44 protein-coding genes (2 of these 44 only partly in view) are annotated in these 57,671 nt (G+C 57.9%); 12 read left to right on the top strand and 32 right to left on the bottom strand.

Annotation, left to right across the window (positions count from 1 at the left end; all coding sequences use genetic code 11):
• From KBP52_RS26980 to mtnA, 21 genes are all read right to left on the bottom strand, one after another.
• Positions 1 to 295, bottom strand: partial view of an MBOAT family O-acyltransferase gene (locus KBP52_RS26980; protein ID WP_077574009.1) — the 5' portion only. Its footprint begins 1,106 nt before the window's first position; only the first 295 of its 1,401 coding nucleotides appear in the window; the start codon lies at positions 293 to 295; the stop codon falls past the left edge of the window.
• Between the two features lie 248 nt (positions 296 to 543).
• Positions 544 to 1,491: a glycosyltransferase gene (locus KBP52_RS26975; RefSeq protein ID WP_212621342.1), complete on the bottom strand. Its 948-nt coding sequence runs from the start codon at positions 1,489 to 1,491 to the stop codon at positions 544 to 546.
• A gap of 13 nt (positions 1,492 to 1,504) precedes the next feature.
• On the bottom strand, positions 1,505 to 2,599 hold the full coding sequence (locus KBP52_RS26970) for an NAD-dependent epimerase/dehydratase family protein (RefSeq protein ID WP_137217790.1): 1,095 nt from the start codon (positions 2,597 to 2,599) through the stop codon (positions 1,505 to 1,507).
• Positions 2,599 to 5,034, bottom strand: a complete 2,436-nt coding sequence (locus KBP52_RS26965) for a hypothetical protein (RefSeq protein ID WP_212621341.1) — start codon at positions 5,032 to 5,034, stop codon at positions 2,599 to 2,601. The genes KBP52_RS26970 and KBP52_RS26965 overlap by 1 nt, the downstream gene beginning before the upstream one ends.
• A 297-nt stretch (positions 5,035 to 5,331) precedes the next feature.
• Entirely contained in the window at positions 5,332 to 6,333 is a 1,002-nt protein-coding gene (locus tag KBP52_RS26960; protein ID WP_077574013.1) for a glycosyltransferase family 4 protein, read from the bottom strand.
• Positions 6,330 to 7,289 (bottom strand): SDR family oxidoreductase, encoded by a 960-nt coding sequence (locus KBP52_RS26955; RefSeq protein ID WP_212621340.1) that lies wholly within the window; start codon positions 7,287 to 7,289, stop codon positions 6,330 to 6,332. Before KBP52_RS26955 ends, KBP52_RS26960 begins: the two co-directional genes overlap by 4 nt.
• Complete coding sequence (locus KBP52_RS26950) at positions 7,286 to 8,209, bottom strand: glycosyltransferase (RefSeq protein WP_212621339.1); 924 nt, start codon at positions 8,207 to 8,209, stop codon at positions 7,286 to 7,288. The genes KBP52_RS26955 and KBP52_RS26950 overlap by 4 nt, the downstream gene beginning before the upstream one ends.
• A gap of 57 nt (positions 8,210 to 8,266) precedes the next feature.
• On the bottom strand, positions 8,267 to 9,157 hold the full coding sequence (gene rfbA / locus KBP52_RS26945) for a glucose-1-phosphate thymidylyltransferase RfbA (protein WP_212621338.1): 891 nt from the start codon (positions 9,155 to 9,157) through the stop codon (positions 8,267 to 8,269).
• A complete protein-coding gene (gene rfbD / locus KBP52_RS26940; RefSeq protein WP_077574017.1) occupies positions 9,154 to 10,047 on the bottom strand; it encodes a dTDP-4-dehydrorhamnose reductase in 894 nt (297 codons plus the stop codon). Before rfbD ends, rfbA begins: the two co-directional genes overlap by 4 nt.
• Positions 10,044 to 11,120 carry a dTDP-glucose 4,6-dehydratase gene (gene rfbB / locus KBP52_RS26935; protein ID WP_212621337.1) on the bottom strand — a complete coding sequence of 359 codons (1,077 nt, stop codon included), beginning with the start codon at positions 11,118 to 11,120 and terminating at the stop codon, positions 10,044 to 10,046. The genes rfbD and rfbB overlap by 4 nt, the downstream gene beginning before the upstream one ends.
• Before the next feature lie 226 nt (positions 11,121 to 11,346).
• On the bottom strand, positions 11,347 to 11,586 hold the full coding sequence (locus KBP52_RS26930; RefSeq protein WP_212621336.1) for a LapA family protein: 240 nt from the start codon (positions 11,584 to 11,586) through the stop codon (positions 11,347 to 11,349).
• A gap of 27 nt (positions 11,587 to 11,613) precedes the next feature.
• Positions 11,614 to 11,910 (bottom strand): integration host factor subunit beta, encoded by a 297-nt coding sequence (gene ihfB, locus KBP52_RS26925; protein ID WP_003189779.1) that lies wholly within the window; start codon positions 11,908 to 11,910, stop codon positions 11,614 to 11,616.
• 152 nt (positions 11,911 to 12,062) lie between these two features.
• Positions 12,063 to 12,341 carry a hypothetical protein gene (locus tag KBP52_RS26920; protein ID WP_212621335.1) on the bottom strand — a complete coding sequence of 93 codons (279 nt, stop codon included), beginning with the start codon at positions 12,339 to 12,341 and terminating at the stop codon, positions 12,063 to 12,065.
• A 205-nt stretch (positions 12,342 to 12,546) separates the two neighbouring features.
• On the bottom strand, positions 12,547 to 14,232 hold the full coding sequence (gene rpsA / locus KBP52_RS26915; protein ID WP_007963626.1) for a 30S ribosomal protein S1: 1,686 nt from the start codon (positions 14,230 to 14,232) through the stop codon (positions 12,547 to 12,549).
• A gap of 119 nt (positions 14,233 to 14,351) precedes the next feature.
• On the bottom strand, positions 14,352 to 15,041 hold the full coding sequence (cmk, locus tag KBP52_RS26910) for a (d)CMP kinase (RefSeq protein ID WP_015093983.1): 690 nt from the start codon (positions 15,039 to 15,041) through the stop codon (positions 14,352 to 14,354).
• Positions 15,038 to 17,245, bottom strand: a complete 2,208-nt coding sequence (locus tag KBP52_RS26905) for a bifunctional prephenate dehydrogenase/3-phosphoshikimate 1-carboxyvinyltransferase (RefSeq protein ID WP_249122213.1) — start codon at positions 17,243 to 17,245, stop codon at positions 15,038 to 15,040. The genes cmk and KBP52_RS26905 overlap by 4 nt, the downstream gene beginning before the upstream one ends.
• A 28-nt stretch (positions 17,246 to 17,273) precedes the next feature.
• Complete coding sequence (gene hisC, locus KBP52_RS26900) at positions 17,274 to 18,386, bottom strand: histidinol-phosphate transaminase (RefSeq protein ID WP_077574022.1); 1,113 nt, start codon at positions 18,384 to 18,386, stop codon at positions 17,274 to 17,276.
• 13 nt (positions 18,387 to 18,399) lie between these two features.
• On the bottom strand, positions 18,400 to 19,494 hold the full coding sequence (gene pheA / locus KBP52_RS26895) for a prephenate dehydratase (protein ID WP_007908404.1): 1,095 nt from the start codon (positions 19,492 to 19,494) through the stop codon (positions 18,400 to 18,402).
• Entirely contained in the window at positions 19,494 to 20,579 is a 1,086-nt protein-coding gene (gene serC, locus KBP52_RS26890) for a 3-phosphoserine/phosphohydroxythreonine transaminase (protein ID WP_212621333.1), read from the bottom strand. The genes pheA and serC overlap by 1 nt, the downstream gene beginning before the upstream one ends.
• Before the next feature lie 252 nt (positions 20,580 to 20,831).
• Complete coding sequence (gyrA, locus tag KBP52_RS26885) at positions 20,832 to 23,606, bottom strand: DNA gyrase subunit A (protein ID WP_212621332.1); 2,775 nt, start codon at positions 23,604 to 23,606, stop codon at positions 20,832 to 20,834.
• A gap of 425 nt (positions 23,607 to 24,031) precedes the next feature.
• Positions 24,032 to 25,108, bottom strand: a complete 1,077-nt coding sequence (gene mtnA / locus KBP52_RS26880) for an S-methyl-5-thioribose-1-phosphate isomerase (RefSeq protein ID WP_025113083.1) — start codon at positions 25,106 to 25,108, stop codon at positions 24,032 to 24,034.
• 108 nt (positions 25,109 to 25,216) lie between these two features.
• Between mtnA and KBP52_RS26875 the strand changes: the two genes are divergently transcribed.
• From KBP52_RS26875 to KBP52_RS26855, 5 genes are all read left to right on the top strand, one after another.
• Positions 25,217 to 26,551: a TRZ/ATZ family hydrolase gene (locus KBP52_RS26875; protein WP_212621331.1), complete on the top strand. Its 1,335-nt coding sequence runs from the start codon at positions 25,217 to 25,219 to the stop codon at positions 26,549 to 26,551.
• A 56-nt stretch (positions 26,552 to 26,607) separates the two neighbouring features.
• Positions 26,608 to 27,306, top strand: coding sequence for a bifunctional 2-polyprenyl-6-hydroxyphenol methylase/3-demethylubiquinol 3-O-methyltransferase UbiG (ubiG, locus tag KBP52_RS26870; protein WP_007908399.1), 699 nt, complete (start codon positions 26,608 to 26,610; stop codon positions 27,304 to 27,306).
• Positions 27,307 to 27,310: 4 nt separating this feature from the next.
• Positions 27,311 to 27,982 (top strand): N-acetylmuramic acid 6-phosphate phosphatase MupP, encoded by a 672-nt coding sequence (mupP, locus tag KBP52_RS26865; RefSeq protein ID WP_038364376.1) that lies wholly within the window; start codon positions 27,311 to 27,313, stop codon positions 27,980 to 27,982.
• Positions 27,983 to 28,054: 72 nt separating this feature from the next.
• The gene (locus KBP52_RS26860) at positions 28,055 to 28,795 is read left to right on the top strand and encodes a YciK family oxidoreductase (protein WP_007908397.1); all 741 of its coding nucleotides are present in this window, start codon (positions 28,055 to 28,057) and stop codon (positions 28,793 to 28,795) included.
• A gap of 361 nt (positions 28,796 to 29,156) precedes the next feature.
• Entirely contained in the window at positions 29,157 to 30,083 is a 927-nt protein-coding gene (locus tag KBP52_RS26855) for a GGDEF domain-containing protein (RefSeq protein WP_064391448.1), read from the top strand.
• A gap of 135 nt (positions 30,084 to 30,218) precedes the next feature.
• Here KBP52_RS26855 and KBP52_RS26850 read toward each other — a convergent pair whose 3' ends face one another.
• From KBP52_RS26850 to KBP52_RS26820, 7 genes are all read right to left on the bottom strand, one after another.
• Positions 30,219 to 31,013, bottom strand: coding sequence for an iron-containing redox enzyme family protein (locus KBP52_RS26850; protein WP_212621330.1), 795 nt, complete (start codon positions 31,011 to 31,013; stop codon positions 30,219 to 30,221).
• 46 nt (positions 31,014 to 31,059) lie between these two features.
• Positions 31,060 to 33,519 (bottom strand): EAL domain-containing protein, encoded by a 2,460-nt coding sequence (locus KBP52_RS26845; RefSeq protein WP_212621329.1) that lies wholly within the window; start codon positions 33,517 to 33,519, stop codon positions 31,060 to 31,062.
• Positions 33,520 to 33,720: 201 nt separating this feature from the next.
• Complete coding sequence (locus tag KBP52_RS26840) at positions 33,721 to 35,547, bottom strand: ABC transporter ATP-binding protein (protein WP_116030485.1); 1,827 nt, start codon at positions 35,545 to 35,547, stop codon at positions 33,721 to 33,723.
• On the bottom strand, positions 35,540 to 36,142 hold the full coding sequence (locus KBP52_RS26835; RefSeq protein ID WP_212623167.1) for a DsbA family protein: 603 nt from the start codon (positions 36,140 to 36,142) through the stop codon (positions 35,540 to 35,542). The genes KBP52_RS26840 and KBP52_RS26835 overlap by 8 nt, the downstream gene beginning before the upstream one ends.
• Before the next feature lie 35 nt (positions 36,143 to 36,177).
• Positions 36,178 to 37,119 carry a rhodanese-related sulfurtransferase gene (locus KBP52_RS26830; protein WP_116030484.1) on the bottom strand — a complete coding sequence of 314 codons (942 nt, stop codon included), beginning with the start codon at positions 37,117 to 37,119 and terminating at the stop codon, positions 36,178 to 36,180.
• Between the two features lie 103 nt (positions 37,120 to 37,222).
• Positions 37,223 to 37,522, bottom strand: coding sequence for a BolA family protein (locus KBP52_RS26825; RefSeq protein WP_064120325.1), 300 nt, complete (start codon positions 37,520 to 37,522; stop codon positions 37,223 to 37,225).
• Positions 37,523 to 37,534: 12 nt separating this feature from the next.
• Positions 37,535 to 38,050, bottom strand: a complete 516-nt coding sequence (locus tag KBP52_RS26820; RefSeq protein WP_116030483.1) for a DUF2059 domain-containing protein — start codon at positions 38,048 to 38,050, stop codon at positions 37,535 to 37,537.
• Between the two features lie 193 nt (positions 38,051 to 38,243).
• Between KBP52_RS26820 and KBP52_RS26815 the strand changes: the two genes are divergently transcribed.
• The gene (locus KBP52_RS26815) at positions 38,244 to 39,638 is read left to right on the top strand and encodes a class II fumarate hydratase (protein ID WP_007908383.1); all 1,395 of its coding nucleotides are present in this window, start codon (positions 38,244 to 38,246) and stop codon (positions 39,636 to 39,638) included.
• Positions 39,639 to 39,741: 103 nt separating this feature from the next.
• Here KBP52_RS26815 and KBP52_RS26810 read toward each other — a convergent pair whose 3' ends face one another.
• Entirely contained in the window at positions 39,742 to 40,701 is a 960-nt protein-coding gene (locus tag KBP52_RS26810) for a DMT family transporter (RefSeq protein ID WP_212621328.1), read from the bottom strand.
• A 210-nt stretch (positions 40,702 to 40,911) separates the two neighbouring features.
• On the opposite strand from KBP52_RS26810, the gene KBP52_RS26805 reads away from it, so the two are divergent.
• Positions 40,912 to 41,115: a DUF6316 family protein gene (locus KBP52_RS26805; protein ID WP_212621327.1), complete on the top strand. Its 204-nt coding sequence runs from the start codon at positions 40,912 to 40,914 to the stop codon at positions 41,113 to 41,115.
• A gap of 102 nt (positions 41,116 to 41,217) precedes the next feature.
• Here KBP52_RS26805 and KBP52_RS26800 read toward each other — a convergent pair whose 3' ends face one another.
• Both KBP52_RS26800 and pap read right to left on the bottom strand, forming a co-directional pair.
• The gene (locus KBP52_RS26800; RefSeq protein ID WP_116030481.1) at positions 41,218 to 42,402 is read right to left on the bottom strand and encodes a thiolase family protein; all 1,185 of its coding nucleotides are present in this window, start codon (positions 42,400 to 42,402) and stop codon (positions 41,218 to 41,220) included.
• Positions 42,403 to 42,504: 102 nt separating this feature from the next.
• The gene (pap, locus tag KBP52_RS26795) at positions 42,505 to 44,019 is read right to left on the bottom strand and encodes a polyphosphate:AMP phosphotransferase (protein WP_212621326.1); all 1,515 of its coding nucleotides are present in this window, start codon (positions 44,017 to 44,019) and stop codon (positions 42,505 to 42,507) included.
• Between the two features lie 172 nt (positions 44,020 to 44,191).
• Between pap and mnmC the strand changes: the two genes are divergently transcribed.
• The gene (gene mnmC, locus KBP52_RS26790) at positions 44,192 to 46,171 is read left to right on the top strand and encodes a bifunctional tRNA (5-methylaminomethyl-2-thiouridine)(34)-methyltransferase MnmD/FAD-dependent 5-carboxymethylaminomethyl-2-thiouridine(34) oxidoreductase MnmC (RefSeq protein ID WP_212621325.1); all 1,980 of its coding nucleotides are present in this window, start codon (positions 44,192 to 44,194) and stop codon (positions 46,169 to 46,171) included.
• Between the two features lie 3 nt (positions 46,172 to 46,174).
• Here the strand turns inward: mnmC and KBP52_RS26785 are convergent, their stop codons facing one another.
• Positions 46,175 to 50,998, bottom strand: coding sequence for an NEL-type E3 ubiquitin ligase domain-containing protein (locus KBP52_RS26785; RefSeq protein ID WP_212621324.1), 4,824 nt, complete (start codon positions 50,996 to 50,998; stop codon positions 46,175 to 46,177).
• A 342-nt stretch (positions 50,999 to 51,340) separates the two neighbouring features.
• On the opposite strand from KBP52_RS26785, the gene KBP52_RS26780 reads away from it, so the two are divergent.
• From KBP52_RS26780 to KBP52_RS26765, 4 genes are all read left to right on the top strand, one after another.
• Positions 51,341 to 52,888, top strand: a complete 1,548-nt coding sequence (locus KBP52_RS26780) for a DUF6543 domain-containing protein (protein WP_212621323.1) — start codon at positions 51,341 to 51,343, stop codon at positions 52,886 to 52,888.
• A 109-nt stretch (positions 52,889 to 52,997) separates the two neighbouring features.
• Complete coding sequence (locus KBP52_RS26775) at positions 52,998 to 54,770, top strand: N-acetylglutaminylglutamine amidotransferase (protein ID WP_116030476.1); 1,773 nt, start codon at positions 52,998 to 53,000, stop codon at positions 54,768 to 54,770.
• Between the two features lie 3 nt (positions 54,771 to 54,773).
• A complete protein-coding gene (ngg, locus tag KBP52_RS26770) occupies positions 54,774 to 56,522 on the top strand; it encodes an N-acetylglutaminylglutamine synthetase (RefSeq protein WP_077574039.1) in 1,749 nt (582 codons plus the stop codon).
• Positions 56,523 to 56,697: 175 nt separating this feature from the next.
• On the top strand, positions 56,698 to 57,671 hold the 5' portion of the coding sequence (locus KBP52_RS26765) for an osmoprotectant NAGGN system M42 family peptidase (protein WP_077574040.1). 217 nt of this gene lie beyond the right edge of the window; only the first 974 of its 1,191 coding nucleotides appear in the window; it begins with the start codon at positions 56,698 to 56,700; its stop codon lies beyond the right edge, outside the window.

The following is a 57,671-nucleotide window of genomic DNA, read 5'->3' as shown; positions in this document are numbered from 1 at the left end:
CAATGTTCTCCAAAAAGAAATTCATGTACTTGAAATAACAAAGTAACGCGAGATTCAGCACGCAGGAAAAAATCAACCAGCCACGAGACCTGGTAGCCGAAATTTTTCCGGCAACCAGCCAGTTGATGGCGATGACTCCCAACAACATAAGACCGAACTCTTTACTCCAGCTCATGTAAAAATACACGCTGGACAGAAGCACGATCCATTGCCGCACACGTAGCGATGGACACAACCAGTAAAACGCCAGGGTGATCCCCAGCAAAATCACGTATTCTATTGAGTTGAACAACATTGCCAGTAATTCCGCGTCATCTAATTATTTTAGAACAGCTCTGTTCACGGGGTCCGTACACGCAAAGCAGGCCCCGTGTCAGCGCTCAAGCTTGTTTGCCAAAGCCAGATCCATCCTCGATATTCGCCCAGGCTTGCCGACTGAAAAACATCTGACGTAATAAGCTTGGGCGATCCCGGACATTATCGTCCGGGAATATCTCGATACGCTTGATGGACACGGCTTGAGCAAAAGCTTGAGCCGTTCAATCATGCGTTGGAAGCCTTCTTGTCGCCAGAGCCTTGCTCGGCTCGTAGCTTGGCTTCATATGCTTTGATTACCTTTTGACGATGCCGCTTGGCTTCATAGACAGCCTTGTGCGGGATGTATCCTGACAATTTATCAGTGGCTGTGTTTTTCCGGTCCCATATTCCGTGCAGAAAGGACGGGATCAGATGACGATACTTGATATCGCGGAGCAGCGAGGGCCTGAAATACCCAAGATCGATTTCCTTTTTGATCTCCGCCTCGGTCAGTTTACCGTCCGCCAACATCCTTCTTACTTCAGCAAACCACGGCCAGGCGTTCTTGTTACCGCAGCAGGACCACGGCTGAGTGGCCACGTCAGTGTAATGAATCAGCCGCGTATTCGCATCCAGATGCTCCAGGCTGTTCCACTCAAACGGGACACCGTACTTGACATGCTCTTCGTCGAGAATAATCAACTGCGACATCAGCTCGTCATAGTTGTAACGTCCTTCATCCATGCCGCCAACGATGTCTTCGACTTTCCAGTCCAGGCGCTCGCAATCAAGCAGCATAACGGCACACTGCTTTTTTCTGACTTTTGGCGCGCCGACCTTTTGAGTCGTCTCGTCAGCAAATTTCACTTCCTGCTGGATAATGATCTTCGCGCCATCGAACGGAATGTTCCACAGCTCGCGGATGTCGCGAAAAACCAACATGTCGGCATCCATATAGATGGCTTTGCCTTTGTAACCGCACAGCTTGGGAATGCAGAAGCGACTGAATGAGAATCCGGTTCGCTGCCCGTTACGCGGATCCAGCGGTTCAGGTACCGGAAGATCCAGCATGGGAATAACTTCAACCTTGGCCGTGGTATGCCGTTTGATCGAATACTCAAGAACGGGCACGGCTAATAACTGCGAGCGGTCCACGCCCACATATACCCGTATAACTTCATCGTCATGAACCATTCGAAAATCCCTCTTAATCGTTAGCGTTCTTGAATTCTACCTTCGCCCACTCGGCCAAGCGCTCTACACCCGATTGAATACTGACGTTCGGGCTCCAGTTCAAGGCGGCTTTGGCGGCGGTTATATTTGCGCACGCATAGCGAATATCACCGATCCGGAATTGGCCGGTAATTTTATAAGAGGTGTCGTCCACGCCCAGATTGCGCATGAGCATCCTGGCCATCTCAAGGATAGAGACCGGTTCGCCACTGCCAATATCGAGAATGGTGCCGTGGGCAACACTGGCCGCGTTTGCCTTGACCAACGCGTCGACGATGTCATCCACAAAAACGAAATCTCGAGCGATATCGCCGTCTTCGAAAATCGCGAGCTCACCACCCGCAAGCAATTGACGAGCGAAGATCGACAATACACCGGTGTATGGGTTGCGCAGGGATTGACCAGGACCGTAAACATTCTGGAAACGCAGAATGGTCGCACTCCACGGCGCGCCGTCACCGGCCTGGCACAGCAGATATTCCTGCATCAATTTGGTTGACGCATACACCGACGCGGGGGCAGGAGGGAGTCCGGCATGACTGGCAATAGGACGTGCAGGCAAGACCGCGGACGCTGGCAAGGGCACGCTAAAATCACCGGAATCCATCGCCTGTGGCTGGCGCGGCAAACCGACGTACTCCACACCTTGAGCATCTACATAGCCGCCTTCACCATAAACTGCCCGCGATGCTGCCAATACGACCTTGCGCACATTATTTTGCTTGCGAAGCGCTTCGATCAGGTGAGTGGTTCCCAATACGTTGACCGAGCAATAACGAGACGGCTCATCGTAAGACTGGCCAGTACCGGTTTCCGCAGCGAGGTGATACACCAACTCTGGGTCAGCCTCGGCCACTGCTTGCATGAGCGCCTGAAGATCGGCGACGTCACCACGGATAAAGCGCACATTGTGCGGCAGGATCGGATCGACGGCATTGAGGCCGTGGACTTGTGGGTGCAGGTTGTCAAAGACCCAAATGGAACGAGCAGGATCTTCCTTTAGCAGAGCCTTGACCAGACGACTACCAATGAAGCCGGCACCGCCGGTGATGAAAATACGTTGCGTCATTAATTTATTACCTGGGAATGTAGTGATGTTGAGCAAACCAAGTCGTCAACTATTCGGGCGGCAGCATCGCCTTTAAGGACCAGACGATTTACAAAACAATCAGAAAAATGTTCGAGCTCGGAAATCCTGTTTTCATCCAGAACACGCTCGAGGAACCTGGACCAGTCTGCCATTTGCTCGATTGTGTAAAGTGGAGCGTAGGTTTCTGTGTCGAGATCACCCGTGACAACCGCGACAGGCAGTCTCCGCGCAGCTGCATCAAGCGCCACGGTAGAAGGACTGGTGATAACCGCCTTCATTCGGCCCAACAAGCCCCCAGCGGTATAAAGCTCCCACTCAGCCTGTTTCGGATCGGCAATGATCAGGTTCGACGCAATGGGTTTTTCCCCCTTGTGACGGGAGGTCAGCCACAAGCCCGCATGATGCGGCTTGATCAAAAAGGTGATTGATGGGAACTGTTCCGCCATCTTGCTCACCCCTTCAAGAAAAAACTCTCGGTACGCGTCGGAGTACCGATGCCAGTGAAGGTTCTCGAAGACACCGACAACACAGGCTTCGGGAGCAATCAACGCATCCAGATTGGCATTTTCCTCACGGCCTACCTTGGAGCACCCCATCGCAACACATTTTACGCGCGTGGCAGGGCTGATGTCCGCATGCAGCGTGTCAAGTCCCCCCCAAAGGTAAATCCTGTCAGCTGCAAAATTGACCCGGTCTATCGAATGGATGCTGTCGCTGTAGGTCAACCCCACATTCTCGAGTCCATGCTGCAAGGTCGCGGTCATGATGCCCGCGCTTTTTGCCGATTCGGTAAGCGCGCGACTGAAGCGGTGAGGACCGAGATTTGTTTCCGATATTGTTAAAAGTGACCGAACTCTGGAACCAAAGGGAAATGAAGTCAATTGCTCGGTAGCAGCGACCACTCGAACATCAATGTCATGATGCGACAGGCTTTTGATGACTCGCGGAGAAGCTTTTATCAACGTGTGGCTGCAAACTACCTGTACCGCTATCTCACGACGCTGGAGCTCAAGAATGATAGGCAGTGCGAGATCCAGATCCTGAATCAGATGCAGCACCACAATGACCTGCGCGTCTTGGAGGGATGACTCGCTGGAGCCCATGGCGATTGCAGATTGCAAAACATCCCGCCAAAGGGAACCGATAACAACGGTGCTGAAGTTACGCTCAATCAACTTCTTACCGAGGGCCAGATCGCGGCGAGCATTGTTAGGGCTCGATAGATAACGACGCATCCCTTGTAAAAAGTCACCGGTCATGATGCTGCCCGCCAGCGGCGCTAGCGCAGGTGTTGCCGTAGCGACGACAGGAACACCCCGGGTTAACGCATGCACTGTGCGGTTGGCGGATTTGCAGATACTGAATGCATCACAGGAGTTGGGAATCAGAACAACCCGTGAAACTGCCATCCAATCGTCGACAGCGTTGATTGACCATGCCACATAGCGCGATGCAATCGCCATTGGCTTGATAAAGCGCTCGTACTTGGCCGCGTTGTTACTGATCACTACGAGCTCAACTGGATATTCCAGCGCGATCGCTTCCAGATCGCTCTGGATGAGCAGCAAGTCCAACATACCGAAATCAGCGTATTCAGCACCGTGATTACCGAACCACAACAGATACATGGTCTTCGATGAATCGTGGGCCGGAACCAATGATATGACGGGAGCGGCGATAGGCGCCGTTCGCTTGAGTCTGAGCACTTGCTGTCGCAACGCGCGCATCACTTCTCTCGGAATTGACATGAGCGTCGCAACAGAACCATCCCTGCCACGCTTTTTCCTCAAGCGGTGCAATTGCTTTTTCAGCACGTGCTTACACATGCTCAACAAATGTTTGGTCGTGTGGCGAGCGCCTGAATCCTGGAGCTCACTCAACAATTTCGCTGTCCGGCTTGGCTGCAATAGCGGAGCCGTGATTTTCTCGATGCCCTTGGCCTTTTCGATGAGCTTGCTGCCCATTTCTATAACGGATTCAGACGCCAGACCATCAGGAACTATGTGGACGGGAACGCCCGGAGCATGAGTTCTAATTACGTCGCACAACGGTTCAGTGGTTGTCACAATGGCAGTTGAGAGCTGAGCCATAATGGTAAAAAGATCGCCATGCGTACCAAATGGTCCACTGCCGTAGCCGGGAACAAAAACGTTGTCACACAAGTCGATAATGACAGGAATGCCTAGCGCTCGGGCTCGCTGCACCAACGCCAGAGTTTCGATAGAAAAGGATTTGACAATCACGAGAACATCGAGACTTTCGAGATCAAAAGCACATCGACTGGTAAACAGACTGCCAGCAATATCCTCAGCCTCCAGTGCCAGCAAAGGAAGCAATGCTCGATAGCGCACACTAGCGGTGTCATTCGACAGAGAAGCCACACACCAGCCGACTTTTATTTGGCGTCTAGCCATAAGACCTTCCATTCCTAAACGTATCCTCCCCTTTCGGCCAATGCGAAATACAAGCCGAAACCAACAACATCAATAACTAAAAAAACGCAAAGTGGATCCGATTTCGCATCAGAAACGAAGGTAGTCACGAGCCACGGCCCGCGCATTCTACCGAACGCATCTAAGTCCGCGGGCTTTTTTCGACGTCAGGTATTTTGAACCATGCTCGTCAGGGCGCGATGACATGCGTCAAACGCTGCTACCAGAACACATCGAGCTGCAGCAGATACAACTCTCCGATACTCCAGCGTTTTGAACTTATGGCTTGCCTGCACCCAGTCGGCAAGCAAGACAGGCAAGCGGAACATACGCCAGACCCGCCCCTGTAAAAGGACTCAAATGACCGAGCACTATCAGGATCGACAATGGCAACAGAAAGGCAACGTTGATCGCCGCGACGCATAATGTCACCTTTTTATGACCCCAGCGACGCGCAGCTTTCTGATAAGCATGATTGCTATGGGCGTGATAAACCTTATCCCCGCGAAAGAGCCGGCGAACAAGAGTCCATGTTGCATCGACGATAAAAACACCCAACAGAATCAACCAGCTCCAAATCAGCTCGGGCTTGCTCCAGGCGGCTTGAATCGCCATGGCCCCAAGCATGATGCCAAGAAAGCCACTACCCGCATCCCCCATGAAAATCCGGGCTGGCGGGAAGTTCCAGCATAGAAAGCCGGCAACTGCCACTGCCAGTGCCATGGGGGCCCAGATCAGGTCCGCAACTCCACCACACCAGTAAACCAGACACATCCCCAGGCATACACTGATAGCCTCAGTGCTGGCCAACCCATCGATACCGTCCATGAAATTGTAAAGATTGAGCATCCACACAAGGTAAATCGAACCCAATATCCCGCCTATCCATGCCGGCGCCAATGAAACACCCAACAGCTCGATGGGTGCCAGCCCGTTCAACCAGAACAATATCCAGCCCGCCGCGATGAAGTGCCCTAGCAACCTCCACCGCGCAGCGATATGACCATGGTCATCGACGAAGCCGATTAGCGCAGTCAGCAATCCCGCCCCTGACAATGCCATCGTTATTGGCAGCGACAGCACGTTCAACGACGTCAAAACTGGAAGTGCCAGCAGAAAGGCAACGACAATTGCTACGCCACCACCCCGGGGCGTTGGAACTGAATGAGCGCTACGCTCATTCGGAATATCCATCAGGCTTTTGGACAGCGCGTACCGGCGCAATAAACCGGTCAGTCCCCAGGAAACGAGAAACACCACCACCAATAACGCAAAAATCATCTTGTCTCATCCCGATAATGCTCGACGGTCTGACGCAAAGCCTTTTCTGTATTGATAGGTGGACGCCAGCCAAGCAATTCGCAGGTGCGCTGTATATCCACTTGTAAATTGCCACACAGGCGCTCGGCAATTCCTGACTTGCCAACCATTGACGCGGCGGCTTGCAAAAGTCCGGCAGGTACGGGCACCAACCTGGCAGACTTGCCCAAGGCGAGCGCTGTGCGACGCAACAATTGAGTGGTGGAAAGATCCTCACCATCGCTAACCAGAAATATTTCGCCTGCGGCAGCAGGGTGATCGATACACGTCAACACCAAGTCCGTCAAATTGCCGATTGCAACCAGACTGCGCCTGTTATCAATAGCCCCTAATGGCAGGGGTATACCGCGATCAAGCCAACGTACCATGCTAAGAAAATTGGCTTTGACACCGGGTCCGTAAACAAGTGGCGGCCGGATCACAACAAGCTCCATACCGGTTTCCTCGCATACTTGCCGTAATGCGTCCTCTGCCTCACGCTTTGAAATGCCATAAGCATCGACCGGTGCGGGCAAATCTGTCGCCTTGAACGTTTTATTTCGAGGCGTGCCTTCGCCGTTCACCTTGATCGAGCTGATAAAGATAAAACGCTTCACGCCGCACTCGGCTGCACGCCGGGCAAGCCGAACAGTACCCTCGACGTTAATCTTTCGAAACGCCGCTAAACCGTCCGCGCCCTTTTCGTTCATAACATGCACTCTCGCCGCACAGTGAACGATGACGTCTATGCCCCGCAACTCTGGCATGCCTGTCGGCAACTCAAGGTCAAAGGGAACGATCCGACATAAACCACTTAAGCGTGTAGTTGCGCGGACTGCAGCAACGGGCGTGTATCGTTTATCGAGCAATAACCTGAAGACAACAGCCTCGCCGACAAGTCCGGTAGCTCCCGTGACTAAAACTTGCAGTCCTTTCATCGAGGCCTACTTCCAATCAACGCCGTAGCCCAGCAAATCAAAAAGAAAAATATTTTATCCCGCACACGCCGACGACAATTCCAGGCATTAAATGAGAGCCTTATTAGTTGCCCCCGCCCAAGACATAGTGAGACCTGGCCAATTGGATTGGTATCCTGCCCTATCACGCGAGCGATTAGCCGGACTTGGGAAAACCACCAGCCATCATGAATTGTTTTGTAGCGCGCAATCATTGAACCAAGCCCCGTATTGGCTCCAACCTGATTTCGCTCATGTTGGCGATACTCCATGGAGGGACGCGGATCGATATACCATTTGAAGCCGTGGCTACGTGCAAAGGCGTAGCAGTACCAGTCATGCAGACTGACAGCCTGCAGATCAGCCCAATGCTCCAGCAGGGATGCCTTCAAGGATCTCGCCATCTTTTGCTTCAGCACATACGTGCAACCCGGGCCAGCTGCCTCAAATAGAAAATCCCAGGCAACCTGCGGCTGAGCCTTGTCCAGCAATCGAGTACGGCCGTTCGCCCAGAAAGCGGTGACGTTACTGGAATAGGCATCTACGTTGAAAGTTCGAATTGAATCAGTCGCGCACTGCAATTTATCAAGATGCCAAATGTCATCCTGATCGGCGAAGGCGACAAAGTCGTACCCATCAAAATCGACATCTCGAATCAATCTGAAGAAGTTGCGTGAGGCACCGCCGAAGGGGCCGACCGAAGGTAATAGAACGACATTTGCGTGCTCAGCGGCGTAAGCCTGACACCAAACCTCGGTACCATCATCAGAAGGGTCAATACTTATATAAATAGTTACGTTAACAGCCGACTGGGCGAGGACTGAGGCTAACTGCTCCTCAATCCATCGCATACCGTTGTAGGCAGCCAGCAAAACCGCAACCTTGGGATGTTCTACTGGCATGCCATTCCTGTCCGGGACGTTTAAACGCTACCGCTCAAAAAGCACTTAACTTTTTGATCAATGGGAAGGCGAGTCCAACAGTTTTTGCAGATATTGACCATAACCGGTCTTCTTTAGAGCATCAGCCTGAGCCGCCAACTGCGCGGCGGTGATCCAGCCATTGTGGTACGCAATTTCCTCAAGGCACGCTACCTTCAAGCCTTGACGCTGCTCAATGGTATGCACGAAATGGCTGGCTTCCAGCAACGAATCATGGGTTCCAGTATCCAGCCAGGCAAAGCCCCTTCCGAGCATTTCGACCTTGAGGCTCTTGCGCTCAAGATAAGCACGGTTGACGTCAGTAATTTCCAGCTCACCACGCTCGGACGGCTTGATGTTCTTGGCGATCTCAACAACTTCGTTATCGTAGAAGTACAACCCGGTCACAGCGTAGTTGGACTTGGGTTTCAGCGGCTTCTCTTCGATGCTCAGAGCCTTGCCGGCCGCATCAAATTCAACAACACCAAAACGCTCCGGATCAGATACATGGTAGCCAAACACGGTGGCACCGTTTTCTTGAGTGCTGGCGGCACGCAAGTTGTCAGAAAAGTGCTGACCATAGAAAATGTTGTCACCCAGAATCAGACAGCAAGGATCATCACCAATGAATTCCTCACCAATGATGAAAGCCTGCGCCAGACCATCGGGAGTTGGCTGCTCAGCATAAGTCAGCTGGATGCCGTACAAACTGCCATCTCCCAACAATTTGCGGAATAGCGGCAAGTCTTCAGGTGTAGAGATAATCAGAATCTCGCGCATCCCCGCCAGCATCAAAACCGACAGCGGATAGAAAATCATCGGCTTGTCGTAGATCGGCAGCATCTGTTTGGACACACCGAGGGTCAGCGGGTGCAGACGAGTGCCAGACCCACCGGCGAGGATTATGCCTTTACGATTTGTCGCGGTCATTTGTTCAGGACTTCCCTAAGCATTCGGGTTACACCACTTTGCCAATCCGGCAAGTGTAGAGAAAAATTGTCACGCAGCTTTTGAGTATTCAGCCGTGAGTTCAGCGGACGGCGTGCAGGCGTTGGATAAGCGGTTGTATCGATGGGATTGACCGCTGTTACTGCCAGCTCTTCACCTTGTGCCTTGGCGAAATCGATCACATGACTGGCATAGCCATGCCAGGACACCTCTCCCGCCGCAGCCAAATGGTAGAGACCTGCAAGTTCTGGACGCTTGAGCACTTGTTGAATAGCGAGAGCTGTAACGTCGGCGATCAAATCCGCACCCGTCGGCGCGCCGATCTGATCAGCGATGACGTTGAGTGTTTCGCGATCCTTGGCCAAACGCATCATGGTCTTGGCGAAGTTGTTTCCTCGAGCACCAAATACCCAACTCGTGCGAAAGATCAGGTATTTGCAGCCAGACGCCATGATCGCCTGCTCACCGGCAAGCTTGCTGGCACCATAATGATTGACAGGCGCAACGTCGTCCGACTCTTGCCACGGCCTGTCACCCTGACCGCTGAAGACATAATCTGTCGAGTAGTGGATCAGCCACCCGCCCACCATCGCCATTTCTTCGGCCATGACCTGGCTTGCCTGAGCATTTACGCGGTCAGCCAGATCGGTCTCGGATTCAGCCTTGTCAACAGCGGTGTAGGCTGCGGCATTGACGATCACGTCAGGCCGAACTGTCCGGATTGTAGTTCGCAAAGTATCGAGATCGGACAAGTCGCCGCAAAGACCATCAACGGGATGCCGATCCAGGGCGACCAGCTCGCCAAGCGATGCAAGAGAGCGCTGAAGCTCCCAACCTACCTGACCGCTCTTTCCGAGCAGAAGGATCTTCATACCTTGCCCGACCGATCGGCGTAGTTCTGATCGATCCATTGTTGATAGCTGCCGCTTTTCACGTGCTCAACCCATTCGGTGTTATTCAGATACCACTCGACAGTCTTGCGAATGCCGGTCTCAAAGGTTTCTTGCGGGGTCCACCCCAGCTCACGCTGAATCTTGCTGGCGTCGATCGCATAACGCTGGTCATGACCGGGACGATCCTGAACATAAGTGATCAAACTTGCGTGAGGACGATGAGCAGAGTCCGGACGCAACTCATCAAGTAACGCACAAAGTGTGTGCACTACTTCGATATTTTGTTTTTCGTTATGACCACCGATATTGTAAGTCTCGCCGATCACGCCCTCGGTCACGACTCTGTACAGAGCGCGGGCATGATCTTCGACATACAGCCAGTCACGGACCTGATTACCCTTCCCGTAAACTGGCAAAGGCTTACCTTCCAGCGCATTGAGAATGATCAGCGGGATCAATTTCTCCGGAAAGTGGCAAGGGCCGTAGTTGTTCGAGCAGTTGGTGACCAGCGTCGGCAGACCATATGTGCGCGCCCATGCACGAACCAGGTGGTCAGAACTGGCCTTGCTGGCCGAGTACGGCGAGCTAGGCTGATACGGGGTGGTTTCGGTAAAGAGATCTTCCGGACCTTCGAGGTCTCCGTAAACCTCATCAGTCGAAATATGGTGAAAGCGGAAGTGGCTTTTGCGTGCATCATCGAGTGCAACCCAGTAGTGGCGTGCAGCCTCCAGCAGGGTATAAGTGCCGATGATGTTGGTTTGAATAAACTCGGACGGCCCGGAGATTGAGCGATCAACATGGGACTCTGCGGCCAGGTGCATGATGGCATCCGGTTGATGCTCACGCAGGACACGATCAATCTGATCGCGGTCGCAAATGTCGACACGCTCGAATGCATAACGAGAGTTTTGACTGACTTCAGCCAGTGATTCCAGGTTTCCGGCGTAAGTCAGCTTATCGACGTTAACGATGGAGTCGGTGGTATTGGAGATAATGTGACGGATCACTGCCGAGCCGATAAACCCGGCGCCGCCGGTTACTAGAATTTTCACGCGAAACCATACCCTTGAGCTGCGGACAGCGCCATCTACGAGCGCGATCTAATCCATGAATGCAGAAGCCGACAGACATGAAGGCTTCCGTCAGAGTCAGTCTGAATCGAAGTGCATTGGAGGCACTGTCGAACAAGGGTTGCATTTTACAGCTTAGTGAACGTTTTACTAATGGATAAAGACAGCTAGAGACGCAATTTCGACAGATGCCCCGCACTTGTCGTTTTCAGACAAGACGCTTGCGCGCAGCTCTGGACGAACGCCCCAGAATCCAGCCAAGTACCGGCCCCATCAACATACCAACAAGCAACGCCAACACCACGATCAGCGAAACCGGCAACTGCGGACCGGACAAACCCAGAAACAATAACGATACGGACTGCTGGTTCTCAAGCACGAACGCCAGAACCGCCAGCACCAGCAATAAAATAAAAACACCGACAAATATGCGCTTGAGGTTACGCATGAGTAACCCCTTTAGAGATAACGATTGTCAAACCCCCTCCTCCTCTTCCTCATTCACCCGGTCACGGAGCTCTTTACCCGGCTTGAAATGCGGAACGAATTTACCGTCAAGACTGACGGACTGGCCGGTCTTGGGATTGCGACCGACGCGCGGCGCGCGGTAGTGCAGGGAGAAACTGCCAAACCCACGAATCTCGATGCGATCACCGGTGGCCAGACACTGGGACATTTGTTCAAGCATGGTCTTGATGGCCAACTCCACATCCTTGGATGAGAGCAGCCCTTGATGGGTGACAATTCGTTCGATCAACTCCGACTTCGTCATATTTTTCCCTTCTTTTTCAAGCAGCTAGATCAGCGCTTGAAAGGTTTTAGCACGCCCGGAAGATTTTGAACAGCCCAGGGATTGACATATCTTCCACCGCGTTGGAACGCCCGTTTTCAGGGCATCACAGCAACAAACAGGGCACGGCATACTCAACGACATATCACCAGCATGGTACGTGTCACATAGCCCGCAGGGTTGAAGCCAAAAGGAAACTCATCTTCATCCTTGGCATCATCTGATCGGGTGATCACTTTGTACCCCGCGCCCTTGCACTCCTTTGCCGCGCGCCTCTGGCATTTCTCCCAGCCAGAGCCCAACCCGGAGCAATCGACCTCTATACCACTGACACCACGCACAGCATGGGTCTTGGCACTGGTCGTACAGCCAGCCAGAACCAGTACAGCCATGAGGACAATAAACTTGTTCATCCACTTCCTTATGCCAGGCAACTGCCCGACGACTACACGCTTAAGACCAAGCTTAGTCGTGAATAGGCGATTGATCCGATTAAAGAAACAGACCGCCCGGAAGCAAGATTGGTTTCACCAGAATCCTCACACAAACCACGAAGCACTAAATCGCAGGCACAAAAAAGGGCGACCGAAGTCGCCCTTTTTCATGATCAAGCAGAACTTAGTTCTGTTTGGCCATTGCTTGACGCAGCAGTGCCGCCATAGTGGTGTCAGCTGCTTCGCCTTCCGGAGCTGCTTTCAGGCTCTGGATAGCTTCTTTCTCTTCAGCATCGTCTTTCGATTTGATCGACAGCTGGATTACGCGGCTCTTGCGATCAACGCTGATGATCTTGGCTTCTACTTCCTGGCCTTCTTTCAGAACGTTGCGCGCATCTTCAACGCGGTCACGGCTGATTTCGGAGGCTTTCAGAGTCGCTTCGATATCGTCGGCCAGAACGATGATGGCGCCTTTGGCGTCAACTTCTTTCACGGTGCCAGTAACGATTGCGCCTTTGTCGTTAACCGAGACGTACTCGGAGAACGGATCGCTTTCCAGTTGCTTGATACCCAGGGAGATACGCTCGCGCTCTGGGTCAACCGACAGGATAACGGTGTCCAGCTCGTCGCCCTTCTTGAAACGACGAACAGCTTCTTCGCCCACTTCGTTCCAGGAGATGTCGGACAGGTGAACCAGACCGTCGATGCCGCCGTCCAGACCAATGAAGATACCGAAATCGGTGATCGACTTGATGGTGCCGGAGATTTTATCGCCCTTGTTGAACTGACCAGAGAAATCTTCCCATGGGTTAGATTTGCACTGCTTGATGCCCAGGGAGATACGACGACGCTCTTCGTCGATGTCCAGAACCATAACTTCCACTTCGTCGCCGACTTGTACGACTTTCGAAGGGTGGATGTTCTTGTTGGTCCAGTCCATTTCCGAAACGTGCACCAGACCTTCAACGCCTTCTTCCAGCTCAGCGAAGCAGCCGTAGTCGGTCAGGTTGGTTACACGAGCGGTAACGCGAGTGCTTTCTGGGTAACGGGCTTTGATAGCAACCCATGGATCTTCGCCCAGTTGCTTCAGGCCCAGGGAAACACGGTTGCGTTCGCGATCGTATTTCAGAACCTTGACGTCGATTTCGTCACCAACGTTGACGATCTCGGAAGGATGCTTGATGCGCTTCCAGGCCATGTCGGTGATGTGCAGCAGGCCGTCCACGCCACCCAGATCGACGAATGCGCCGTAATCGGTGAGGTTTTTGACGATACCTTTGACTTGCTGGCCTTCCTGCAGGGATTCCAGCAGAGCTTCACGCTCGGCGGAGTTCTCGGCTTCCAGGACGCTGCGACGGGAAACGACAACGTTGTTGCGCTTCTGGTCCAGCTTGATGACCTTGAATTCCAGCTCTTTGCCTTCCAGGTGCGTGGTGTCGCGCACTGGACGGACGTCAACCAGGGAACCTGGCAGGAACGCACGGATGCCGTTAACGTCGACAGTGAAGCCGCCTTTAACCTTACCGTTGATAACGCCCTTGACCACTTCCTCAGCTGCGAATGCTGCTTCCAGAACGATCCAGCACTCAGCGCGCTTGGCTTTTTCACGGGACAGCTTGGTTTCACCGAAACCGTCTTCAACCGAGTCCAGAGCAACGTGAACTTCGTCACCGACATTGATAGTCAGATCGCCAGCGTCGTTGTAGAACTGCTCAAGCGGGATGAGTGCTTCAGACTTCAGGCCAGCGTGAACGGTTACCCAGCGAGCCTGGTAATCGATATCAACGATAACACCGGTGATGATGGAGCCTGCCTGAAGGTTCAGGGTTTTTAGGCTTTCTTCAAAGAGTTCCGCAAAGCTTTCGCTCATTTTAATTCCTGTAAATGAGGGCGAAGGATACGCCCATCTCCACACCCCAGACGGTGTGGGTTAGTTTCATATAGAAGAAGCGCCGCAGGACTATGACTGGTCCCCTGTGGCCTTCTTGGTCACCCGGCGATATCGCGAATGGCGATCTCGCTCATGATGCGTTCAAGCACCTGATCGATGGACAACTCCGTGGAATCCAGCTGTATGGCGTCAGCCGCCGGCTTAAGCGGGGCTACCGCTCGCTGGGTGTCACGCTCGTCGCGTGCACGGATCTCATCTAGCAGACTCGACAGACTAACACCCTCGACTTTGCCCTTCAACTGCAAATATCGACGGCGCGCCCTCTCCTCGGCACTGGCGGTCAGGAAAATCTTCAGCGGCGCATCCGGAAAAACCACCGTACCCATGTCGCGACCATCGGCCACCAGGCCCGGCGCCTCCTGGAATGCGCGCTGGCGCTGCAGCAGCGCCTCGCGCACGGCCGGCAGTGCGGCCACTTGCGAAGCGCCGGAGCCGACGCTTTCAGTGCGGATGACATCGCTGACTTCGTCACCTTCCAGAATGATCCTTTGCAACTGACCATCGGTCGCCGCAATGAACTGAACATCCAGATGAGCGGCGAGTTTCTTCAGCAGCTCTTCATTGGTCAGGTCGACACCATGGTTGTGCGCAGCAAACGCCAGCAGGCGATAAAGCGCACCGGAGTCCAGCAGATTCCAGCCCAGACGCTTGGCCAGAATCCCGGCTACGGTGCCCTTGCCCGAGCCGCTTGGCCCATCAATGGTGATGACCGGTGCAATGTTCTTCACGACTGAGCCTCTTGTGCCACACGAATACCGACCTGCTCGCACAGCGCGAGGAAGTTCGGGAACGACGTCGCGACGTTGGCGCAATCATGGATGCGAATAGGCGCAGTGGCGCGCAACGATGCCACGCTGAATGCCATTGCAATACGGTGATCGCCATGACCATGCACTTCGCCGCCGCCGATCTGGCCGCCGTCGATGATGATGCCGTCCGGGGTCGGCTGGCATTTCACGCCCAGCGCTAACAGACCGTCTGCCATGACCTGAATGCGATCCGATTCCTTGACCCGCAGCTCTTCAGCGCCAGTCAGCACGGTACGCCCTTCGGCGCAGGCAGCCGCAACGAACAGCACCGGGAATTCGTCGATAGCCAGCGGAACCAGCTCTTCCGGAATCTCGATACCTTTGAGTTTAGCTGCCCGCACGCGCAGATCAGCCACCGGCTCGCCGCCGACTTCACGCTGATTTTCCAGAGTGATGTCCGCACCCATCAGGCGCAGGATGTCGATCACGCCGGTACGAGTCGGGTTGATGCCGACGTGCTCGAGCACCAGCTCCGAACCTTCGGCGATCGAGGCCGCTACAAGGAAGAACGCTGACGACGAGATGTCGCCCGGAACTTCAATGTGAGTCGCTGTCAGCTTGCCGCCGGATTCGACCGAAGCCGTAGCGCCTTCAACGCTGACCGGATAACCGAAACCACGCAGCATGCGCTCGGTGTGGTCGCGAGTCGGAGCCGGCTCGGTCACAGTGGTCTTGCCTTCAGCGTACAGACCGGCGAGCAGCAGGCAGGACTTCACCTGAGCACTGGCCATCGGCATGGTGTAAGTCAGACCTTTGAGCTTGTGGCCGCCACGAATGGTCATCGGCGGACGACCTTCGGCAGCAGTTTCAATCACCGCGCCCATTTCACGCAGTGGATTGGCTACGCGATTCATCGGGCGCTTCGAAAGCGACGCATCACCCGTCAAAACACTGTCGAAGTTCTGCGCGGCCAGCAAACCGGACAGCAGACGCATCGAGGTGCCGGAGTTGCCCAGATAGATCGGGCCCGGTGCCGGCTTCAGGCCATGCAGGCCGACACCGTGGATGGTCACGCGGCCGTGATGCGGGCCTTCGATGACCACGCCCATGTCGCGGAATGCCTGCAAGGTTGCCAGAGCATCTTCGCCTTCAAGGAAGCCTTCCACTTCGGTGACGCCTTCGGCCAGCGAGCCGAGCATGATCGAGCGGTGGGAAATCGATTTGTCACCCGGTACGCGAATCCGACCGGACAGGCGGCCACCAGGTTGAGCCAGGAAGATCAGATCGTTGGAATTCATAGCGTCCACATAGGCCCTGCGGGCCAGGATTTTACTGAAATGCTCGCGGGCAACCCGGGCGCGAGTGAAAACGCCCAACAATTGGTGCCCATCCCCTGCATCGACCGCGTCGCGCAAGGCGTCGAGGTCGCTGCGAAATGTATCGAGTGTGCGCAGGACAGCCTCGCGGTTGGCGAGGAAGATGTCGTGCCACATCACCGGGTCGCTTCCGGCGATTCTTGTGAAATCGCGGAAACCGCCCGCAGCGTAACGGAAGATCTCAAGATTTTCATTGCGCTTGGCCAACGAATCGACCAGACCAAAGGCCAGCAGGTGCGGCAAATGACTGGTCGCAGCCAGCACTTCATCGTGACGCTCGACCTGCATGTGCTCGACGTCAGCGCCCAATTCGCGCCACAGACGATCAACCACCGCCAACGCGGCCGGGTCGGTTTGCTCAAGCGGCGTGAGGATCACTTTATGGCGACGGAACAGCTCGGCATTGGAGGCTTCCACCCCGCTCTGCTCGGAACCGGCAATCGGATGGCCCGGCACGAAACGCGACGGCATGCCGCCAAACGCCTCGGTCGCCGCGCGCACCACATTGCCTTTGGCGCTGCCGACATCGGTCAGAATCGCCGCCCCCAGATCAATACTCGCCAAACGCGCGAGCACTTTCTCCATGGCCAGAATCGGCACCGCCAGCTGAATCACGTCAGCGCCCTGACAGGCCACCACCAGATCATCTTCACAACGATCGACCACACCCAACTCGACCGCCAGCTTGCGCGATTGCGGATCGAGATCGACCCCGACCACTTCGCGGCAGATGCCACTTTCACGCAAGCCTTTGGCAAACGAACCACCGATCAACCCCAGACCGACCACCACAAGGCGCCCGATCATAGGTGCAGCAGATTGCAGTGCAGTGACATCACCCACGAGCCAGAACCTTGCGCAGCGCTTCGAGGAAGCGGCTGTTTTCCGCCGGCAGACCGATGGTCACTCGCAGGTGGTTCGGCATGCCGTAGTTGGCCACCGGACGCACGATCACGCCTTCACGCAGCAAGCCCTGAAACACCGGGGCCGCGACTTGAGCGAGATCGACGCAGATGAAGTTGCCTTTGGATTCGATCCAGCTCAAGCCCAACTCACGGAAACCGGCCTGCAACTGCTGCATGCCCGCCTCGTTGAGTTGACGGCTTTGCGCCAGATATTCCTCATCCTTCAGCGCCGCACAGGCTGCCGCGAGGGCGAGACTGTTAACGTTGAATGGCTGGCGAACACGGTTCAGCACATCGGCGACAACCGGAGTCGACAGGCCGTAGCCAACGCGCAATGCCGCCAGACCATAGGCCTTGGAGAAGGTGCGCGAGACCAGCAGATTCGGGTAAGCGGCAAGGAAATCCAGACCGTCCGGCAGATCGCTGCCTTCGGCGTATTCGATGTACGCCTCGTCGAGCACCACCAACACGTGCTCCGGAACATCCTGCAGGAACTCGTCCAGCGCTTCCGCGCCGAACCAGGTGCCGGTCGGGTTGTTCGGGTTGGCGATGAACACCACGCGGGTATTGGCATCGATGGCCGCGAGCATCGCCGGCAGGTCGTGCCCCCAATCCTTGGCCGGCACTACTTTGGCTTGCGCGCCAACTGCCTGAGTGGCGATCGGGTACACAGCGAAAGCGTGCTCACTGAACACCGCATTCAGGCCCGGCGCCAGATAGGCGCGCGCAACCAGTTCAAGAATGTCGTTGGAGCCGTTGCCCAGCGTGACCTGGCTCAGCTCGACACGGCATTGCTCGGCCAGCAGCGATTTCAGCGCGAAACCGTTGCCGTCCGGATAACGAGTCAGTTCGGCCAGCTCTTCGCGGATTGCCGCCAAGGCTTTCGGGCTGGCACCCAACGGGTTTTCGTTGCTCGCCAGCTTGACGATTTTTGCCGGATCCAGATCCAGCTCGCGCGCCAGTTCGTCCACAGGCTTGCCCGGAACGTACGGCGAAAGTTGTTGCACGCCCGGCTGTGCCAGAGCGAGGAAGTTGCCACTCATTTGCTACCGCCCCTTAGAGAACTGCTTTCGGGTAGGAACCCAGCACTTTGAGTGCTACTGCTTCCTGACTGATCTTTTCCAGCACACCCTTGATCAACGGATCACGGTGGTGTCCGACAAAGTCGATGAAGAACACGTAGGTCCATTTGCCGCTGCGCGACGGACGCGTTTCGATACGGGTCAGGTCGATCCCGTTGTCGTGGAACGGCACCAGCAGCTCGTGGAGCGCGCCAGGCTTGTTGCTCATCGACACGATGATCGAAGTCTTGTCGTCGCCGGTTGGCGGCACTTCCTGATTACCGATCATCAGGAAGCGCGTCGAGTTGTCCGGACGGTCTTCGATCTTCTCGGCCAGACGGGTCAGGCCGTACAGCCCTGCCGCCATGTCACCGGCGATCGCCGCCGAGTTCCACTCGCCTTTAACCCGCTTGGCCGCTTCGGCATTGCTGGAAACCGCGACGCGCTCGACATTCGGGTAATGCGCGTCCAGCCACTTGCGGCACTGAGCCAGCGACTGCGCGTGGGAGTAGATGCGACTGATGCTGTCGGTCTTGGTGTTTTCACCGACCAACAGGTGATGGTGAATACGCAGCTCGACTTCGCCACAGATCACCATGTCGTGTTCGAGGAAGCTGTCCAGCGTGTGGTTGACCGCGCCTTCGGTGGAGTTTTCCACCGGCACCACGCCAAAATTCACCGCACCAGCCGCCACTTCACGGAACACTTCGTCGATCGCCGCCATTGGCTTGCTGATCACCGCATGACCGAAGTGCTTCATGGCCGCTGCTTGAGTGAAGGTGCCTTCAGGGCCGAGGTAAGCCACTTTCAGCGGCTGCTCCAGCGCCAGGCACGACGACATGATTTCGCGGAACAACCGCGCCATCTCTTCGTTGCCCAGCGGCCCCTGATTGCGCTCCATCACGCGCTTGAGCACCTGAGCTTCGCGCTCAGGACGATAGAACACCGGCACTTCGCCTTCGGCCAGCGAGGCCATCTTTACTCGCGCGACTTCCTGGGCGCAACGCGCACGTTCACTGATCAGCTCCATGACTTTGGTGTCCAGAGCGTCAATACGAACGCGCAGTGCCTTGAGTTCTTGCTCGGACATCAGCCGTGTTCCTTCTCGAATTCAGCCATGTACGCCACCAGCGTGTTAACCGCGGTGATGTCGACGGCGTTGTAGATGGAGGCGCGCATGCCGCCCACGGAGCGGTGGCCCTTCAGATTGAGCAGGCCGCGCTCTTCGGCACCGACGAGGAACGGCTTGTCCAGACGATCGTCAGCCAGACGAAACGGCACGTTCATCCACGAGCGATCCGACTTGTTGATCGGGTTGCTGTAGAGGCCGCTGGCGTCGATGAAGTCGTACAGTGTGCGCTGCTTGACGTCATTCAGTTTGGCGATGGCTTCAACGCCGCCCTGCTCTTTCAGCCACTGGAACACCAGGCCGGACAGATACCAGGCCAGGGTCGGCGGGGTGTTGTACATCGAGCCGTTATCCGCCGCGACTTTATAGTCGAGCATGGTCGGGCACAGCGAACGTGCTTTGCCCAGCAAGTCTTCGCGGATGATGTTGACGACGATGCCGCTCGGGCCGATGTTTTTCTGCGCGCCGGCGTAGATCATGCCGAAACGCGAGATGTCGACTGGACGCGACAGAATGTCCGAAGACATGTCAGCTACCAGCGGCACGTCGCCGGTTTCCGGGATCCACTGGAATTCCAGACCGCCGATGGTTTCGTTCGGCGCGTAGTGAACGTAAGCAGCGTCTTTCGACAGCTTCCACTCGTTCTGGCCCGGAATGGCGAAATAGTCGTAAGGCTTGGCGGTGGCGGCAACGTTGACGTGACCGTAGCGCGAAGCTTCTTCGATGGCTTTCTGCGACCAGATACCGGTATCGATGTAGTCGGCCGAGCCGCCTTCAGGCAGCAGGTTCAGTGGGATCTGCGCGAATTGCTGGCTGGCGCCGCCCTGCAGAAACAGCACTTTGTAGTTCGACGGGATATTCAGCAGGTCACGCAGATCCTGCTCGGCCTGGGTGGCGATGGACACGAACTCATCGCTGCGATGGCTCATTTCCATGACCGACAGACCCTTGCCGTGCCAATCAAGGAGTTCACCCTGGGCACGTTGCAGGACAGCTTCAGGAAGCGCCGCAGGACCGGCGCAGAAGTTAAAGGCTCGCTTGCTCACATCCAATCTCGCTCTGATTTGATATCACGCATTAAATCGTATCGACCGTCGACACAGGAACAGCGATGAAACGCTTTCCAGTGTAGGAGTGAGCCTGCTCGCGATAGCGGTGTATCAGATAAACATTCGCTGACTGACACACCGCTATCGCGAGCAGGCTCACTCCTACAGGGGAATCTCCTTGCCTGACGAAATTTCACACCGGACAAATAACAAGGGGGCGAATTTTCATCCGCCCCCTCGTTTGTCCGCTTATTCTTGCGGTTCTTCGTCTGCTGCGGCGTCGAGTTGCTGGTCTTCACCGGCATCGTCGTTTACGACAGTGCCTTCGAATTCCTCGCCCTCTTCACCTTCAAGCTCTTCACCTTCGATTTCCGAAGGCTCCTGAACCCGCTCCAGCCCGACCAGGGTTTCATCCTTGGCCAGCTTGATCAGCGTGACACCTTGAGTGTTACGACCCAGGCTCGACACTTCGTCGACACGGGTACGCACCAGGGTGCCCTGATCGGAGATCAGCATTATTTCTTCACCGTCCTGCACCTGAACCGCGCCGACCAGACGACCGTTACGCTCGTTGCTGACCATGGCGATAACGCCCTGACCGCCACGCTTGTACTCAGGGAACTCGGTGATCGCCGTACGCTTGCCGTAGCCGCGCTCGGAAGCGGTGAGGATTTCGCTGCCTTCTTCCGGAATCAGCATGGAAATCAGCTTCTGCCCTTCCGGCAGACGCATACCACGCACACCGCGGGCGGTACGGCCCATGGCGCGAACTTCGGATTCCTTGAAGCGCGTCACTTTGCCGCCGTCGGAGAACAGCATGATTTCCTGCTCGCCATCGGTGATGGCGGCGGAGATCAGGATGTCGCCTTCGTCCAGTTCCAGCGCGATCAGACCGACGCTGCGCTGACGGCTGAAGGCCACCAGCGGAGTCTTCTTCACAGTACCGTTGGCGGTCGACATGAAGATGAACGGTGCTTTCTTGCGGTCGGCAGCCTTGATGCGAGCGCGACGCTCTTCATCAGTCTCGTTGCTGTTTTCGATCTCTTCTACATCAGCCTCGGCGCCTTCGGCTTCTTCTTCATCAGCCTGACGCTTCATGGCTTCGAGATCGACCGGCAGCATGGTGGTGATGTACTCGCCTTCGCTCAATGGCAGAAGGTTGACCAGCGGACGACCACGGGCGGCGCGGGACGCTTCCGGGATCTCGTAGGTCTTCAGCCAGTAAACCTTGCCTTTGCTGGAGAACAGCAGCAGCGTGGTGTGGCTGTTGGCAACCAGCAGGTGAGCAATGTAATCCTCATCCTTGACGCCGGTGGCCGACTTGCCTTTACCGCCACGACGCTGAGCCTGGTACGCAGCCAATGGCTGGGTCTTGGCATAGCCACCGTGGGAAATGGTCACGACGCGCTCTTCTTCCGGGATCATGTCACCCAGGGTCAGGTCGAGACGGGCATCGAGAATTTCGGTGCGGCGCACGTCGCCGTATTCGGCGCGGATCACTTCCAGCTCTTCGCGGATCACTTCCATCAGGCGCACAGCGCTGTTGAGGATGCGGATCAGCTCGCCGATCTGGTTGAGGATCTCTTGATACTCGGCCAGCAGTTTTTCGTGCTCCAGACCGGTCAGACGGTGCAGACGCAGTTCCAGAATGGCTTGCGCCTGTTCTGGCGACAGGAAGTACTTGCCCTCGCGCAGACCGTATTGCGGATCGAGGTTTTCCGGACGGCACGAATCGGCACCGGCACGTTCAACCATCGCGACCACGGCCGAGGATTCCCACGGCGTGCTGATCAGCGCTTCTTTCGCTTCCGACGGTGTCGGCGAGGCCTTGATCAGGGCAATCACCGGGTCGATGTTCGACAGGGCAACGGCCTGGCCTTCGAGGATGTGGCCACGCTCACGCGCCTTGCGCAGTTCGAACACGGTGCGACGGGTAACGACTTCGCGACGGTGACGGACGAAGGCTTCCAGCAGATCCTTGAGGTTCAGGATGCGTGGGCGGCCATCGATCAGCGCAACGATGTTGATGCCGAAAACCGATTGCAGCTGGGTCTGGGCGTAGAGATTGTTGAGGATCACCTCAGGCACTTCGCCGCGACGCAGTTCGATCACGACGCGCATACCGTCCTTGTCGGACTCGTCGCGCAGTTCGGTGATGCCTTCCAGCTTTTTCTCTTTGACCAGCTCGGCGATCTTCTCGATCAGACGCGCCTTGTTCAGCTGGTAAGGGAGTTCGGTGATGACGATCTGCTGACGACCACCGACCTTGTCGATGTCTTCAATGATCGAACGGGCGCGCATGTAAATACGCCCGCGACCGGTGCGGTAGGCTTCGATGATGCCGGCGCGACCGTTGATGATCGCAGCGGTCGGGAAGTCCGGACCGGGGATGTATTGCATCAGTTCATCGACGGTCAGCTCAGGGTTGTCGATGAGTGCCAAGCAACCGTCGATGACTTCACCGAGGTTGTGCGGCGGAATGTTGGTCGCCATGCCCACGGCGATACCGCTGGAACCGTTGACCAGCAGGTTGGGAATACGGGTCGGCATGACCGCCGGGATCATTTCGGTGCCGTCGTAGTTCGGCACCCAGTCCACGGTTTCTTTGTGCAGGTCAGCCAGCAGTTCGTGCGCCAGCTTGGTCATGCGCACTTCGGTGTATCGCATGGCCGCAGCGTTGTCGCCGTCGACCGAACCGAAGTTGCCCTGACCGTCTACCAGCAGGTAGCGCAGGGAGAAAGGCTGAGCCATACGAACGATGGTGTCGTACACCGCGGTATCACCGTGCGGGTGATACTTACCGATCACGTCGCCGACAACACGGGCAGATTTCTTGTACGGCTTGTTGAAGTCGTTGCCCAGCTCGCTCATCGCGAACAGTACGCGACGGTGCACGGGCTTGAGGCCATCGCGCGCATCCGGCAGTGCACGGCCGACGATCACGCTCATCGCGTAGTCGAGGTAGGACTGTTTCAGCTCGTCTTCGATATTGACCGGGAGGATTTCTTTGGCCAGTTCGCCCATGAGAAGCCTGATTCCTTTTTCTGGTGAAACTTCGTCATATCCATATGGGACCAACGAAGCTCGTCGAGGCAGGCCGAGTGCCATGCGCCGACTTACGACAAATCAACAATCTGAAGAGTGGATTTGCGCAGTAAAGACAGCTCCGTGGAGCTGCCTCGGAAAACGCCGGATGTTATCACAAAGGCCGCCACGCACCTATCCCCCTGATGCGCATGGAGCATAGTTAGTTGACCGGTGACAGGCTTAACGGGGACGAGAGAGGCTCAGAGCTTCTTTGAATGCAGAATTCAGGCTTGGTTTGGGGATGTTTATTGACATTTAGGGCCCCTTCGCGAGCAGGCTCGCTCCCACATTGTTCTGTGGTGATCACAAAACCTGTGGGAGCGAGCCTGCTCGCGAAGAAGACAACGCAGACATCAAGCCAATCAGTGCAGGCGCTTGCGGCACATCAACTGGGCCATTTTCGCGGTATCCGGGCGCTCGACGATGCCCTTTTCGGTGACGATCGCATCGATCAGGTCCGCCGGGGTCACGTCAAACACCGGGTTGAACGCTTCAACGTCCGCGCCTACACGCTTGCCGCCAACTTCCAGCAACTCGGCACCATCACGTTCTTCGATCGGGATGTCGTCACCGCTGGCCAGATTCATGTCAATGGTCGAACTCGGCGCCACGACCATGAAGCGCACACCGTGGTGCATGGCGTTGACCGCCAGTTGATAGGTGCCGATCTTGTTGGCCACGTCGCCGTTGGCGGTGATGCGGTCCGCACCAACGATCACCCAGGTCACGCCTTTGGTTTTCATGATGTGCGCGGCGGCGGAGTCGGCATTCAGCGTCACCGGGATGCCTTCATTGGCCAGCTCCCACGCAGTCAGGCGCGAGCCCTGCAGCCATGGACGGGTTTCGTCGGCGTACACACGCTCGACCATGCCTTCCAGATAAGCCGCACGAATCACCCCCAGCGCCGTGCCGAAACCGCCAGTGGCCAGCGCGCCAGTATTGCAGTGGGTCAGAATCGCCTGGGCATTGCCCTGGTGCTTGCGAATCAGATCAACGCCGAGTTGCGCCATGGTCAGGTTGGCTTCGCGGTCGCTTTCGTGAATGGCGATGGCTTCGGCTTCGAGCGCCGCCAGCGGATCGGCGTTTTCCTTCAGGCGGTCGAGGCGATCGTGCATGCGCCCCAGGGCCCAGAAAAGATTGACCGCGGTCGGACGAGAATCCGCCAGCAAAGCGAAATCCTCTTCCAGCGCCGCATACCAGTCGCCGCCCTCAGCGATCCGCGCACGCGCTGCGAGGACGATGCCATAAGCCGCACTGATGCCAATGGCCGGCGCACCGCGCACCACCATCGAGCGAATCGCTTCAGCCACGCCCGCGGCGCTGGTGTAGGCAATCCAGGTTTCCTCGAACGGCAAAATACGCTGATCCAGCAGGTGCAGCGCGCCGTCACGCCAATCGATGGCCTTCACTTTTTCCGCAGCCAACAGTCGATCGCGCATCCTACACCCCGCACTCATGAACAAAAGCCGCCGATTATAGCGATCCCCCCGCGAAGACGCTCGGGTATACTTCGCCATCCTTTACAAAAGCACTGGAACCGACCCTCGATGCCGAAACCTGCCATTGCGCTCGACTTATTATTGCTGCCGACCTGGCTGGTACCCGTCGAACCTGCAGGCGTTGTGCTCAAGGAGCACGGCCTGGGCATCCGCGACGGTCGCATCGTGTTTATCGGCCCGCGCGCCGAAGCATTGAAGTGTAACGCCACGGAAATCCGCGAACTGCCGGACGTGCTGCTCGCTCCGGGCCTGATCAATGCCCACGGCCACGCGGCGATGACGCTGTTCCGCGGTCTGGCCGATGATCTGCCGCTGATGACCTGGCTGGAAAACCACATCTGGCCGGCCGAAGCGAAATGGGTCGATGAAGAATTCGTCCGCGACGGCACCGATCTGGCCATCGCCGAGCAGATCAAGGGCGGCATCACTTGTTTCTCGGACATGTATTTCTTTCCGAAATTCGCCAGCGAACGCGTGCATAACAGCGGCATTCGCGCGCAAATCGCGATTCCGATCCTTGATTTCCCGATTCCGGGCGCCAGCAGTGCAGATGAAGCCATTCGTCAGGGCGTCGAGTTGTTCGGCGATCTCAAGCACCATGAACGGATCAAGATCACTTTCGGCCCTCATGCACCGTACACCGTCGGCGACGAAAACCTGGAGAAAATCCGCGTGATTGCCGAGGAACTGGACGCCTCGATCCACATGCACGTGCACGAAACCGCTTTCGAAGTTCAGCAGTCACTGGAGCAGCGCGGCGAACGTCCGCTCGCTCGCCTCGGCCGTCTCGGTCTGCTGGGCCCGCGCTTCCAGGCCGTGCACATGACCCAGATCAGCGAGGATGACCTGGCGTTGCTGGTAGAAAGCAACACCAGCGTGATCCATTGCCCGGAATCCAACCTGAAACTCGCCAGCGGCTTCTGCCCGGTCGAGCGTTTGTGGCAGGCTGGGGTAAATGTCGCGGTCGGCACCGATGGCGCCGCCAGCAATAACGATCTCGATCTGCTCGGCGAAACCCGCACCGCCGCCCTGCTGGCCAAAGCCGTCGCCGGCTCCGCCACCGCGCTGGACGCCCATCGGGCGCTGCGCATGGCCACCCTGAATGGCGCGCGCGCACTGGGAATCGAAGCACAGGTTGGCTCGCTGGAAATCGGCAAAGCCGCCGACATCGTCGCTTTCGACCTGTCCGGCCTGGCGCAGCAACCGGTGTACGACCCGGTTTCGCAACTTATATATGCCACCGGTCGCGATTGCGTGAAACACCTGTGGGTCGCCGGCAAACAACTGCTCGACGACCGCCGCCTGACGCGACTGGATGAAGAACAGCTGGGCGTCACCGCCCGGGCCTGGGGCCAGCGCATCAGCGGCCACACCGAATCGTAAACACCCCGGCGCGAACGCCAGGGCTACAGCCTTTTTCAAGTTTCAGAGGATTTAACATGAGTAATGTCGACCACGCCGAAATCGCCAAATTCGAAGCCCTGGCCCATCGCTGGTGGGACCGCGAAAGCGAATTCAAACCGCTGCACGACATCAACCCGCTGCGGGTCAACTGGATTGACGAGCGGGTTAATCTGGCCGGCAAGAAAGTCCTCGACGTCGGTTGCGGCGGCGGCATCCTCAGCGAAGCCATGGCCCAGCGTGGCGCCACCGTGATGGGCATCGACATGGGCGAAGCGCCACTGGCGGTCGCGCAATTGCATCAGCTGGAATCCGGCGTCAGCGTCGAATACCGCCAGATCACCGCCGAAGCCCTGGCCGAAGAAATGCCTGAGCAGTTCGACGTGGTCACTTGCCTGGAAATGCTCGAGCACGTGCCTGATCCGTCGTCGGTGATTCGCGCCTGCTTCCGCATGGTCAAGCCCGGTGGCCAGGTGTTCTTCTCGACCATCAACCGCAACCCGAAGGCGTACCTGTTCGCCATCATCGGCGCCGAATACATCATGAAGCTGCTGCCGCGCGGCACTCACGACTTCAAGAAATTCATCCGCCCGTCCGAGCTCGGTGCCTGGAGCCGCATGGCCGGCCTGACCGTCAAGGACATCATCGGCCTGACCTACAACCCGCTGACCAAGCACTACAAGCTGGCCAACGACGTTGACGTCAACTACATGATCCAGACCCTGCGCGAGGAGTAAGCCGATGGCCATCAGAGCAGTTCTCTTCGACATGGACGGCACCTTGCTCGACACGGCGCCGGACTTCATTGCCATCTGCCAGGCGATGCGCGCCGATCGTGGCTTGCCGCCGATCAACGACAAGCACATCCGCGACGAGATCTCCGGCGGCGCCAAGGCCATGGTTGCGGTGACGTTCTCGATGGACCCCGAGTCGCCGGGCTTCGAAGAACTGCGTCTGGAGTTCCTCGAGCGCTATCTGGTCGGTTGCGCGGTGCACAGCAAGCTGTTCGACGGTATGGGTGAACTGCTCGCCGACATCGAAAAGGCCAATTTGATCTGGGGCGTGGTCACCAACAAGCCGCTGCGCTTTGCCGAGCCGATCATGCAACAACTGGGGCTGGCCGAGCGTTCGGCACTGCTGATCTGCCCGGATCACGTGAAAAACAGCAAGCCGGATCCGGAGCCGTTGATCCTTGCATGCAAGATGCTTGATCTGGATCCATCGACGGTGCTGTTTGTCGGCGATGATCTGCGCGATATCGAATCGGGGCGCGATGCCGGTACGAAAACGGCAGCGGTGACGTTCGGCTACATCCACCCGGACGACAACCCACGTCATTGGGGTGCGGACGTGGTGGTGGATCATCCGTCGGAGTTGCGCAAGGTGCTCGATAGCGCGCTTTGCAGCTGCTGAGACCTGACGCAGAGCGTCACTGGCTGCATTCCCACGCAGAGCGTGGGAACGATCTGACTTGATGAGGTTTTTATGTTTGATTACTCCGCTCGTCCCGAATTGCTCAAGGATCGGGTCATTCTGGTCACCGGTGCCGGTCGTGGCATTGGTGCGGCTGCGGCGAAAACCTACGCCGCTCATGGCGCTACGGTATTGCTGCTGGGCAAGACCGAAGCCAATCTGACCCAGGTCTACGACGAAATCGAAGCGGCAGGCCATCCGCAACCGGCGGTGATTCCGTTCAACCTCGAAACCGCCCTGCCTCATCAGTACGATGAACTGGCAGCGATGATCGAAGCCGAATTCGGCCACCTCGACGGTTTGCTGCACAACGCTTCGATCATCGGCCCACGCACGCCGATCGAGCAGTTGTCCGGCGAAAACTTCATGCGCGTCATGCAGGTCAACGTCAACGCCATGTTCATGCTGACCAGCACCCTGCTGCCGCTGCTCAAGCTGTCACAGGATGCATCGGTGGTGTTCACTTCCAGCAGCGTCGGCCGCAAGGGTCGGGCGTACTGGGGCGCCTATGGCGTGTCGAAGTTCGCCACCGAAGGTCTGATGCAAACCCTGGCCGATGAAGTCGACGGTGTGGCGCCAGTACGCTCCAACAGCATCAACCCGGGCGGCACCCGCACAAGCATGCGTGCGCAAGCCTATCCGGGCGAAAACCCACTGAACAATCCGACACCGGAAGAAATCATGCCGGTTTACCTGTACCTGATGGGCCCTGACAGCACCGGCATCAACGGTCAGGCGTTCAACGCGCAATAACTGCCATACGTCGCATTTGTTGCCGCGGCAGATTCCTGTCGCGGCATGCATTTGCCGCCCGAGAGCGTCACAATCCAGTCAATTTTCCAGCACCTACCTCACACCTTCAAAGCCAAGCCATTGATTACAAACGGTTTAAATAAAACCGAACTGAATGGCACGACTTTCGCTCTAATCTCCCTCAAAGCAAGCCGCGTGAAGGCAATGGGGCGAAGCCGATTTCGATAGCTGACTAATCGTCATCCGGCAGACTAGACTTACGCCAAACGTCCTACGGGACTGATGGATCAGTATGACGCGCAGCCCATAGCCGCTCTCACCCAGCCTGTAAGACGGACTTACCGCTAAGGGTTCACGCCATATGAAATCACCCTCCCAGACCAATGCAATTGACTTTGACAGTGCCAAATTGCAACGCCTGGGCTTTGGTCAACTGCCTCCCCTTCTGGAGCGACCGGCCAGCCTGGCGCAACTGCGCCAGCAAATGAGCCTGCAACTGCAGACCAGCCTTGAGCCGCAACGCATCCTCGGTCTGTTTTTCCGCGAAGTTCAGCGCCTCGTGCCGCTGGACGCGCTCAGTTATGTGCACCAGGGCAGTGATTTGCGCCTGGAGTTCGGTACTCGCGGCCACCACTCGATCAGCTATAGCCTGAGCCACGAAGGCGAGCACATGGGCGAACTGATATTCCGCCGCAACCAGCGCTTCAACGAACTGGATCAGGGCAACCTTGAATCGCTGTTGTCGTCGCTGCTGTACCCGATGCGCAATGCCCTGCTCTACCGCGCTGCCACGCAGAGCGCCCTGCGTGATCCGCTGACCGGCGCCGGCAACCGCATCGCCATGGAGCAGACCTTGCAGCGCGAGATCGACATGTCGCGTCGGCATGTGCAGCCGCTCTCGGTGTTGATGCTCGACATCGATCACTTCAAACGGGTCAACGACAGCCATGGCCACAGCGCCGGCGATGACGTACTTAAAGCCATCGCCGCGACCATCAAGGCGCAACTGCGCAACGTCGACATGGTGTTTCGTTACGGTGGCGAAGAGTTTCTGGTGCTGCTGTCCAATACCAGCCGGGATGCGGCCGCAATGGTCGGCGAACGGCTGCGTTATGCGACGCAGGCAGCGGAATACTATGCGGACGGGCAGTTGATCGAATTGACTGTAAGCCTGGGATGTTCGACGTTGTTACCGGGCGAATCGGCTGACAGCTTGCTGCGCCGCGCTGACAGTGCGCTGTATGTGGCCAAACGTGAAGGTCGCAACCGGTTGGCCATGGCCGGCTAAGGCTTTCCAGCCAATACAAAACAGTGTGGGAGCGAGCCTGCTCGCGAAAGCAATCTGACATTCAACCATGAGTTGACTGACGGACCGCCTTCGCGAGCAGGCTCGCTCCCACATTGGTTTTGCGTTAAGCCGAAATCAGCTCTCGACTACCGCCCTGCGCTCTCGGTTGACCAACAAGCGCTCCGACGTTTCCAGTTGCATGCAACGCTCCAGAAACAGATACATGTAGTCGTAGCTCTTGCACACCGCCTGACGCAACTCGGTCTGCAAGGCCTTGCTCGGGTTCATCCCGGCCAGGGTACAGATGATTTCCAGCGCTTCCCAAGGGTGGGCATCGTCATACTGGGCATGCATCTTCAGCCACTTCATCGCGCGCTTGCGATCCTCTTCGGGAAACGCTGCGGCATATACGCCGGTGGAGCAAACCAGCGCCGACCACTCCCCGGTCGCGCCTTCGATGGCATAGTTGGTGGCGGCAATGGCCACGATCAGCGAGTCGGCAGAACTGGTGTGCCAGCACCAATGACTCAAGGCATGCAGTTCGGGCGGCACATGCTGGGCCTGAAGGTCTTCCAGGCTGACGCCATGGGAACGACTCCAATGCACCCAGTAATCGGCGTGATTGAGTTCAACGCGGATATTGCGCATCAGCCAGCGCCGCGCCATGTCTTCGCCCGGGTGACGGGCAAATCTGGTTTTGGTGAGATTCTGCGCCATGTACAACGCGAACTGCTCAACCACCGGCCAGCCCCCGATCAGGTACTGACGCATGGTTCTGGCGCTGAGCTTGTTATCACGCATGCGCAGGTAAAGTTCATGTTCGACAACCCGGCGCTTGCTCTCGCTGCAATCCTGTATGAGCTGTTGCGCCCAGGCTGGATAACTTGCAGCTTCCATGAGTGGTCCGGTTCGGTTGAATGTGTCGATCACTGTTCGGCTCCTTTTGATTTGTGATTGTAAGGATCGGCGAGAGACTTCAACGGAACGTGCCAGGCGCTTTGAATAACAGCGGTTGCGGTCTGGCGGGCCGACTTTGCAAACTGTCACAGGTAAACAACTGTGGGCGTTCTATAACATAACCCTGAGCGTAATCCACACCAATTTCAAGCAGTGCCTGCTCGATCTGGGTTGTTTCAACAAACTCGGCAATTGTCTGCTTACCCATGACATGCCCGATGTGATTGATCACTTCGACCATTGCGCGGTTAATCGGGTCGTCCAGCATATCCTTTACGAAACTCCCGTCGATCTTCAGGAAGTCTACAGGCAAATGTTTCAGATAAGCGAATGAAGACATTCCGGCGCAAAAGTCATCTAACGAAAAGTAGCAACCTAAGCCTTTGAGTTCATTAATAAATCTTATTGCACTGCCGAGATTTGCAATTGCACTGGTTTCTGTAATTTCAAAACAAATCATTTCAGGCGGTATTGCGTAGTTAACAAACTGCTCGCGCAGAAAGTGCAAAAACGCGTCATCTCCTATAGTAATGCCTGACAGATTAATCGCACACATTGCTAAAGGCTCTTGATGTTCTTGCGCAATACATTGAGCAATAACCTTGAATACGTTCTGAACTACCCAACGATCCAGTTGACTCATCAAACCATAACGCTCGGCAGCAGGAATGAAACTGTCCGGCAGAATCATCCGCCCGGCTTCATCATGCAGTCGCAGCAGAATCTCGATGTGCCCACCCTTGTTGTCGCCCGGCTTGAGCGGGGCGATTTCCTGGGCGTACAGACAAAAGCGGTCTTCTTCCAGCGCCATGTGCAGACGTTGCACCCAAGCCATTTCACCAAAGCGCAGCGACAGCTCGGAATCGTCGGCGTGGTAGACCTGCACCCGGTTGCGGCCCTTCTCCTTGGCCATGTAACAGGCCATATCGGCGGCGCGTAATGAGGATTCAAGGGTGGTCGGGGTCTGCGTGATATGCACCAGACCAATGCTCACCGTGGTCAGGAACGGCCGCCCCTTCCAGACAAAATGCAGATTCTGCACAGTCTGGCGCAGCGCCTCGGCAATCTTCTCCGCCGCGTCCGGCGCGCAGTTCTCCAGCAGAATGCCGAACTCATCGCCGCCAAGTCGTGCCAGCGTATCGCCCTCGCGCAGCCCCGATTGCAACAGCGTACAAATGTGCCGCAACAACTCATCACCGGCGGCGTGACCACAGGTGTCGTTGACCAGTTTGAATTGATCGAGGTCGAGGAACATCAGCGCATGCCGAGCGGAATGGCGCGTGAGGTTGTGCAGTGCCTGCTCCAGCCGGTATTCGAACTCGCGACGATTGGCCAGCCCGGTCAGCGCATCATGGGTCGCCTGCCACGACAGATTGGCGATGTATTGCCGCTCCTGAGTCATGTCGTGCAATACCAGCACCGTGCCGCTGACCTTGCCGGCATTGCGGATCGGCGCGCCGACCAGCGTCACCGACAATGTCGTGCCATCCAGGCGCTGGATCAGTTTCGAATGCTCGCTGCCGCCACTGAGCTGGCCGCTGAGAATGTGCTCGATCAGCGTCAGGCCTTCAGCCTGAGCGTTGTCGTCGAGCAAATTGAACAGCGCGGCCAGCGGCAGGCCGGCCGCCTGCTCAGCCTTCCAGTGGGTCATGGCTTCGGCGGCCGGGTTCATGTAATCAATGGCGCCGCTGACATCGGTGGTGATGACGCCATCACCGATCGAATGCAGCGTGACGTGCGCCCGATCCTTCTCCAGTTGCAGCGCCTCGGCAAAAGCGTGGCGCTGTTTGAGCAATTTGTGTGTGCGCCACAAGGCCAGCACGATCAGCCCAAGTGCCGTGGCCAGGTTGGTGAACAGCAGCAGACGCATGATCATCCGCGAGCCTTCGCCCAAAGCATCGCTGAAGGCTTTCGCGGCCGGCGTCACACCATCGTTGATAGCGAAAATCCGCGCCTTCCAGCGCTGGACATCGGCACTGTTGGCGGTGTTCTGCGAGATGCTGCGGTGCATCTCCTGCGCTACGTCATCCAGTTCGACCAGATAGGCGTCACCGACCGTCCAACGATCAATGGCAGTTTCCAGATAACTGAAATGGCGGAAGTTGAGGTACAGCCAGATCAGGCTGGAGACGTCATCCGGGTGGTTGCCGCCCTTGAGAATACCTTCACGCGCTGCGGTCAGATCCGGCGGCTGATGATCCAGCGCCAGACGCAACTGATGCCCGCCCTGTGGCACGGCAATCGCGTTGCGGTATTTGAGGAGAATTGCCTCGTCGCGGCTGTCGGCGTACAGATTGAGGTAATAGATCGCGTCTTTCTGGCCTTTGGACCAAAGGCTTTCACCAGCGACATAGCCGCGAACGGCCGAGAGCACGTAAAGACTCACGCCGCCCAATAACGCTTGAAATAACACGACGGCAATAAATGGCCAGACGATGCCCAACAACCGTGGCGTTCCGAGAGTCCGCTTTTGCTTCATGAGATCCCTTGCGCAAGCACTGCCAGATGAACACCGGAAAATCCCGCTCCTGACAGCTCAGCCTAGGCTAATTTTCGCCAAGTCAAAGGGACAGCTCTGCCGTCCTCTGGGTCGATTGTGCAAATGGCTGGTCTGCTTGAGCGTTCCGGTTGATTTTACTCAATGCAATTCAAGCACTAAGCACAGAAACCGGAACGAAACTCAAGGGCGCTGGATCTGCTGCAGGTGACCATAGAGCTTGGCATACAGGCCACCGTCAGCGATCAACTGCTGATGATCGCCGTCTTCAGCGACCTGACCGCCATCGAACACCAGCACGCGATCAGCCTGTTTCACCGCCGACAGTCGGTGAGCAATGATCAGCGTGGTGCGGCCATTGAGGAAACGCGCCATGGCCTGATGCAGGTTGTATTCGGTGGCGGCGTCGAGGGCCGAAGTGGCTTCGTCGAGGATGACGACTTTCGGCTCGGCGAGGATCATCCGCGCGATGGCCAGGCGTTGCCGTTGACCGCCCGACAAGCGCACGCCGGAGCGGCCGACGATACTGTCCAGGCCATTGGGCAAAGCACGGATGGTCGCTTCGAGCTGAGCGATTTCCAGCGCCTGCCAGCAGGCTTCGTCGCTGCGAGTGCGGCCCATGGTCAGGTTGGCGCGCACGGTATCGTTGAACAGTGCCGGGTGTTGCAGCACCACGGCAACGTTTTCCCGCACCGTTTCCAGGCCGATCTCCTGCTGGGTCGAGCCGCCGAAACGGATGGTGCCGGCCAGCGGCGTGTACAGACCGAGGAGCAATTGCACCAGGGTACTTTTGCCGCCGCCGCTGGCGCCAACAATCGCGACTTTTTCACCGGGAGCAATCGACAGATTCAGTTGATCCAGCACCAGTTCATCGCCGTAGCCGAAGCTCAGGCCTTGCACCTGAATGCCGACGGTGTCACGGCCCTTGAACGGATCGACGCCGCCGGGATATTGCGGCTCATCGGCGCGCGCCAGCAGTTCGTTGATCCGCGTCAACGCCCCGCCCGCCGCGTAATAGGCGTATTGCAGATTGAGCAGTTGTTCGACCGGGCCGATCATGAACCACAGGTAACTGAACACCGCGAGCATCTGGCCGATCGACAGGTCGGAGAACAACACCGTGAGCATCGCCGCCGCGCGGAAAATATCGATGCCGAACTGAAACAACAAGCCGCTGGCGCGGTTGGAAGCGTCGGTTTTCCACTGCGAGTTGACCGCGTAATTGCGCACTTCCTGTGCGCGCAGACCGAGTCGCCCGAGAAAGAAGCCCTGACGGTTGCCGGCGCGGATTTCCTGAATCGCATCGAGGGTTTCGCTCAACGCCTGAGTGAAGCGCGAGGTGCTGTCGTTCTCGAGTTTCTTCAGGTGTTTGACCCGTTTGCCCAACTGCACCGTGGCGTAGATCACCAGCGGGTTGAACAGCAGAATCAGCAGCGCCAGCTTCCAGTGCATCCACATCAGGATGCTCGCGGTGCCAACCAGTGTGAGCATCGCCACCAGAAAGCGGCTAAGAGTTTCGCCAACGAATTTGTCGAGGGTATCCAGATCGGTGACCAAGTGCGTCGTCACCGTGCCGCTGCCGAGGCTTTCGTATTCGCCGAGGGAAATCCGCTTGAGGCGTTCGATCAAGCGCACGCGAATGCGATAGACGATGTCTTTGGCCAGCCGTGCGAACAGCCGCGACTGCAACACGCCAAAGCACAGCGAGCCACATCGCAACGTCAGGGTGACCAACAACATCAGGCCGATGTAACCCGCCGCCTGCTGCCACATCGTCGGCAGCACATGGTTCATGACTTTCAGCGCAGCATCGCCGTGGCCGAGCAGGACTTCGTCCACCAGCAACGGCAACAGCAACGGAATCGGCACGCTGCACAACGTCGCCAGCACAGCCACGCCGTTGGCGATCCACAGGGATTTTTTGTGAGTGAGTGCCAGTCGCCGGACTTCTGCCCAGCTCAGCCGGTCGACACGCTTTACGGCTGGCGTGTCATCGGCCAGGTCAGACACAGGCCGCACGCTCCAGCCATCGACCCAGTAACGGCGACAGTTCACTGAGCGGTTGATAGCCGTTGGTCAGCAGGGCCAGTTGGCCATTGCGTTCGGCGAGCAGGGTCGGGAAACCGGCGATGCCGAGATCCTGCACCCAACTGAAATCGGCCTGAGTCGCTTTATGTTGATCGGCATGATCAAACAATGCAGCGAACTCGATGCGCGGCACGCCGGCCTTCTCCGCCAATTCCACCAGCACACTGGCCTGGGTGACATCGCGACCTTCAGCGTAAAACGCCTGCTGGATCAGCCCGACCAGTGTCCACGCGCAATCCGGTGCCAGGCTGCGCGCGGTGACGATTGCGCGGCAGGCCGGCTCGGTGTCGTAGACGAAACCGTCGGGCAACGCACCGTCAAACTTGAACGGCTGGCCGGTGGCATCGGTGACCGCTTGCCAATGCTCAAGAATGTAACGACGCGTGGTCGGCTCCAGCGCCGAACCGCTACCGGTGCGTAAACCGCCAACCACCAGATGCAACTCGACCCCGGCTGCTTGCGCCTGCTCGACCAATGCCTTGGCCACCGGAGCAAATCCCCAGCACCACGAACACATCGGATCCATCACATAGAGCAGGCGCGCAGACATGGTTAAGCCTCGGTGGATGCTTGCTTGTAGTTGTAGCCGATCGGGTGCGGCATGTTGCGCGCCTTGGCCAGTTCGATCTGCTTCTGCCGATCGATGGCGCTGCGGCGGGTCTTCTCGCTCAGCTTGTCCCAGCAATGCGGGCAGCTGATGCCGGCCACATAATGCTCCGAAGCGCGATCTTCAACACTGACCGGTGTGCGGCAGGCATGACATTGATCGTAGTCGCCTTCGCTGAGGTCGTGACGCACGGTCACGCGGTTGTCGAACACGAAGCAGTCGCCCTGCCATTTGGTTTCCTCCTGCGGCACCTCTTCGAGGTACTTCAGGATGCCGCCCTTGAGGTGGTAAACCTCTTCGTAGCCTTCGCCGAGCATGTAGCTCGAGGCTTTCTCGCAGCGAATGCCACCGGTGCAGAACATCGCGACTTTCTTGTGCACGGCCGGGTTGAAGTGTTCTTTGATGTAGTCGGGGAATTCGCGAAAACTGGTGGTTTTCGGATCGATGGCACCTTCGAAGGTGCCGATCGACACTTCGTAATCGTTACGGGTGTCGATCAGCAGCACTTCGGGGTCGCTGATCAACGCGTTCCAGTCTTGCGGATCAACGTAAGTACCGACTTTTTTGTTCGGGTCGACGCCTTCGACACCGAGGGTGACGATCTCTTTCTTCAGTTTGACTTTGGTGCGATAGAACGGCTGCTCGTCGCAGTACGACTCTTTGTGATCGATGTCGATCATGCGCGGGTCGTTCTTCAGCCAGGCGAGCAGGCCGTCGATGCCTTCGCGGCTGCCGGACACCGTGCCGTTGATGCCTTCTTCGGCGATCAGCAGGGTGCCTTTGATCTGGTTGTCGACCATCGCTTGCAGCAACGGCTCGCGCAGGTCAACGTAATCTTCGAGGGTGACGAACTTATACAGTGCCGCCACGACAATCGGTTGTGTCATGGGTATTTCTCCAGGTGGCTACCCTCGCAAAGGGTGAACCGGATTCAAAAAAAAAACGCGCCGGGTGAGCGGCGCGTTGCGGATTCTAGCAAAAAACCGAAGCTTAATGCTTGCTGCCGCCGGCACAGGTCGGCGACGCCGGGGCGGCGTCGATCTCTGCCCATTCCTGCGGGGTGTAGGTGTGCAGCGCCAACGCATGGAACTCGCCCATCAGCTCGCCGAGCGTGCCGTAGACTTTCTGGTGGCGCTTGACCCGGTTCAGGCCGTCGAACTGCGCGCTGACCACCACTGCCTTGAAGTGCGTCTGTAACCCGCGACTGTGCATGTGGCTTTCATCCAGCACTTGCAGGTGCTCAGGCTGAAGCAGCGCCAGCGTCGATTCGATGCGTTGTTGCATGGTCATCACGAACTCCGCTTACTTCTTCTTGGCCGCAGGCGCTGCCGGGGTCAGCTCTTTGGTCATGTCGTCGAGCAGCTTGTTGACGACAGGTACGGCGCTTTCCAGTTTGGCCTGGGTCATCTGGGCCGATTGCTGAGTCAGCTGCGGCATTTTTTCCAGGACTTTCTTGCCCAGTGGCGACTGATAGAACGCGACCAGATCTTTCAGCTCGGATTCGCTGAAATTAGTGGTGTAGAGCTTGACCATGTCAGGCTTGAGCTTGTTCCAGCCGATGGCCTGATCCAGGGCGGCGTTGGCCTTGGCCTGGTAAGTTTCCAGTACGGCTTTCTTGGCTTCCGGGGCTTTGGTCTGTTCAAAACGCTGAGCGAACATTTGCTGCACTTGCATGTACACCGGAGTGCCCAGCTTGTCAGCGTGCGCCAGGGTCAGGAAAGCTTCGGCACTGGCGTTGTGGCTGGCGGTATCGGCAAGCACCTGGCCGCTGGCGCAAACCAGTGCAACCGCGGTGCAGATGGCACGAAGACGAGTCATCGAGTTTCCTTTTAAGCAAAGCGAGGTCAAACCCCAAGGGCGACCATTCTGCGCCTAAAAAACCTTGTCGCTCAACCCCCGAGCCTTGCCGCGCTTGATTGGCGGGGTTTTACCGGTCAACAATCGGCTCGATGGAACCACCACGGCCGATGCCGGCCTAAACTGCGCAAACAGACCAACAGGAGTGTGCACGATGAGCCGTATCGAAACCGACAGCCTGGGCCAGATCGAAGTCCCGGACGACGCTTACTGGGGTGCTCAGACGCAACGCTCGCTGATCAACTTCGCCATTGGTCAGGAACGCATGCCGCTGCCGGTGCTGCACGCCCTGGCCCTGATCAAGAAAGCCGCCGCCCGCGTCAATGACCGCAACGGCGACCTGCCCGCCGACATCGCCCGCCTGATCGAACAGGCCGCCGACGAAGTGCTCGACGGCCAGCACGACGACCAGTTTCCGCTGGTGGTCTGGCAGACCGGCAGCGGCACCCAGAGCAACATGAACGTCAACGAAGTGATCGCCGGTCGTGCCAACGAGCTGGCCGGCAACCCGCGCGGCGGCAAGACGCCGGTGCACCCGAACGACCACGTCAACCGCTCGCAAAGCTCCAACGACTGCTTCCCCACCGCCATGAGCATCGCCACCGCCCAGGCCGTGCAGGAACAACTGCTGCCGGCGATTGCCGAGCTGTCCGGCGGCCTCGCTGAACTGGCGGCGCGGCACATGAAACTGGTGAAAACCGGACGCACACACATGATGGACGCGACGCCGATTACCTTCGGTCAGGAGCTGTCGGGTTTCATCGCGCAGCTGGATTACGCCGAACGCGCGATCCGCGCCGCACTGCCAGCGGTGTGTGAACTGGCCCAGGGCGGCACCGCGGTCGGTACCGGGCTGAATTCGCCGCACGGTTTTGGTGAAGCGATTGCCGCAGAGCTGGCGGCGCTCTCAGGCCTGCCGTTCGTCACCGCGCCGAACAAGTTCGCCGCCCTCGCCGGCCACGAACCGCTGACCAGCCTGTCGGGCGCGCTAAAAACCCTCGCCGTGGCGCTGATGAAAATCGCCAACGACCTGCGTCTGCTCGGCTCCGGCCCACGCGCAGGTTTTGCCGAAGTGCGGCTGCCGGCGAATGAGCCGGGCAGCTCGATCATGCCGGGCAAGGTCAATCCGACCCAGTGCGAGGCATTGTCGATGCTCGCCTGTCAGGTACTGGGCAACGACGTGACCATCGGCATTGCCGCGAGTCAGGGCCACTTGCAGCTGAACGTGTTCAAACCGGTGATCATCCATAACCTGCTGCAATCGATTCGTCTGCTGGCCGATGGCTGCAGCAACTTCCAGCAGCACTGCATTGCCGGGCTAGAGCCGGATGCCGAGGTCATGGCGCGACATCTCGAGCGTGGGTTGATGCTGGTGACGGCGCTGAACCCGCACATCGGCTATGACAAGTCGGCGGAGATTGCCAAGAAGGCCTACAGCGAAGGGCTGACCTTGCGTGAGGCGGCGTTGGCGCTGGGGTATCTGACCGATGAAGAGTTTGATGCGTGGGTGCGGCCAGAGAATATGATCGAGGCTGGCGCCAAGGGCTGAGATTTGTAGCGTTTCCTAATAAGTCATCGCGAGCAGGCTCACTCCTACAAGGGAATGCGTTCCAAATGTAGGAGTGAGCCTGCTCGCGATGGCCCTGACGCGGTTAGCCTGCCGCCATCTTCATCCGCCGCGCCTTGAGCCCGGCAATCAACGATGGCCCCAACGCCACCAGGGCCGACCCCAGTACCACCAGCACCGCCCCGCCATAACCCAACCCATTGATCTGCTCGGCATGCACATACTCCGGCCAGACCCCGGCTGCAATCGCCACCGCGCCAAACGTCACCAACGGCGTAATCGCCAACGTCGCGCTGACCCGCGATGCCTCCCAATGCGCCAGTGCCTCAGCAAATGCGCCATAGGCAATCAATGTGTTCATGCAGCATGCCAGCAACAGCCAGCCCTGCAGCGGACTCAAGTTCAGCGCTTCGAGCGGATGCACCCACGGTGTCAGCAACAGCGCACAGAACAGATAGATCACCATCATCACCTGCAGCGAATTCCACACCGTCAGCAATTGCTTCTGGCCCAGCGCATAGAAGGTCCACACCGTCGACGCCAACAGCACCAGCAAAACCCCTGCGGTGTAATCCGACAGCGAGGTCAGCAGCTCGGCCAGGCGCTGATTGAAGAACAGCACAAAACCGATCAACAGCACCGCCAGACCAATGCCCTGACCGATACTGAAGCGTTCCTTGAACACAAACAGACTGGCGATCAGCAACATGATCGGACCCATTTGCACCACCAGTTGCGCGGTGCCGGGGCTGAGCAAATTGAGCCCCATCAGGTACAACACATAGTTGCCAACCAGCCCGAGCACCGCCATCAGCACCAGCCAGCCACCCTTGGGCCCGAGCACTTTACGGCTCGGCAGGCGCTTCACCGCCGCCAGATAGATGAACAGGCAGCCGCCGGACACCAGCAGGCGAAACCAGGTCACCGTGATCGGGTCCATCACCAGCAAGACCTGTTTGAGTTTGATCGGCAGGATGCCCCACAGAAACGCGGTCAGCAGCGCCAGGAACAGACCGTAGACCCAGCGACCGGATGAAATGTGCATGTAAACCCCAAAGCCTGCTGACAAGTGCGCTCATTCTAGGCGCGCCCTGAATCGGCACACAGGGACAGTTAAGGCCAGGACGCGAATGAAACTGTGCAGGTCGCAGCATTAAATTGACGCGCCGCCGTTGATCGGCTGGCCGGGCGAGCCAAGTGCTTCAGGCATAAGCTCATTGGATCCCTTCCAGCACATCAACCAAGGAGACCGCTCATGTTAGGAATGCGCGCCCGCGACAGCGCCCCCGAAATGCATTTTCGCAGCGACCGGGTGTGCCGGGTCAATGGCGAACTGTTTTTCAGCACTCGGGAGAATACCCTTGAAGGGCCGTTTGAGAGTGCCGAGAAGGCTGAGCAGGAAATAAAGGCTTATATCGCGCGGATGCAGCTTCTGGATTCCAACCGGACACCCAACTGATGCCATCGCGAGCAGGCTCACTCCTACAGTGGAACGCATTCCAACTGTAGGAGTGAGCCTGCTCGCGATAGCAATCCACCCATCTACAAAACTCTTCCTGCCTTACCGCACCGCTTCAAACAACCCGGTCGCGCCCATCCCGCCGCCCACACACATCGTTACGATCCCATAACGCAAATTACGCCGCTGCAACTCCCGCACCAGATGCCCGACCTGCCGCGACCCGGTCATGCCGAACGGGTGCCCAATGGAAATCGAGCCGCCATTGACGTTGTACTTATCGTTGTCGATCTCCAGCCGATCACGGCTGTACAGGCACTGCGAAGCAAACGCCTCGTTCAGCTCCCACAAGTCGATATCCGCCACCTGCAAACCCTTGGCCTTGAGCAGCTTCGGCACCGAGAACACCGGGCCGATGCCCATCTCGTCCGGTTCGCAACCGGCCACGGTGAAACCACGGAAAAACGCTTTCGGCTTGAGCCCCAGTTGCAAGGCTTTCTCCAGGCTCATCACCAGTGTCATCGACGCACCGTCGGACAGTTGCGACGAGTTGCCCGCCGTTACCGAACCGTCCTCGGCGAATACCGGTTTTAGTCCTGCGAGACTTTCATAGGTGGTGTCCGGGCGGTTGCAGTCGTCGCGATCCACCACGCCGTCGAGAATCTGCACTTCACCGCTGTTCTTGTCCTCGACGCGATACTTCACCGCCATCGGTACGATTTCATCGTTGAACAGCCCGGCGGCCTGCGCCGCCGCAGTGCGAATCTGACTTTGCAGGGAGTAACGATCCTGCGCTTCACGACTGACGCCATAACGTCGCGCGACCACTTCGGCGGTCTGGCCCATCGTGTAATAAATACCCGGCGACTGCTGCTTGAGCACAGGGTTGATCAGGTGATCGGTGTTGACGCTCTTCATCGTCAGACTGATCGACTCAACGCCGCCGGCCACGATGATGTCGCTGCAACCCGAAGCGATCTGGTTGGCAGCAATCGCAATCGCCTGCAAGCCCGATGAACAGAAACGGTTGAGGGTCATGCCGGCGGTGCCGGTGCCCAGACGCGACAGCACCGCCACATTGCGGCCGATGTTGTAACCCTGCGCGCCTTCGTTGGAGCCGGCGCCGACAATGCAATCCTCGACGCTGGCCGGGTCGATGTCATTGCGTTCAAGCAGCGCGTTGACGCAATGAGCCGCCATGTCATCGGGACGGGTCTGGTTGAACTTGCCGCGAAAGGATTTGGCCAGGCCAGTCCGCACGCTGTCGACGATCACCACTTCACGCATGGCATACCTCATTGTTGTGGTCAGTTGAGAGTGGACCGAGCATAAGTCCACCGCATCAACCACCGCGACAATCATTCACCCCGCGTATGCGCGTCTATCGCCTCAGTCCTTGTGTTTCTTCGCGTGCTTGTCGGATTTCTCGAAGGCTTCTTCCAGGGCACGGTTGATCGTACGCAGCACTTTAACCCGCGCCCAGCGCTTGTCATTGGCTTCAACCAATGTCCACGGCGCGATCTCGGAGCTGGTGCGATCGACCATATCGCCGACGGCGGCGCGGTAATCATCCCACTTGTCGCGATTGCGCCAGTCGTCTTCGGTGATCTTGAAGCGCTTGAACGGGATCTCCTCGCGCGCCTGGAAACGCTCCATCTGTGTGTCCTTGTCGATAGCCAGCCAGAACTTGACCACGATGACTCCAGCGTCAGCCAGTTGCTCTTCAAAATCGTTGATCTCGCCATAGGCACGCAGCCAGTCGGCCGGCGTACAGAAGCCTTCCACCCGCTCGACCAACACCCGGCCGTACCAGGAGCGGTCGAACACGGTGAACTTGCCGCGCGCCGGAATGTGCCGCCAGAAACGCCACAAGTACGGCTGCGCCCGCTCCTCTTCAGTCGGCGCGGCAATCGGCACGATGTTGTATTGACGTGGATCGAGCGCCGCCGCGACCCGACGGATCGCCCCGCCCTTGCCCGCCGCGTCATTGCCTTCGAACACCGCGACCAGCGCGTGGCGGCGCATGCGTTTGTCGCGCATCAATCCGGACAAGCGCGCCTGCTCGGTGATCAGTTGCTCTTCGTAGTCTTTCTTCTCAAGGCGCTGGGTCAGGTCGAGACTGTCGAGCAGGTTCAACTGATCGACCGGCATGCCCAACGGCGCGGCGCTGACATCGTGCGGATGCACGTCCGCACGCTTCAGCGCATTCTGCAAACCTTCGAGGAGAATCTTGCCGACCGCCAGGCTGCGGTAGTTGGCGTCGGCGCCTTCGATCACATGCCACGGCGCGTAATCACGGCTGGTACGGCGCAGCACGCGCTCGCCGTATTTGACGAACTTGTCGTAGGTTTCCGATTGCTGCCAGTCCAGCGGGCTGATGCGCCAGCTGTGCAGCGGATCATCGGCCAGTGCTTTGAGCCGGGCCTTCATCTGTTTCTTCGAGAGATGAAACCAGAACTTGAAGATCAGCGCGCCTTCATCGCAGAGCATCTTTTCCAAACGCTCGGCACCGGCGATTGCCTGATCCAGACGCGGGTCCTTGAACAAGCCATGCACCCGTCCCTGGAGCATCTGGCTGTACCAGTTACCGAAGAAGATCCCCATACGCCCCTTGGCCGGGAGCATCCGCCAGTAGCGCCACGCCGGTGGCCGCGACAACTCTTCATCTGTCTGCTGATCGAAAGTGCGCACTTCGATCAGGCGCGGGTCCATCCACTCGTTGAGCAACTTGACCGTCTCGCCCTTGCCCGCACCCTCGATACCGTTGATCAGGATGATCACCGGGAAACGCTTCTGCTGCTGCAATTCGAACTGGGCTTCGAGCAAGGCTTCACGCAATGCCGGGACGGCCGCATCAAAGGTGTCTTTGTCGATGGCGTGACCGATTTCAGCGGATTCAAACATGGGACGGCTCCTTCCAGGATTCAGCAAGACTAGCGGATTGGGCATAGCAGCGGCGCAGAAATTCCCGCAGGTGGCGGATTGTCCGTGAGTCAGTGACCGCAAGCCTTGCCATGGATCAAGCAGCCCCTGCGCGATCGGCTAGAATGGCCGCCTTGTCGTTGCCGAGCCTGCCATGAAACCTGTATTGCCCCACGCCCAACTCGACTGGGATGACCAGGGACGCCCGCGTTCGCGGGTGTTCGACGACGTGTATTTTTCCGACAAATCAGGTCTGGATGAAACCCGTTACGTGTTCCTCGAACAGAACCGTTTGGCCGAACGTTTTGCCGCGCTGCCGGCGGATGGGCGGCTGGTCATCGGTGAAACCGGTTTTGGCACCGGACTGAATTTTCTCTGCGCCTGGCAGTTGTTCGAGCAGCATGCGGTGGCCGGTGCGCGGTTGCATTTCGTCAGCGTCGAAAAGTACCCGCTCAGCCCTGCCGATTTGCACCGGGCCCTGGCCTTGTGGCCGGAACTCAAGCCGTTGGCCGATCAGTTGCTGACGCACTACGTGGCGATCCATCAGGGTTTTCAGCGCATCACGTTGGCCAACGGCCGCGTGACGCTGACGCTGTTGATCGGCGATGCACTGGAGCAGCTGCCGCAGCTCGACGCGCAGATCGATGCATGGTTTCTCGACGGTTTCGCCCCGGCGAAAAACCCGGACATGTGGACCGCCGAACTGTTCGTCGAACTGGCGCGACTGGCAGCGCCCGGTTCGACCATCAGCACCTTCACCAGCACCGGTTGGGTAAGGCGTTTGCTGAATGCCGCCGGATTCAAAATGAAGCGCACGCCGGGCATCGGCCACAAGTGGGAAATCCTCCGTGGCGAGTTTCTCGGCTGGCCAGCGGAAGTTGCGCCGCCAGTGCCGGACAAGCCGTGGTTCGCGCGCCCTGCCCCGACTGTCGGTGAGCGGCGTGCGCTGGTGATCGGCGCCGGTCTGGCCGGATGTGCCACGGCGTCCAGTCTGGCCGCACGCGGCTGGCAGGTCACGTTGCTGGAACGCCATGCAGCCGTGGCGCAAGAAGCTTCCGGTAATCCACAAGGTGTGCTGTACCTGAAGTTGTCTGCCCACGGCACGGCGTTGTCGCAACTGATCGTCAGCGGTTTCGGTTACACCCGGCGCCTGCTGGAAACCCTGCAACGCGGCAGCGATTGGGACGATTGCGGCGTGCTGCAACTGGCGTTCAATGCCAAGGAAGCCGAGCGCCACGCGCAATTGGCGCAAGCCTTTCCCGAAGATCTGTTGCAGTGGCTGGATCAGCCCGAGGCGCAAGTCCGCGCCGGGGTCGGCGTGAGCCATGGCGGTTTGTACTATCCCGAAGCTGGCTGGGTGCATCCGCCGGCGCTGTGTCAGGCACAAGCGGCGCAGCCGAACATCGAACTGCTCAGCCATTGCCAAGCGCTGCAACTGCGCAAGGTCGATGATCAGTGGCAGGCGCTGGACGGTGAGCGTTTGCTCGCCAGCGCGCCGGTCGTGGTGCTGGCCGGCGCTGCCGAGATCAAACGCTTTGCGCAGAGTGCCGAACTGCCGCTCAAACGCATTCGCGGGCAGATCACTCGTCTCGTCGAAACAACACAAAGCCAAGCGCTGAGCACTGTGGTTTGCGCCGAAGGCTACGTCGCCCCTGCTCGCCTGGGCGAACACACCCTGGGCGCCAGTTTCGATTTCAACAGCAATGACCTGACGCCGACCACCGCCGAACACCAAGGCAATCTGGCGATGCTCGAAGAGATTTCCACCGACCTCGTCGCGCGTCTGCACGTCAGCGAACAGCCGGTCGAAGATCTGCAGGGCCGCGCAGCCTTTCGCTGCACCAGCCCTGACTATTTGCCGATTGTCGGCCCGCTCGCCGACCGCGAAGCGTTCCTCGAGGCCTATGCCGCCCTGAGCAAGGATGCCCGTCAGGTGCCGGACATTGCCTGCCCTTGGCTGGACGGCTTATACATCAACAGCGGCCACGGCTCGCGCGGACTGATCACCGCGCCATTGTCCGGCGAACTGCTCGCCGCGTGGCTGGACAACGAGCCGCTACCGCTGCCACGCAGTGTCGCCGAAGCCTGTCACCCTAACCGCTTCGCCCTGCGGCAGTTGATTCGCGGCAAGTGAAACTCACATGTCTGGCATCACGCACAGGCCTAGGTCCATCAGGCGGATAGACTCTTGCGTCAGGCGCTTGAACTCTGCCTCTTGCGCCTGCTCCTTTTGAAGTTTGAGGGCAAGCCCCTGACTCAGATAGTCAGCACTGGGCAGTGTGTCCGCCTGCTCATCCAAGGCACTCATACGCGGCGCGAACGACTCTTCAATCTGCGAGAACTGGCGCGTAAACGTACGTTTCAGGTAGTCACGCCAGAACGTCTGCTGCTGCATGAATTCGAGCCATTGGGGGGAGAGTTCATCTGTAGCGATCCGGTGTTGCGCTTTTTCCAGATCAGCGGCGGTCACGCCGCTCTCCGGTCCGAGCAGCATGTTCTGCGGCTGGCCGGGCAGGTCCAGTGTCTTCGCCAGTCCGATGCGATAAGCCAGGTTCACCTCGACTTCATCCAGCTTCCCGACCTTGACCGCATGGTCGTGGGCAATCGCGTTCAGTCGATGCAGCCGGAACAGACTGCGGCCGAGTTCGAGCAGCGGTTTGGCAGTGACCTTGCCGCCGGCTCCCTTGGTGACATGATCGACGTGAACAGCAACTTCAAGATGACTGAAATTGATCGCCGCAGTGTCATCGCAATTGATCGGGTTGGCGGCCATATCGAGCAACTCATCGCACAGAGGGCCATCAGCCTCTGCTGCCTTCAATACTTCCCAGATCCGTCGCTGCATGTCAGCGCTGCCCTTCGTCCCGTCGGCGGTATCGCCCAGTCGCGCGAGTAGCTGGAACAAGCCTTCGGCACGGGGATCGTCGCGAAACGCCTCCCAGATCCGCACCTGCGTCAGCCATTCCTCACCGGTCGTCTTGGTGAGCCATAATGAGCGCGCAGTTTGCTCGTGGAGTCGGGCAATGTCGTCTGCGGTGTAACCCATTCCTGTACCGTAATTATTGCGGTAGTTATCCAGATACGTTTGGCTGGTTTCAGTAAAGGGATTGAGCCCCAGGTTGAGCACCCGGGTAAACCGTCGCGGTTTTTGAAACAGCCAATCGGGCAACTCCTTGATCTTGTTTTTGCTCAGATCCATCCATTCGATATGGGCGCGATTCTGCAGACCTTCAGGCAGTTCGGTAATCCCCGTATCGCGCAGCAACAACAGTCGCAGGTTGCTCATTTGACTGACATCCGGGGTGGCGCCCAACGGGTTTTTGTTCAGATTAAGATACGTCAGCGTGCGCAGCCGGTTCAGCTTCGTCAATGTCTGCTCGGTCAGCTTTACCTGATTGCCCTCCAGGCTCAGTCGCTTGAGGTTGGGCATATGCGACAGCACTTCGGGGAGCCGGGTGATTTTATTGTTGTCGAGTTCCAGCGACTCAAGCTGTTTGAAGGATTTGAGGAAGTACGTGACATCATCATTCTGCGCCATGTCTTTCATCGACAAATGCTGGATATGGTCAAAGCTCAATCCCGCAGGCATGCTCGGCAGCTTGCCGATGCGCATTCGATCGAGATTGAGGGCGCAGACCGATTTGCCCTGTTCACCCTCGGCCCAGTCAAACCGCCGAAAGCCCTCTACGATCAGCTCGGCCACCATCTTGCGGCTTTGCCGCGCTTCGGCCAGTTCCCCTCCCATCGCCTTCAGGGCGGCGCCATCCTCACTCCAGATAAAGAGAACGTCACGCAGGGTTTTCAAATCCTGACGCAAGGCTTTGACCCGAGTCGCCCGACTCAGCGGATCGTCGCCCAGCTCATCAAGCAATTGACTGGCCTGCGCGACATTCAGGCGGGGATAGAGTTTGCGCACTTTGCGTAGCAACTTGCGTGAGTGATTCGTCGCCGGGACCTGATCGCCTTGCACGCAGGCCGGCTCGACGCCCGGCGGTTCATACTTGCCGCTGACCAGTGTGCGCCCGGTGGCTTCGCGCTCTTCGAACCCTGCGTCGAGCAATTTTCTGCGCAAGCGCTGTCTGCTTGGCTGCCCGGCTTCGATCAATCCGCTCGCCTCACGCTGACGTGACGGGAGCGCCTTCAGGATGGCGGTGTACAAGGCGTCGGGCCCCGACGCCACCTTGCCAAGGGATTTTTTGTCGCCGTCAAATGCTTCATAACCGTCAGCGGATTTCACCAGGTAACAGGTATCGCCGGAGGTCGCGGACGCATCGCCGATGGCCTCCAGCACGGATCCGCTCAAGGTCTTGTCGCGCACCTCCAGGCGCAGTTTTTTATTCCAGCCGCCAAGGCGTGGCAGCAACTGAATGGCCAGTTTGTCGGTATCGGCATTCGCCAGGCGTGGCCAGTGAAATCCCGTCAGCCCGCGGTCGAGCCGCACCTTGGCGGCAGCGGCCCGGGCGCGCTGCCCCAGCCGCAATGGCACCCGTGCGGTGGTGCGCAGGTGCTGGCGCTCGACACTGGGTGCGCGGTCGATCAGGCGTTGTCCATAGCGCGCCGGGATGTCGGCGAAAACCTTGCGCAAATTGAGCAGCTCATCCGCCTGACTCTCGTCGTAGCGTTGATACAGACGCTCGAACACCGCGCGATAATCGGACCTGAGCGCCGCACCAAGCTTTTTCGCCAGTGCGCTTTCCTCTGTGCTTTTTGCGAATTTGCCGCCAAGCAACGCATCGACCTCGTTTTGGTACAGACCATCGATAACCGTTTGCAACAATTGGCCCCGGGACAATTGGTCCCGGGTAACAACCACACCCAGCGTTTCGTCGATCGTACTGTTCGCCGGATAGGTTGCTTCGACGGCCCCTTCTTCTCCGGCCACCTCGATATAGCGGTCGGTGGGCCAGCCTGGCAGTTTCGGCAAGGCATGCATCAGCGTCTCGACAGATTGCCCGGAATGGGTTCCGCCGTTTTCCAGCTCCACGGTCACGTTCCGTAACTGGCGCCCGATGCGTACACGCTCGACGGTATCGCGCAGGCGCTCAGGCAGGCTCAGATTGTCGTTGAAGGTGTCGAGCACGGTCTGATGCGAGGTGTCGCTGAGTCGACGCATCATGTCCAGGTCGCTGTCGACGAATTCGCGCAAGTGCGGATCGATGCGTTTCAGCGCGTACGCGGAACTGCCCCATTCCTCGGGCTCTTCGCCGGGTAGCCGCCAACCGCCTTCGACGTGCCGGACCAGTTCCGGGGTATAGGCATGCGCTCGTGCGGCGTGCTCCAGACGCCACAGGTCAGCATCGATATCGTAGCGGCCGGCGAACACACGATGGTCAACATTGCCAAGGGTTTTCGCGCCAATCTGATAAAACTCCTTGGAGCCGGCATCGATGGTTAAGCCTGCCGGGAGAGAATGCTCGTAGGGCGTGAGATCAGGCTTCCACAGGCGCGCTTTACCGGCGTGATTGAGAATGGCAGTGAATTCCCCAAAGAACTGCGGGTGCGCGCGCAGCAGTTTGCGACCCAGTGTCCCCAACACTTTTTGCCCACCGGCGAAGACGCCCATCAACGCGATGTTCTCGACCACGCTGAGCAGATGCGACAGGGCTTGCTGATGATCACCGCGCTGCCAGTCTTCGACGCCTTCGTAGACTTCGCCAAGCAATTGCCCCACCGCGACGCCCATCATCAACTGTCCGAGCACCGGCACGAAGAGCCCGGCCACCGAGACAATATTCACTTCACGCTGAACGAAATCGAGCAGACGCTTGCGGCGCATCTCTTCATCGATATCAGCGGTAGGCACTGCCAGTTTGCGTGCGTCGATCTGTAACTTGCCGACATGGCTTTGCACCATGAAATCGAAGAGCGGCACGCTGATCGGCCATTGTTTGACCAGACCCAGATCGCCTTTTTCAGCGAGCGTCTTGAAGAAATCCGCCTTGTCATCTTCGTCGAGGCTGCGGGCAAAGTAGTCCTGATAATCCGCGCTTTTCAGTTGTTGCAACAGGTAGCCCTTGAATGCATTGAAACTCGGGTATTCGTACACGGCCCGCTCAGGCTCGCCGGCCATGTACACCATGCATCCGTCCTCAGGGTGTTGTTCCACGGAGCGTCTGGAAAAAACGACGACGCCCCACACGCAGCTGTCGAGCATCTGGATGCCCTGCATGATCAGCGGTTCTTCGCCGTACCGCAGGGTTGGCGTCAACGCCACGCCCTCGGCCATCACCAGGTCCTGCAACATGCGCAAGCCTGCCGCTGTGATATCGCCTTTGAGCACGGCCAGGTGCGCATCCAGTTCCAATAGCGACTGTTTCAACGCGGCGATATCACGGGTCATGGCACTGGTCGCCACGATTTTGCCGCTTTCATCACGCAGGCCGAACACTTGCTGCAGATGCTCCTGGTATTTCTGGCCCAGATCCAGTTGACGGCAAAACGCGGCAAACGCCGCTGGGGTCAAGCCGCTCACACCCTGCGGCGCGCTTTTCAGGCGCACCTGACTGCCATCGGGAAACGCGTCAGCCTGCTCCTCGTCTTCGGTAAAGTTTTGCATGGCAGCCTGCAAGAGCGTTTGCGAGGCGTGTTTGACGAGGTCTATCCCGGCCTGATCGGTCGCAGTCGTTTCGCAGCCACAATCAACACCCGGCAGACTGACCACATCCACACCTGCGTCATAAAGCGCCGGCCATTTTTGGCTCAGTGCCGCGTTGAGTTCGCTGATACAGAAGTCGGCCAACGGTTTTAGCCGGATCAGATCCTTACTGACCTTGAGTTGCCGGGCGTACAGTTCACGGTTGATTTCATCCAGCCTTGCCAGGCTGGTGGCCGACGCCTGGAGCAAATACGCCGGGAGCGTTTTTTCCAGAGTTTCGGCGGTGTCGAGGTCGCCTGTGGCTTCGAGTAATGTGCTCAAGATCGAGGCTTGAGTCGGCGTTTGTTGGTTTTCCTGGGCTGTCATCAGCAATAGTCCTTTATTGCGGTTATCGGTTTTTAACTTTAACGCTACCGAACGTATATAAAAAACCTGAAAAACCTATTGAAAACCTAAACAAACCATCAACTTTAATCACTGATGAAAATATTCCTGCAGCCCCCGAACCGTGCAAACTTCCGGCATCTGCAATCCAGCTTCCCTCAGGATCAGCCTGATGCATACTTCGGAATCGCGACGGCGGTATATATCTATATTTCCCAATCAAAATATTGCTTACACCGGGTTCCCAACCATCAACTAATCGCGTTATTTTCCTCTCCTGAAACACACTAGGATTAAGACTCTTTTTCTAAATGAGTTTTCTCCATGGATACGCCACTTAAAAAACAACCGATTGCTGCAACAGTCAAATTACCGCCGCCCCTGGATCGTTTCATCCACCTCTTCAAGAAAGATGATCCCGGAAAACTTGCTGATTTCCGTAAAGCAATAGATCAAGCAGTCCCCTTTCATTATTATTTCGAGTCGCTGGTGAGCAAGCTGGTAAACCTGGAACAGTTCTGCAGGCTCAAGCTGCTGCAGGTACTAAAGCAAAAGTACGGAATGCGCTTCAGCGTCGATGACCTTATCAGCCTCGCACCCGCGAACACCAAAGACCAGACTTCACCTGTCCTCACCCTGTTACAGGCGGCCATGTTGAACTTCACCGACGAGGAAGCGGCGCCGGGGTACTATTCAAGTGACAGCGGTACGCTGAGCCAACCGTGCAAAGCGGCTGAGCGGGGGTCATCGGATCTCAGGATCAGCGCGCAGGAATTTGCAGTGTTAAGTCGCGAGCTTGATCTCGGTGGCGCCTATCTTGCTTACCTTTCCAGGGTATTGAAGGATGGGCGCGTTAAACGCCTCGGTGCACAACTGCACAAGCACAACTTTGAACTCCTCGCCTATGAAAAATACTTCACCAAGCCTGTTGGAAAGGACCATCTCGGTGCGGAATTTCCGCCCCACCAACTTCACGCCCTTATGCAACTCCTGTACAGCCGAGAGGACATTTGTACTGGCGATTCATTTTATAACGGCAAAATCCAACTGCACGCTTTGCAGCTGTTTGGCAAATATACGACAGACGCCACATTGATCACATGGCGACATTCTACAGAGGCAAAAAAAGACAGCTTTATCCTGTATGTGCCTAACGATTCCGGCGACGGCTTTTATAAATCCAATAACCCTGTCGAATACACAGACCGTTTTGTTTACGAATTCCTGCCAAAAGCGGAGTTTCGGGAACTCATCAAATCTCAGCTACCCGTTGCCGAACAGCATGAGTTCTCTCTGAACACGCTGGAAAACATATACTCGGAAATAACATTCATCCCTCTTGAGAAAGGCTTCTATCAACATCTGTTTGATCGTTACGTCGACAAGTTCTTTGCTGATGCCAGGGAATTTGCGGTGCCGGTCGGCAATGTCAATGAACCGGCCTATGCCAAACGACGAGAAAAGGTAGCCTTGGGCAAGTATCTCTCGCCACTCAAAAGCCCGACCGATGATTTCATCAACCGCTTGCGAACCCATCCCACTGATCGACTGCTGAACAGCGTATTCAATAGCGTGGATACCTGGCCGGTGACCGAAAAACACCAAGCGCTGGTCCGATTGCTGGATCTGAAAAAAACACCGCCTCCCGCGGATGGCAATGACCACAAACCGCAACTGGACGAAGGCACGGCTGATTATTTCGAGCAATTCGAATTGACCGGACAACCGATCTTTCTACAGAAAAAATCTGCGTTGCCTGAGTGCGTGCAACACGACGTAATCGTCAAGCAAAGCTCGCAGGCGCAAAAAGACATGCAGCACAAAGCATGTGACGTCTGTGGGCCAAAAACAGACCCAATGCCGGACTTATAACTTATCGTTCTAAAACTCCACTTACCGGGGCGGGTCAGTTTCTGAGTACCCGCCCTTCTGGCGAGGTACTGCTTGACCCCTCCCCAACGGAAAAACCGGTAAGGATTTTATGTGCGGATTAGCTGGCGAGTTACGTTTTGATCAACAACCTGCAGACCTTGCAGCGATCGAGAGAATCACCCATCACCTGGCCCCACGCGGCCCCGACGCGTGGGGCTTCCATGCCCAAGGGCCGATTGCCCTGGGACATCGTCGCCTGAAAATCATGGACCTGTCGGACGGCTCGGCGCAGCCGATGATCGACAGCCAACTGGGCCTGTCCCTGGCCTTCAATGGCGCGATCTACAACTTCCCGGAACTGCGCGCCGAACTCGAAGCGCTGGGTTATGCCTTCTATTCCGGTGGCGACACCGAAGTGCTGCTCAAGGGCTATCACGCCTGGGGTGAAGCGCTGTTGCCGAAACTCAACGGCATGTTCGCCTTTGCCATTTGGGAGCGCGATGCCCAACGCCTGTTCATCGCCCGCGACCGTCTCGGCGTGAAGCCGTTGTACCTGTCGCGCACCGGCCAGCGCCTGCGCTTTGCCTCGGCGTTGCCGGCGCTGCTCAAGGGCGGCGACATCAACCCGATCCTTGATCCGGTGGCGCTCAATCACTACCTGAATTTCCATGCCGTGGTCCCGGCGCCGCGCACCCTGCTGGCCGGCATTGAAAAACTGCCACCGGCGACCTGGATGCGCGTTGAAGCCGATGGCACCACCGAGCAGAAAACCTGGTGGACCCTGCCCTACGGCCCACAGGAAGACGAGAAAAACCTGAAGCTGGAAGACTGGGTCGACCGCGTGCTCGACAGCACCCGCGAGGCGGTGGCGATCCGTCAACGTGCGGCGGTGGATGTCGGCGTGCTGCTGTCCGGCGGTGTCGATTCGAGCATGCTCGTCGGCCTGTTGCGTGAAGTCGGCGTGGAGAACCTGTCGACCTTCTCCATCGGTTTCCAGGATGCCGGCGGTGAGCGCGGTGACGAGTTTCAGTATTCCGATCTGATCGCCAAACACTACGGCACCCAACACCATCAATTGCGCATCGACGAGAAAGAGATCATCGAGCAACTGCCCGCCGCATTCCGTGCAATGAGCGAACCGATGGTCAGCCACGACTGCATCGCCTTCTATCTGTTGTCCCGTGAAGTGGCCAAGCACTGCAAGGTGGTACAGAGCGGCCAGGGTGCGGATGAGCTGTTCGCCGGTTATCACTGGTACCCGCAAGTCGATGGCGCAGCCGATCCGTATGCGGCGTATCGCAATGCGTTTTTCGACCGCAGCTACGACGACTACGCCGCCACCGTGCAGCCGAAATGGCTGACTGCGAATGACGCTGCCGGCGACTTCGTGAAAGAACATTTCGCCCAGCCCGGCGCTGATGCGGCCGTCGACAAAGCCCTGCGTCTGGACAGCACGGTGATGCTGGTCGACGACCCGGTCAAACGTGTCGACAACATGACCATGGCCTGGGGTCTGGAGGCGCGCACGCCGTTTCTCGACTATCGACTGGTCGAACTGTCGGCGCGGGTGCCGGGCCAATTCAAGCTGCCCGATGGCGGCAAACAAGTCTTGAAAGAAGCCGCGCGTCGAGTGATTCCAAGTGAAGTGATCGACCGCAAAAAAGGCTATTTCCCGGTGCCTGGTCTCAAGCACTTGCAGGGCGATACGCTGAACTGGGTGCGCGAACTGCTGCTCGATCCAAGTCAGGATCGCGGCCTGTTCAACCCGGCCATGCTCGACAAGTTGCTGACCGATCCGCAAGGCCAACTGACGCCGTTGCGCGGTTCGAAGCTGTGGCAACTGGCAGCCCTGAACCTGTGGCTCAGTGAACAAGGAATCTGATCGATGAAACCCCACGCCACGGCCATCAACCAACGGCTGCTACGCGGTCAGACACCGTCTTATGAACGCTTGCAGGCACGTCTGGCCGAAGACGGCAGCACGCTGGCCGCCGAGCCGATTGCGCTGCATTGCGGCTGGGGCCGGTTGCTGATCGGCCACACCTTTCCCGACCCGGCATCGCTGGCGCAGGAGCTGCTCAAAGAGCAGCCCGGCGAGCGCGATATCGCTTTGTACGTTGCAGCACCGCAGCAGATTCTCGGCCTGGAGCCGACGCAATTGTTCCTTGATCCATCCGATACGTTGCGCCTGTGGTTCAGCGACTACCGGCAGGCGACTCGAGTGTTTCGCGGCTTCCGTATCCGCCGCGCGCAAAGTGAGGCGGACTGGCAGGCGATCAATCAGTTGTATCAGGCGCGCGGCATGTTGCCGATCGATGCCACGCGGTTGACCCCGCATCATCAGGGCGGCCCGGTGTATTGGCTCGCCGAGGATGAAGACAGCGGCGCGGTGATCGGCAGCGTCATGGGCCTGAATCACCACAAGGCGTTCAACGACCCGGAAAACGGCAGCAGCCTGTGGTGCCTGGCGGTGGATCCGCAATGTTCGCGACCGGGAGTCGGTGAGGTGCTGGTGCGGCACCTGATCGAGCACTTCATGAGTCGCGGCCTTAGCTATCTCGACCTGTCGGTATTGCACGACAACCGTCAGGCGAAAAACCTCTATGCCAAGCTCGGTTTCCGCAACCTGTCGACTTTCGCCATCAAACGCAAAAACGGCATCAATCAGCCGCTGTTTCTCGGCCCGGGGCCGGAGGCGCAGTTCAACCCGTACGCGCGGATCATCGTAGAAGAAGCGCATCGACGGGGCATCGATGTGCAAGTGGATGACGCTGATGCCGGGCTGTTCACCCTCAGCCACGGCGGGCGCCGCGTGCGTTGCCGCGAATCGTTGAGCGACCTGACCAGCGCGATCAGCATGAGCCTGTGCCAGGACAAAAGCCTGACGCACAAAGTGCTCAAAGGCGCCGGGCTGAACCTGCCGTCGCAGCAACTGGCCGGTAATGCCGACGACAATCTGGCCTTCCTCGATGAGCATCAACGAGTGGTGGTCAAGCCGCTCGATGGTGAACAGGGTCAAGGCGTGGCGGTGGATTTGCAGAGCATCGAAGAGGTGCAGCAAGCCATCGAAACAGCGAAGCAATTTGATAGCCGCGTGCTGCTGGAAAGCTTTCACGAAGGGCTTGATCTGCGGATTCTGGTGATTGGCTTTGAAGTGGTGGCAGCAGCGATTCGCAAACCGGCGGAGGTGGTCGGCGATGGCCAGCATTCGGTGGGCGCGTTGATCGAGGCGCAAAGCCGTCGGCGGCAAGCGGCCACCAGCGGCGAAAGCAAGATTCCGCTGGACCACGAAACCCAGCGCACTTTGCATGCCGCGGGTTACGACTACAGCAGCATTTTGCCGGCCGGCGAGCATCTGTTTGTGCGGCGCACGGCGAATCTGCACACCGGCGGCACGCTGGAAGATGTCACCGCGATTCTCCATCCGACGCTGGTCGATGCCGCAGTGCGGGCGGCGCGGGCGCTGGATATTCCGATGGTTGGCCTCGACTTGATGGTGCCAGCGGCGGATCAACCGGAGTACGTGTTTATCGAGGCCAACGAACGCGCCGGGCTGGCCAACCACGAGCCGCAGCCGACCGCGGAGCGCTTTGTCGATTTGTTGTTTCCGCACAGTCAGCCGGCTGTCTCTTGAATCTGCTTTGTACGGGCTGACGCCTTCGCGAGCAGGCTCGCTCCCACAGGGGAATGAATTCCAAATGTGGGAGCGACGGTGCGACGATTCGATCTGCTCGCGAAGAGGCCCTTAAATCCACTACCCATATTTCCTCATCGAAACCATCGGTGTGCTCAACCCATCAGGAGTTTCCATGACCACGCAAATCCCCGAACCGGATCTCAACTATCTGCAAAAAGTCCTCCTGGAAATGCTCGCCATTCCCAGCCCCACCGGGTTCACCGACACCATCGTGCGCTACGTCGCCGAGCGTCTGGAAGAACTTGGCATTCCGTTTGAAATGACCCGGCGCGGCACTATTCGCGCCACACTCAAAGGTAAAAAGAACAGTCCTGACCGCGCCGTCTCGGCGCACCTCGATACCATCGGCGCCGCCGTCCGTGCAATCAAGGACAACGGGCGACTGACCCTCGCCCCGGTCGGCTGCTGGTCGAGCCGTTTTGCCGAGGGCAGCCGCGTCAGCCTGTTTACCGACAACGGTGTGATTCGCGGCAGCGTGTTGCCGCTCATGGCTTCCGGGCACGCGTTCAACACTGCCGTCGATGAAATGCCTATCAGCTGGGATCACGTCGAACTGCGTCTGGACGCCTACTGTGCGACCAAGGCCGATTGCGATTCGCTGGGTATCAGCATCGGTGACGTGGTGGCGTTCGATCCGCTGCCGGAATTCACCGAAAGCGGCCACATCAGCGCCCGTCACCTCGATGACAAGGCCGGGGTTGCCGCGCTGCTGGCGGCACTCAAAGCCATCGTCGACAGCGGTCAGGAACTGATGATCGACTGCCATCCGCTGTTCACCATTACCGAAGAAACCGGTAGCGGCGCGGCAGCAGCATTGCCGTGGGACGTCAGCGAATTCGTTGGCATCGACATCGCGCCGGTCGCTCCGGGGCAGCACTCCAGCGAACACGCGGTGAGTGTGGCGATGCAGGATTCCGGCGGCCCGTATGACTATCACCTGTCGCGACATTTGTTGCGTCTGGCCGGTGAAAACGAACTGCCGGTGCGCCGTGACCTGTTCCGTTATTACTTCAGCGATGCGCACTCGGCGGTCACCGCCGGGCACGATATCCGCACTGCCCTGCTGGCTTTTGGTTGTGATGCGAC

It is taken from the genome of Pseudomonas sp. SCA2728.1_7, from assembly GCF_018138145.1.
Classification (GTDB): Bacteria; Pseudomonadota; Gammaproteobacteria; order Pseudomonadales; family Pseudomonadaceae; genus Aquipseudomonas; species Aquipseudomonas koreensis_A.
This window is presented reverse-complemented; position numbering and strand designations above follow the sequence as displayed.

Excerpts from the sequence above, each read along its gene's own strand:
- KBP52_RS26975 (WP_212621342.1), bottom strand. The coding sequence starts at position 1,491 with ATGGTTCATGACGATGAAGTTATACGGGTATATGTGGGCGTGGACCGC.
- KBP52_RS26970 (WP_137217790.1), bottom strand. The coding sequence starts at position 2,599 with ATGACGCAACGTATTTTCATCACCGGCGGTGCCGGCTTCATTGGTAGT.
- KBP52_RS26965 (WP_212621341.1), bottom strand. The coding sequence starts at position 5,034 with ATGGCTAGACGCCAAATAAAAGTCGGCTGGTGTGTGGCTTCTCTGTCG.
- KBP52_RS26960 (WP_077574013.1), bottom strand. The coding sequence starts at position 6,333 with ATGATTTTTGCGTTATTGGTGGTGGTGTTTCTCGTTTCCTGGGGACTG.
- KBP52_RS26955 (WP_212621340.1), bottom strand. The coding sequence starts at position 7,289 with ATGAAAGGACTGCAAGTTTTAGTCACGGGAGCTACCGGACTTGTCGGC.
- KBP52_RS26950 (WP_212621339.1), bottom strand. The coding sequence starts at position 8,209 with ATGCCAGTAGAACATCCCAAGGTTGCGGTTTTGCTGGCTGCCTACAAC.
- rfbA (WP_212621338.1), bottom strand. The coding sequence starts at position 9,157 with ATGACCGCGACAAATCGTAAAGGCATAATCCTCGCCGGTGGGTCTGGC.
- rfbD (WP_077574017.1), bottom strand. The coding sequence starts at position 10,047 with ATGAAGATCCTTCTGCTCGGAAAGAGCGGTCAGGTAGGTTGGGAGCTT.
- KBP52_RS26930 (WP_212621336.1), bottom strand. The coding sequence starts at position 11,586 with ATGCGTAACCTCAAGCGCATATTTGTCGGTGTTTTTATTTTATTGCTG.
- ihfB (WP_003189779.1), bottom strand. The coding sequence starts at position 11,910 with ATGACGAAGTCGGAGTTGATCGAACGAATTGTCACCCATCAAGGGCTG.
- KBP52_RS26920 (WP_212621335.1), bottom strand. The coding sequence starts at position 12,341 with ATGAACAAGTTTATTGTCCTCATGGCTGTACTGGTTCTGGCTGGCTGT.
- rpsA (WP_007963626.1), bottom strand. The coding sequence starts at position 14,232 with ATGAGCGAAAGCTTTGCGGAACTCTTTGAAGAAAGCCTAAAAACCCTG.
- KBP52_RS26905 (WP_249122213.1), bottom strand. The coding sequence starts at position 17,245 with ATGATCGGGCGCCTTGTGGTGGTCGGTCTGGGGTTGATCGGTGGTTCG.
- hisC (WP_077574022.1), bottom strand. The coding sequence starts at position 18,386 with ATGAGTGGCAACTTCCTCGCTCTGGCACAGCCGGGCGTGCAACAACTT.
- pheA (WP_007908404.1), bottom strand. The coding sequence starts at position 19,494 with ATGTCCGAGCAAGAACTCAAGGCACTGCGCGTTCGTATTGACGCTCTG.
- gyrA (WP_212621332.1), bottom strand. The coding sequence starts at position 23,606 with ATGGGCGAACTGGCCAAAGAAATCCTCCCGGTCAATATCGAAGACGAG.
- mtnA (WP_025113083.1), bottom strand. The coding sequence starts at position 25,108 with ATGCGCGATCGACTGTTGGCTGCGGAAAAAGTGAAGGCCATCGATTGG.
- KBP52_RS26875 (WP_212621331.1), top strand. The coding sequence starts at position 25,217 with ATGCCGAAACCTGCCATTGCGCTCGACTTATTATTGCTGCCGACCTGG.
- ubiG (WP_007908399.1), top strand. The coding sequence starts at position 26,608 with ATGAGTAATGTCGACCACGCCGAAATCGCCAAATTCGAAGCCCTGGCC.
- mupP (WP_038364376.1), top strand. The coding sequence starts at position 27,311 with ATGGCCATCAGAGCAGTTCTCTTCGACATGGACGGCACCTTGCTCGAC.
- KBP52_RS26860 (WP_007908397.1), top strand. The coding sequence starts at position 28,055 with ATGTTTGATTACTCCGCTCGTCCCGAATTGCTCAAGGATCGGGTCATT.
- KBP52_RS26855 (WP_064391448.1), top strand. The coding sequence starts at position 29,157 with ATGAAATCACCCTCCCAGACCAATGCAATTGACTTTGACAGTGCCAAA.
- KBP52_RS26845 (WP_212621329.1), bottom strand. The coding sequence starts at position 33,519 with ATGAAGCAAAAGCGGACTCTCGGAACGCCACGGTTGTTGGGCATCGTC.
- KBP52_RS26835 (WP_212623167.1), bottom strand. The coding sequence starts at position 36,142 with ATGTGTTCGTGGTGCTGGGGATTTGCTCCGGTGGCCAAGGCATTGGTC.
- KBP52_RS26830 (WP_116030484.1), bottom strand. The coding sequence starts at position 37,119 with ATGACACAACCGATTGTCGTGGCGGCACTGTATAAGTTCGTCACCCTC.
- KBP52_RS26825 (WP_064120325.1), bottom strand. The coding sequence starts at position 37,522 with ATGACCATGCAACAACGCATCGAATCGACGCTGGCGCTGCTTCAGCCT.
- KBP52_RS26820 (WP_116030483.1), bottom strand. The coding sequence starts at position 38,050 with ATGACTCGTCTTCGTGCCATCTGCACCGCGGTTGCACTGGTTTGCGCC.
- KBP52_RS26815 (WP_007908383.1), top strand. The coding sequence starts at position 38,244 with ATGAGCCGTATCGAAACCGACAGCCTGGGCCAGATCGAAGTCCCGGAC.
- KBP52_RS26810 (WP_212621328.1), bottom strand. The coding sequence starts at position 40,701 with ATGCACATTTCATCCGGTCGCTGGGTCTACGGTCTGTTCCTGGCGCTG.
- KBP52_RS26805 (WP_212621327.1), top strand. The coding sequence starts at position 40,912 with ATGTTAGGAATGCGCGCCCGCGACAGCGCCCCCGAAATGCATTTTCGC.
- KBP52_RS26800 (WP_116030481.1), bottom strand. The coding sequence starts at position 42,402 with ATGCGTGAAGTGGTGATCGTCGACAGCGTGCGGACTGGCCTGGCCAAA.
- pap (WP_212621326.1), bottom strand. The coding sequence starts at position 44,019 with ATGTTTGAATCCGCTGAAATCGGTCACGCCATCGACAAAGACACCTTT.
- mnmC (WP_212621325.1), top strand. The coding sequence starts at position 44,192 with ATGAAACCTGTATTGCCCCACGCCCAACTCGACTGGGATGACCAGGGA.
- KBP52_RS26785 (WP_212621324.1), bottom strand. The coding sequence starts at position 50,998 with ATGACAGCCCAGGAAAACCAACAAACGCCGACTCAAGCCTCGATCTTG.
- KBP52_RS26780 (WP_212621323.1), top strand. The coding sequence starts at position 51,341 with ATGGATACGCCACTTAAAAAACAACCGATTGCTGCAACAGTCAAATTA.
- KBP52_RS26775 (WP_116030476.1), top strand. The coding sequence starts at position 52,998 with ATGTGCGGATTAGCTGGCGAGTTACGTTTTGATCAACAACCTGCAGAC.
- ngg (WP_077574039.1), top strand. The coding sequence starts at position 54,774 with ATGAAACCCCACGCCACGGCCATCAACCAACGGCTGCTACGCGGTCAG.